At 72.4% G+C, this 54,214-nt stretch carries 55 protein-coding genes (1 of these 55 cut by a window edge); 28 read left to right on the plus strand and 27 right to left on the minus strand.

From position 1 onward, the window contains the following. From Tsedi_RS05245 to Tsedi_RS05280, 8 genes are all read right to left on the minus strand, one after another. Positions 1-794 (minus strand): TPM domain-containing protein (locus Tsedi_RS05245; protein WP_143894334.1); only part of this gene is annotated, 794 nt, incomplete at its 3' end. 117 nt (positions 795-911) lie between these two features. Next, on the minus strand, positions 912-1,547 hold the full coding sequence (locus tag Tsedi_RS05250) for a LemA family protein (RefSeq protein ID WP_221934204.1): 636 nt from the start codon (positions 1,545-1,547) through the stop codon (positions 912-914). Positions 1,548-1,591: 44 nt separating this feature from the next. After that, positions 1,592-2,365 carry a LamB/YcsF family protein gene (locus tag Tsedi_RS05255; RefSeq protein WP_143894336.1) on the minus strand — a complete coding sequence of 258 codons (774 nt, stop codon included), beginning with the start codon at positions 2,363-2,365 and terminating at the stop codon, positions 1,592-1,594. Then, a complete protein-coding gene (locus Tsedi_RS05260; RefSeq protein WP_143894338.1) occupies positions 2,362-3,429 on the minus strand; it encodes a 5-oxoprolinase subunit C family protein in 1,068 nt (355 codons plus the stop codon). The genes Tsedi_RS05255 and Tsedi_RS05260 overlap by 4 nt, the downstream gene beginning before the upstream one ends. Then, complete coding sequence (locus tag Tsedi_RS05265; protein WP_143894340.1) at positions 3,426-4,211, minus strand: 5-oxoprolinase subunit B family protein; 786 nt, start codon at positions 4,209-4,211, stop codon at positions 3,426-3,428. The genes Tsedi_RS05260 and Tsedi_RS05265 overlap by 4 nt, the downstream gene beginning before the upstream one ends. After that, entirely contained in the window at positions 4,184-5,482 is a 1,299-nt protein-coding gene (locus Tsedi_RS05270; RefSeq protein ID WP_143894343.1) for a TRAP transporter large permease, read from the minus strand. The genes Tsedi_RS05265 and Tsedi_RS05270 overlap by 28 nt, the downstream gene beginning before the upstream one ends. A 19-nt stretch (positions 5,483-5,501) precedes the next feature. Beyond that, positions 5,502-6,014 carry a TRAP transporter small permease gene (locus Tsedi_RS05275; RefSeq protein WP_143894345.1) on the minus strand — a complete coding sequence of 171 codons (513 nt, stop codon included), beginning with the start codon at positions 6,012-6,014 and terminating at the stop codon, positions 5,502-5,504. A gap of 22 nt (positions 6,015-6,036) precedes the next feature. After that, a complete protein-coding gene (locus tag Tsedi_RS05280) occupies positions 6,037-7,014 on the minus strand; it encodes a TRAP transporter substrate-binding protein (protein WP_143894347.1) in 978 nt (325 codons plus the stop codon). Between the two features lie 179 nt (positions 7,015-7,193). Between Tsedi_RS05280 and Tsedi_RS05285 the strand changes: the two genes are divergently transcribed. Next, positions 7,194-7,778, plus strand: a complete 585-nt coding sequence (locus tag Tsedi_RS05285; RefSeq protein WP_143894349.1) for a winged helix DNA-binding protein — start codon at positions 7,194-7,196, stop codon at positions 7,776-7,778. Between the two features lie 18 nt (positions 7,779-7,796). On the opposite strand, the gene Tsedi_RS05290 is transcribed toward Tsedi_RS05285, so the two are convergent. Together Tsedi_RS05290 and Tsedi_RS05295 are read right to left on the minus strand one after the other, a co-directional pair. Beyond that, entirely contained in the window at positions 7,797-8,078 is a 282-nt protein-coding gene (locus Tsedi_RS05290; protein WP_143894351.1) for a DUF2061 domain-containing protein, read from the minus strand. 205 nt (positions 8,079-8,283) lie between these two features. Next, positions 8,284-9,153: a CoA transferase gene (locus tag Tsedi_RS05295; protein WP_143894353.1), complete on the minus strand. Its 870-nt coding sequence runs from the start codon at positions 9,151-9,153 to the stop codon at positions 8,284-8,286. A gap of 147 nt (positions 9,154-9,300) precedes the next feature. Here Tsedi_RS05295 and pyk point away from each other — a divergent pair, with 147 nt between their 5' ends. Further along, the gene (pyk, locus tag Tsedi_RS05300) at positions 9,301-10,734 is read left to right on the plus strand and encodes a pyruvate kinase (RefSeq protein WP_143894355.1); all 1,434 of its coding nucleotides are present in this window, start codon (positions 9,301-9,303) and stop codon (positions 10,732-10,734) included. Between the two features lie 28 nt (positions 10,735-10,762). Here the strand turns inward: pyk and Tsedi_RS05305 are convergent, their stop codons facing one another. Then, on the minus strand, positions 10,763-12,265 hold the full coding sequence (locus Tsedi_RS05305) for a DUF294 nucleotidyltransferase-like domain-containing protein (protein WP_185970589.1): 1,503 nt from the start codon (positions 12,263-12,265) through the stop codon (positions 10,763-10,765). Between the two features lie 166 nt (positions 12,266-12,431). Between Tsedi_RS05305 and Tsedi_RS05310 the strand changes: the two genes are divergently transcribed. The 6 genes from Tsedi_RS05310 to Tsedi_RS05335 all read left to right on the plus strand — a co-directional run bounded on the left by Tsedi_RS05310 (position 12,432) and on the right by Tsedi_RS05335 (position 17,605). After that, on the plus strand, positions 12,432-12,728 hold the full coding sequence (locus tag Tsedi_RS05310) for a hypothetical protein (RefSeq protein ID WP_143894365.1): 297 nt from the start codon (positions 12,432-12,434) through the stop codon (positions 12,726-12,728). Beyond that, a complete protein-coding gene (locus tag Tsedi_RS05315) occupies positions 12,725-13,300 on the plus strand; it encodes a tetratricopeptide repeat protein (RefSeq protein WP_143894367.1) in 576 nt (191 codons plus the stop codon). The genes Tsedi_RS05310 and Tsedi_RS05315 overlap by 4 nt, the downstream gene beginning before the upstream one ends. Positions 13,301-13,402: 102 nt before the next feature. Continuing rightward, positions 13,403-13,666: a DUF4212 domain-containing protein gene (locus Tsedi_RS05320; protein ID WP_143894369.1), complete on the plus strand. Its 264-nt coding sequence runs from the start codon at positions 13,403-13,405 to the stop codon at positions 13,664-13,666. A gap of 4 nt (positions 13,667-13,670) precedes the next feature. Beyond that, entirely contained in the window at positions 13,671-15,797 is a 2,127-nt protein-coding gene (locus Tsedi_RS05325) for a sodium:solute symporter family protein (protein WP_143894371.1), read from the plus strand. Positions 15,798-16,056: 259 nt separating this feature from the next. Then, positions 16,057-16,659: a hypothetical protein gene (locus Tsedi_RS05330; RefSeq protein WP_143894373.1), complete on the plus strand. Its 603-nt coding sequence runs from the start codon at positions 16,057-16,059 to the stop codon at positions 16,657-16,659. A gap of 37 nt (positions 16,660-16,696) precedes the next feature. Continuing rightward, positions 16,697-17,605, plus strand: a complete 909-nt coding sequence (locus tag Tsedi_RS05335) for a phosphoribosylaminoimidazolesuccinocarboxamide synthase (RefSeq protein ID WP_143894375.1) — start codon at positions 16,697-16,699, stop codon at positions 17,603-17,605. Here the strand turns inward: Tsedi_RS05335 and Tsedi_RS05340 are convergent. The 5 genes from Tsedi_RS05340 to trxA form a co-directional block, all read right to left on the minus strand. Continuing rightward, on the minus strand, positions 17,572-18,687 hold the full coding sequence (locus tag Tsedi_RS05340) for a HAMP domain-containing sensor histidine kinase (protein WP_143894377.1): 1,116 nt from the start codon (positions 18,685-18,687) through the stop codon (positions 17,572-17,574). The two genes, Tsedi_RS05335 and Tsedi_RS05340, sit on opposite strands and share 34 nt — an antisense overlap. Next, a complete protein-coding gene (locus tag Tsedi_RS05345; RefSeq protein ID WP_143894379.1) occupies positions 18,684-19,406 on the minus strand; it encodes a response regulator transcription factor in 723 nt (240 codons plus the stop codon). Before Tsedi_RS05345 ends, Tsedi_RS05340 begins: the two co-directional genes overlap by 4 nt. Beyond that, positions 19,378-19,917 carry a Spy/CpxP family protein refolding chaperone gene (locus Tsedi_RS05350; protein WP_143894381.1) on the minus strand — a complete coding sequence of 180 codons (540 nt, stop codon included), beginning with the start codon at positions 19,915-19,917 and terminating at the stop codon, positions 19,378-19,380. The genes Tsedi_RS05345 and Tsedi_RS05350 overlap by 29 nt, the downstream gene beginning before the upstream one ends. A 140-nt stretch (positions 19,918-20,057) precedes the next feature. Then, on the minus strand, positions 20,058-20,402 hold the full coding sequence (locus tag Tsedi_RS05355; protein ID WP_143894383.1) for a 2Fe-2S iron-sulfur cluster-binding protein: 345 nt from the start codon (positions 20,400-20,402) through the stop codon (positions 20,058-20,060). After that, the gene (trxA, locus tag Tsedi_RS05360; protein WP_143894385.1) at positions 20,402-21,355 is read right to left on the minus strand and encodes a thioredoxin; all 954 of its coding nucleotides are present in this window, start codon (positions 21,353-21,355) and stop codon (positions 20,402-20,404) included. Before trxA ends, Tsedi_RS05355 begins: the two co-directional genes overlap by 1 nt. Positions 21,356-21,408: 53 nt before the next feature. Here trxA and purE point away from each other — a divergent pair, with 53 nt between their 5' ends. Genes purE through Tsedi_RS05375 form a run of 3 tightly spaced genes read left to right on the plus strand, consistent with a single transcriptional unit; the run spans position 21,409 to position 24,136 of the window. Further along, entirely contained in the window at positions 21,409-21,918 is a 510-nt protein-coding gene (purE, locus tag Tsedi_RS05365; RefSeq protein WP_143894388.1) for a 5-(carboxyamino)imidazole ribonucleotide mutase, read from the plus strand. Continuing rightward, a complete protein-coding gene (locus Tsedi_RS05370; RefSeq protein WP_143894390.1) occupies positions 21,915-23,123 on the plus strand; it encodes a 5-(carboxyamino)imidazole ribonucleotide synthase in 1,209 nt (402 codons plus the stop codon). Before purE ends, Tsedi_RS05370 begins: the two co-directional genes overlap by 4 nt. Then, positions 23,120-24,136 carry an L-threonylcarbamoyladenylate synthase gene (locus tag Tsedi_RS05375; protein WP_425472731.1) on the plus strand — a complete coding sequence of 339 codons (1,017 nt, stop codon included), beginning with the start codon at positions 23,120-23,122 and terminating at the stop codon, positions 24,134-24,136. Before Tsedi_RS05370 ends, Tsedi_RS05375 begins: the two co-directional genes overlap by 4 nt. A gap of 19 nt (positions 24,137-24,155) precedes the next feature. On the opposite strand, the gene Tsedi_RS05380 is transcribed toward Tsedi_RS05375, so the two are convergent. The 5 genes from Tsedi_RS05380 to Tsedi_RS05400 form a co-directional block, all read right to left on the minus strand. Then, positions 24,156-24,467 carry a SemiSWEET family sugar transporter gene (locus tag Tsedi_RS05380; protein ID WP_425472732.1) on the minus strand — a complete coding sequence of 104 codons (312 nt, stop codon included), beginning with the start codon at positions 24,465-24,467 and terminating at the stop codon, positions 24,156-24,158. A gap of 2 nt (positions 24,468-24,469) precedes the next feature. After that, positions 24,470-24,733, minus strand: a complete 264-nt coding sequence (gene minE / locus Tsedi_RS05385) for a cell division topological specificity factor MinE (protein WP_143894396.1) — start codon at positions 24,731-24,733, stop codon at positions 24,470-24,472. Between the two features lie 5 nt (positions 24,734-24,738). Next, the gene (minD, locus tag Tsedi_RS05390) at positions 24,739-25,551 is read right to left on the minus strand and encodes a septum site-determining protein MinD (RefSeq protein WP_143894399.1); all 813 of its coding nucleotides are present in this window, start codon (positions 25,549-25,551) and stop codon (positions 24,739-24,741) included. A gap of 30 nt (positions 25,552-25,581) precedes the next feature. After that, a complete protein-coding gene (minC, locus tag Tsedi_RS05395; RefSeq protein ID WP_143894401.1) occupies positions 25,582-26,319 on the minus strand; it encodes a septum site-determining protein MinC in 738 nt (245 codons plus the stop codon). 326 nt (positions 26,320-26,645) lie between these two features. Then, a complete protein-coding gene (locus tag Tsedi_RS05400; RefSeq protein WP_143894403.1) occupies positions 26,646-26,843 on the minus strand; it encodes a heavy-metal-associated domain-containing protein in 198 nt (65 codons plus the stop codon). 118 nt (positions 26,844-26,961) lie between these two features. Here Tsedi_RS05400 and Tsedi_RS05405 point away from each other — a divergent pair, with 118 nt between their 5' ends. Together Tsedi_RS05405 and Tsedi_RS05410 are read left to right on the plus strand one after the other, a co-directional pair. Beyond that, the gene (locus Tsedi_RS05405; protein ID WP_143894405.1) at positions 26,962-29,238 is read left to right on the plus strand and encodes a heavy metal translocating P-type ATPase; all 2,277 of its coding nucleotides are present in this window, start codon (positions 26,962-26,964) and stop codon (positions 29,236-29,238) included. A 69-nt stretch (positions 29,239-29,307) separates the two neighbouring features. Further along, on the plus strand, positions 29,308-29,892 hold the full coding sequence (locus tag Tsedi_RS05410; protein ID WP_143894407.1) for a hemerythrin domain-containing protein: 585 nt from the start codon (positions 29,308-29,310) through the stop codon (positions 29,890-29,892). A gap of 22 nt (positions 29,893-29,914) precedes the next feature. On the opposite strand, the gene Tsedi_RS05415 is transcribed toward Tsedi_RS05410, so the two are convergent. Beyond that, the gene (locus Tsedi_RS05415) at positions 29,915-31,285 is read right to left on the minus strand and encodes a transaminase (protein WP_143894409.1); all 1,371 of its coding nucleotides are present in this window, start codon (positions 31,283-31,285) and stop codon (positions 29,915-29,917) included. 43 nt (positions 31,286-31,328) lie between these two features. Between Tsedi_RS05415 and Tsedi_RS05420 the strand changes: the two genes are divergently transcribed. Then, positions 31,329-32,576: a YbfB/YjiJ family MFS transporter gene (locus tag Tsedi_RS05420; protein WP_143894410.1), complete on the plus strand. Its 1,248-nt coding sequence runs from the start codon at positions 31,329-31,331 to the stop codon at positions 32,574-32,576. On the opposite strand, the gene Tsedi_RS05425 is transcribed toward Tsedi_RS05420, so the two are convergent. Next, positions 32,552-32,854: a DUF4148 domain-containing protein gene (locus Tsedi_RS05425; protein ID WP_143894412.1), complete on the minus strand. Its 303-nt coding sequence runs from the start codon at positions 32,852-32,854 to the stop codon at positions 32,552-32,554. The genes Tsedi_RS05420 and Tsedi_RS05425 overlap by 25 nt on opposite strands. 148 nt (positions 32,855-33,002) lie before the next feature. Here Tsedi_RS05425 and Tsedi_RS05430 point away from each other — a divergent pair, with 148 nt between their 5' ends. Then, positions 33,003-33,932: a LysR family transcriptional regulator gene (locus Tsedi_RS05430; RefSeq protein WP_143894414.1), complete on the plus strand. Its 930-nt coding sequence runs from the start codon at positions 33,003-33,005 to the stop codon at positions 33,930-33,932. A gap of 127 nt (positions 33,933-34,059) precedes the next feature. Here the strand turns inward: Tsedi_RS05430 and Tsedi_RS05435 are convergent, their stop codons facing one another. The 3 genes from Tsedi_RS05435 to Tsedi_RS05445 all read right to left on the minus strand — a co-directional run bounded on the left by Tsedi_RS05435 (position 34,060) and on the right by Tsedi_RS05445 (position 38,253). Then, positions 34,060-35,052 carry a porin gene (locus tag Tsedi_RS05435; protein WP_143894417.1) on the minus strand — a complete coding sequence of 331 codons (993 nt, stop codon included), beginning with the start codon at positions 35,050-35,052 and terminating at the stop codon, positions 34,060-34,062. A 173-nt stretch (positions 35,053-35,225) separates the two neighbouring features. Further along, positions 35,226-36,197 carry a hypothetical protein gene (locus Tsedi_RS05440; RefSeq protein WP_143894419.1) on the minus strand — a complete coding sequence of 324 codons (972 nt, stop codon included), beginning with the start codon at positions 36,195-36,197 and terminating at the stop codon, positions 35,226-35,228. Positions 36,198-36,339: 142 nt separating this feature from the next. Further along, positions 36,340-38,253: a PhoX family protein gene (locus Tsedi_RS05445; RefSeq protein ID WP_143894421.1), complete on the minus strand. Its 1,914-nt coding sequence runs from the start codon at positions 38,251-38,253 to the stop codon at positions 36,340-36,342. A gap of 247 nt (positions 38,254-38,500) precedes the next feature. Between Tsedi_RS05445 and Tsedi_RS05450 the strand changes: the two genes are divergently transcribed. Next, on the plus strand, positions 38,501-39,817 hold the full coding sequence (locus tag Tsedi_RS05450; protein ID WP_143894423.1) for an NAD(P)/FAD-dependent oxidoreductase: 1,317 nt from the start codon (positions 38,501-38,503) through the stop codon (positions 39,815-39,817). A 7-nt stretch (positions 39,818-39,824) separates the two neighbouring features. Here the strand turns inward: Tsedi_RS05450 and pdxR are convergent, their stop codons facing one another. After that, a complete protein-coding gene (pdxR, locus tag Tsedi_RS05455; RefSeq protein WP_246099187.1) occupies positions 39,825-41,327 on the minus strand; it encodes a MocR-like pyridoxine biosynthesis transcription factor PdxR in 1,503 nt (500 codons plus the stop codon). A 95-nt stretch (positions 41,328-41,422) separates the two neighbouring features. On the opposite strand from pdxR, the gene Tsedi_RS05460 reads away from it, so the two are divergent. The 12 genes from Tsedi_RS05460 to Tsedi_RS05515 all read left to right on the plus strand — a co-directional run. Next, positions 41,423-42,241 carry a gamma-glutamyl-gamma-aminobutyrate hydrolase family protein gene (locus Tsedi_RS05460; RefSeq protein WP_143894425.1) on the plus strand — a complete coding sequence of 273 codons (819 nt, stop codon included), beginning with the start codon at positions 41,423-41,425 and terminating at the stop codon, positions 42,239-42,241. Positions 42,242-42,345: 104 nt separating this feature from the next. Beyond that, positions 42,346-43,716, plus strand: coding sequence for a glutamine synthetase family protein (locus Tsedi_RS05465; protein ID WP_143894427.1), 1,371 nt, complete (start codon positions 42,346-42,348; stop codon positions 43,714-43,716). 54 nt (positions 43,717-43,770) lie between these two features. After that, the gene (locus Tsedi_RS05470; RefSeq protein ID WP_143894429.1) at positions 43,771-45,177 is read left to right on the plus strand and encodes an aspartate aminotransferase family protein; all 1,407 of its coding nucleotides are present in this window, start codon (positions 43,771-43,773) and stop codon (positions 45,175-45,177) included. Positions 45,178-45,303: 126 nt separating this feature from the next. Beyond that, a complete protein-coding gene (locus tag Tsedi_RS05475; protein WP_143894431.1) occupies positions 45,304-46,470 on the plus strand; it encodes an extracellular solute-binding protein in 1,167 nt (388 codons plus the stop codon). A gap of 154 nt (positions 46,471-46,624) precedes the next feature. Further along, positions 46,625-47,740, plus strand: coding sequence for an ABC transporter ATP-binding protein (locus Tsedi_RS05480; protein ID WP_143894433.1), 1,116 nt, complete (start codon positions 46,625-46,627; stop codon positions 47,738-47,740). Positions 47,741-47,764: 24 nt separating this feature from the next. Further along, complete coding sequence (locus Tsedi_RS05485) at positions 47,765-48,700, plus strand: ABC transporter permease (protein WP_143894435.1); 936 nt, start codon at positions 47,765-47,767, stop codon at positions 48,698-48,700. A gap of 15 nt (positions 48,701-48,715) precedes the next feature. Further along, on the plus strand, positions 48,716-49,552 hold the full coding sequence (locus Tsedi_RS05490) for an ABC transporter permease (RefSeq protein WP_143894437.1): 837 nt from the start codon (positions 48,716-48,718) through the stop codon (positions 49,550-49,552). A gap of 51 nt (positions 49,553-49,603) precedes the next feature. Further along, positions 49,604-51,265, plus strand: coding sequence for a protein adenylyltransferase SelO (locus tag Tsedi_RS05495; protein WP_143894440.1), 1,662 nt, complete (start codon positions 49,604-49,606; stop codon positions 51,263-51,265). A 170-nt stretch (positions 51,266-51,435) separates the two neighbouring features. Then, positions 51,436-51,726: a nucleotidyltransferase family protein gene (locus Tsedi_RS05500; RefSeq protein WP_143894442.1), complete on the plus strand. Its 291-nt coding sequence runs from the start codon at positions 51,436-51,438 to the stop codon at positions 51,724-51,726. Next, positions 51,723-52,118: a HepT-like ribonuclease domain-containing protein gene (locus Tsedi_RS05505; protein WP_143894444.1), complete on the plus strand. Its 396-nt coding sequence runs from the start codon at positions 51,723-51,725 to the stop codon at positions 52,116-52,118. Before Tsedi_RS05500 ends, Tsedi_RS05505 begins: the two co-directional genes overlap by 4 nt. A gap of 204 nt (positions 52,119-52,322) precedes the next feature. Next, on the plus strand, positions 52,323-53,810 hold the full coding sequence (locus tag Tsedi_RS05510; protein WP_143894447.1) for an aldehyde dehydrogenase: 1,488 nt from the start codon (positions 52,323-52,325) through the stop codon (positions 53,808-53,810). Positions 53,811-53,884: 74 nt separating this feature from the next. After that, a protein-coding gene (locus Tsedi_RS05515; protein WP_143894449.1) for a lysophospholipid acyltransferase family protein crosses the window boundary here: on the plus strand, positions 53,885-54,214 show its 5' portion. It continues 561 nt past the right edge of the window; the window shows 330 of its 891 coding nt (coding positions 1-330); the start codon lies at positions 53,885-53,887; its stop codon lies beyond the right edge, outside the window.

The following is a 54,214-nucleotide window of genomic DNA, read 5'->3' on the forward strand; positions in this document are numbered from 1 at the left end:
GCGTCCCAGTCGGCCGGCGGCCACAGCCAGCGCAGCGGCAGGCTGGCCTCGACACAGACGCGAATCTCCCCGCGGCCGACCGACACGCCCGACAGCGCCAGCACGAACGCCGCCAGCACCAGCAGCGCCAGCCAGCCGGCCGACAGGCCCAGGCCGGCGCCGACCAGCCCGGCCAGCCCCGCCGTGGCCGCCGCCCCCAGCACGCGCCCAAGCAGCGCGCGCGTGACGGTGGCGATGACCGGCACGGCGAAGAACGCGAACACGAGCGCCCCCTCGACGTCGGGGCCGTCGGCCGCGCCGGCTCGGGCCGCGGCCGGCCCGGGCGGCGGCAGCGCCTCGCCGGCCAGCGCCGCCAGGATCTGCTCGACGCCGGCCTGCAGCCCGCCGAAGAAGTCGCCTTGGCGGAAATGCGGCACGATGGCGCGCTCGATGATGCGGCTGGCCAGCAGGTCCGGCAGCGCACCCTCCACCGCCTTGGTGGTGGCGATGCGCACGCGGCGGTCGTCCTTGGCCACCACCAGCAGGACGCCGTCGCCGACGTCGCGCCGGCCGATCTTCCACGCATCGCCGACGCGCTGCGTGTAGTCGGTGATGTCCTCCGGCGCGGTGGTCGGCACCAGCAGCACCACCACCTGGCTGCCCCGCTCGCGCTCGAAGGCGGCCAGCCGCGCCTCCAGCGCCGCGCGCTGCTCGGCGCTGAGCGTGCCGGTCAAATCCATCACGCGGGCGGTCAGCGCCGGCACCGGCTGCAGGGACTGCGCGTGCGCCGGCAAGCCCCACGCCAGCAGCAGCATCAGCCAGACCCCGAGCAGCCACCCGTAGCGAGGACCAGGTCGCCCGCACGGCCCCTCACCCACAGCCACCGCGGGCGCGGCGAACGGAAAACCGGCAGCGGGCACGGCCGCTCCCCGTCAGCGCCCCGGCGCGGCCGGGAATTCCACCTTCGGCGGCTGCGCCAGGCTGGCCTCGTCGGCGGGGGCGAAGCCCGGCTTGGGCGCGTAGCCGAACACCTTGGCGGTCAGATTGGTCGGGAAGCTGCGCGCCAGCGTGTTGTAGCGCTGCACGGCCTGGATGTAGCGGTTGCGCGCCACCGCGATGCGGTTTTCGGTGCCTTCGAGCTGCACGCGCAGGTCGGCAAAGCCCTGGTTGGCCTTCAGATTCGGGTACTGCTCGGCCACCGCCAGCAGGCGCGCCAGCGCGCCGCCCAGCTCGCCCTGCGCGGCCTGGAAGCGCTGCAGCGCCTGCGGGTCCTGCAGCATCTCGGGCGTGACCTGGATCGCGGTGGCGCGGGCGCGCGCCTCGATGACGCGTGTGAGCGTCTCGCGCTCGAAGTTGGCCTCGCCCTGCACGGTGGCCACCAGGTTGGGCACCAGATCGGCGCGGCGCTGGTACTGGTTGAGCACCTCGGCCCAGGCGGCGCGCACCTCCTCGTCGAGGCGCTGGAATTCGTTGTAGCCGCAGCCGGGCAGCGCCGCGGCCAGCGGCATGGCCGCGGCCCACGCCAGCCAGCGGCGGCGCGTCGGGGTGGCAAGCGCAGAATCGGTCATGGCGGTCGGCCCTCCTTCGCGGGCGGCGGCCCGCATGGCGCGCATCATGCCACGGCGGCGGGCGCCAGCCAGCCGCGCTGCGCCAGCGCAGCACGCAGCCGGCGTGCGGTCTGCAGCGCCTGCGGCCCGTCGCCGTGCACGCAGACGCTGTCGATCGGGGTGGGCAGCACGCGCCCGCCGCGGGTGACGAGGCCGCCGGCCTGCAGCATCGCCAGCACGTGCGCCACCGCCTCGTCCGGGTCGTGCAGCACCGCGCCCGGCTGGCGCCGCGGCACCAGCTGGCCGTCGTCCTGGTAGGCGCGGTCGGCGAACACCTCGCGCAGCAGCGGCTGGCCCAGCGCCAGCGCCGCGCGCTCCAGCGCCGAGCACGCCGGCGCCAGCAGCGGCAGCGCGGGATCGTAGGCCCGCACCGCCTGGACCACGGTGCGCGCCAGCGCCTCGTCGGCGCAGGCCATGTTGTTGAGCGCGCCGTGCGGCTTGACGTGCGCCAGCCGCACCCCTTCGGCGCGGCACACCCCGGCCAGCGCACCGATCTGATAGATCAGCAGCGCCTGCAGCTCCTCGGGCTCCATCTCCATGCGCCGGCGGCCGAAGCCCTGCAGGTCCGGAAAGCTCGGGTGCGCGCCGATGGCCACGCCGCGCTCGCGCGCGCGGCGCACGGTGCGGCGCATCACCAGCGGGTCGCCGGCGTGGAAGCCGCAGGCGACGTTGGCCCGTCCGACGATGGCCAGTAACGCCTCGTCGTCGCCCATCGTCCAGGCACCGAAGCTTTCGCCCAGGTCGGCGTTGAGGTCCACGCAAAGGGTTCGGGGGGTCATTCACCATCCTCCAGCCCCGCCCACGGGGCGTCGTCGAGCGCGGCGCGCAGCACGCCGCTGATCAGGTTGGCGCCGTACAGCCGCGCCTCGTCCAGGTATCCGGGCGGGCGCCACGCTTGCCGCCGCGCCGCCCAAGCGGCCCAAGCCGACTGGCGCGCGTGCAGCGCCGCGCGCGCCTGCTCCAGCGTCACCGCCTCGAACCGAAGAGGACGGTTCGATGGCCAGCGCGCCAGCCGCCCAAGGTCGGCCTGGATGACGGTGGCGATCTTCGGATAACCCCCCACGGTCTGCGCGTCGGCCAGCAGCACGATCGGCTGGCCGCTGGCCGGCACCTGGATCGCGCCGGGCGCCACGCCGTCGGAGACGATGTCGGCGTGCGCCGGGCTGGCATGCGCGAGCGCCGGGCCCGCCAGCCGCATGCCCATGCGGTCGCGCTCGGGCGTGAGGCGCCAGTCGGCCTGCAGCAACAGCGTCCGCGCCGCCGGGGTGAAGTGGTCGTCCTGCGGGCCCCAGAGCACGCGGATAGGGCCGTCGTCGTCCGGCAAGGGGTCGGCACGGCGCTCGACGCCGCGGTCGGCGTCCGCCGCGGCGCACGGCAGCCGGTCGCCGCTGCGCAGGGCGCGGCCCTCAAGCCCGCCCATCTTGGTGCGCTCGTGGGTGGCGCGGCTGCCCAGCACCGGCGGCACGTCGAGGCCGCCGGCCACCGCCACGTAGGCCAGCCCCTGCACCGCCCCCAGGCGCAGCGCGTCGCCGGGCTGCAGCGTCACGCTGCACCAGCCGGGCAGCGGCTGCCGCGCGCCGGCGGCGCGCTCCACCGTGACCACCACGTCGCCCACCACCGCGACGCGCACCGCAGCGCCCTGCGCGCGCAGCCTCGGCCCCAGCAGGCGCAGCTCCAGCAGCGCCGCCTCGGACGGGTTGTCCAGCAGCGCGTTTGCGGCGCGCGCCCACCACGGATCCAGCGCCCCGGCCAGCGCCACGCCCCAGTGGCGCCGGCCGCGGCGGCCCAGGTCCTGCACCGTGGTGCCGACGCCGCCGTCGAGCACCTCGAGCACCGCGCTCACGCGGCGGCCTCCGCCGGCGTCTCGCACCAGGCGGCCACGTCCAGCGCCCCGCGCTGCGCGGCCTGCCGCAGCCGCTCGTATTCGGCGGCGTCGATGGCGCGCCAGCGCACCGCGTCGCCGCTGGCCAGCAGCGCCGGCGGGTCGCGGCGCAGATCCCACAGCGGCGCCGGGGTGCGGCCCACCAGGTGCCAGCCGCCGGGGCTTTCCCACGGGTAGACCGCCGCCATCGCGCCGGCCAGCGCGATCGAGCCCGCCGGCACCGCCTTGCGCGGCGTGGGCAGGCGCGGCACCTGCAGCGCCGGCGGCACCCCGCCCATGTACGGAAAGCCCGGCATGAAGCCGATCTGGTAGACGCGCAGCTCCATGCTGAGCAGCTGCTCGACGACCTCGGCGGACGAAAGACCCTGGCGCGCCGCCAGCGCCGCCAGATCCGGCGCCAGCGCGGCGTCGAAACACGCCGGCAGCGTCCAGCGCCGCCCGCGCGGCGGCGCCGCGCCCGCCTGCTGCGCAAGTTGCAGCAGCGCCTGCCCCAGCGCCAAGCCATCGCCGGCCAGCGGGTCGTAGTGCACGGTCAGCGAGCGTAAGGTCGGCACCACGTCCTGCACCGCATCCCACGGCGGCGCGCCGCTGGCCTGCGCGGCGCGCACCGCGGCCTCCAGCGCCAGCACGCGCGCATGCAGCGCCGCATCGATCGCCGCGCCGAACTCCACCGTCCAGGCCGCGTCGCCCAGCGGCAGCAGGCGCGGCGCGGGGCTCAGCCCGCCATGCGCTGGGGCAGCCACGTCACCAGCTCCGGAAAGGCGGTCAGCAGCACCACCGCCAGCACCATGATGACGAACATCGGCGCCGCGTGGCGGGCCAGCTCCGTCACCTGCCGCCCGGTCATGCCCTGCAGCACGAACAGGTTGAAGCCCACCGGCGGCGTGATCTGCGCCATCTCCACCACCACGACGACGAAGATGCCGAACCAGATCAGGTCCAGCCCGGCGGCCTGCACGGTCGGCAGCAGCACGCCCATCGTCAGCACGACGATCGAGATGCCGTCCAGAAAGCAGCCGAGCACGATGAAAAAGAGCGCCAGCGCCGCGATGAGCTGCCAGGGCTGCAGCCCCAGCGAGCCGATCCACGTCGCCACGTGGCGCGGCAGGCCCAGGTAGCCCATCGCCAGCGTCAGGAAGGCCGCGCCGGCCAGGATCAGCGCGATCATGCAGTACATGCGCACCGCGCCGAGCAGGCTGTCGCGCAGCGTCGCCCAGGTCAGCGCCCGCTGCGCCGCGGCGATCAGCAGCGCGCCGACGACGCCGACCGCCGCCGCCTCGGTGGCGGTGGCAATCCCGGTGTAGATGGTGCCGAGCACCCCGCCGATCAACAACAGCACCGGCAGCAGGTGGCGGCTGGCGCGCAGCTTTTCCGCCAGGCTCAGCCGCTGGTGTTCTGGCGGGATGGCCTGCGGGTGCAGCAGCGACCAGACGATCACGTAGCCCATGAAGAGCGCCGCCAGCAGCAGGCCCGGCACGATGCCGCCGACGAACAGGCGCGCGATCGACACCTCGGCCGTCACGCCATAGACGATCATGATGATCGACGGCGGGATCAGCAGCCCGAGCGTGCTGGCGCCGGCCAGCGTGCCCAGGCTCAGCGCGTCGGGATAGCCGCGGCGCTGCAATTCGGGCAGCGTCATCTTGCCGACCGTGGCGCAGGTGGCCGCCGACGAGCCCGACACCGCCGCAAACAGCGTGCTGCCCAGGATGTTGGTGTGCAGCAGCCGCCCCGGCAGGCGCTGCAGCCATGGCGCCAGCCCCCGGAACAGATCCTCCGACAGCCGGGTGCGGAACAGGATCTCGCCCATCCAGATGAACAGCGGCAGCGCCGTCAGCGTCCACGACGAGGCCGAGCCCCAGATGGTCAGCGCCATCGCGTCGCCGACCGAGCGCTGGGTGAACAGCGCCATGCCGATCCAGGCCACGCCGATCAGCGCCAGGCCGATCCAGACCCCGGCGGCCAGCAGCAGCAGCAAGGCGCCGATCAGCACCGTGGCGATGAGCCCTTCCACGGCCGCGCCCCCTGCGGTGTCATTCGATGCGCGCGGGCTCGTCGCCCGGCGCGGCCGGCGCGGACTGGCCGCGCAGGTGCTCGAGCCACTGCACCGCCAGCGCCAGCACCAGCAGCACGGTGCCCGCGGCCATGCCGAGCTGCGGAATCCACAGCGGCGTGGCGTCGAGGCCCGTGGAGATGTCGTGGAAGGCGTGGCTCTGCCACACCAGCCGCAGCGAGAACCACGCCAGCCCGCCCGCCAGCGCCAGGCCCACCGCATGCACCGCCAGCTCCAGCGCGCGCCGCGCCGGCGCCGGCAGGCGCTGCAGCACCAGCGTCACGCGGATGTGCTCGCCGCGGCGCAGCGTCGGCGCCAGCGCCAGGAACGCCGCCGCCGCCATGCAATAGCCGGCGTAGGCGTCGGAGCCCGGCAGCGCCAGCACCGGCCACAGCCGCCCGGCGATGCCGAGCAGCACCATCGCCAGCGTGCCGACCAGAAAACCCGCCGCCAGCCAGGCAGCCAGGTCGAACAGGCGGTTCAGGGCCTTCATCGCGGGCTCGGGCGCGTCGCCGTCACTTGCGGTAGGCGGCCAGCACCGCCGCGCCCTCGGCCCCGGCCTGGCGCGTCCACTCCTCGATCATCGTCTCGCCGATCTTGCGCAGATCGGCCTGTAGCTGCGGCGAGCCCTTGCTGACCGTCATGCCGTTCCTGCGCAGCTGCTCCAGGTACCAGGCGGTCTTTTCCTCGCTCTCGCGCCAACCGCGCGCCTCGGCGTCGGCGGCGGCCTTCAGCAGCGCCTGCTGGGTCGGCTGGTCCAGCGCGTCGAAAGCCCGCTTGGAAACGAGCACGACGTTCTTCGGCAGCCACGCCGCCACGTCGTAGTAGTACTTGACCTGCTCCCACACCTTGCTGTCGTAGCCGGTGGCGCCGGAGGTCATGAAGGCGCTGACCGCGCCGGTGGCCAGCGCCTGCGTCAGCTCGGCGGCCTGGATCGTCACCGGCTGCGCGCCGACCAGCTGCGCGATGCGGCTGGTGTTGGGGTTGTAGGCGCGCCACTTGGCCCCGCGCAGGTCGGCGGCCGACTCGATCGGCTTGGCGCTGAAGATGCCCTGCGGCGGCCACGGCACCGCGTACAGCACCTTCAGCCCCTGCTTGTCCAGCGCCGCCTCGATGGCCGGGCGCGACGCCTGCCACAGCTTGCGCGCCTCGCCGTAGCTGGTGGCCAGGAACGGGATCGAGTCGATGCCGAACAGCGGGTTCTCGTTGGAGAAGTTGGAGATCAGCACCTCGCCGATCTGCGCCTGGCCGCTCTGCACGGCGCGCTTGATCTCCGGCGCCTTGAACAGCGAGCCGTTCTCGTGCACGGTGATCGTGAGCTTGCCGCCGGTGGCACGCTCGACGTCCTTGGCGAACATCAGGATGTTGGCGGTGTGGAAGTTGCCGGCCGGGTAGGCGGTGGGCATGTCCCACTTGACGCTCTGGGCGGCGGCGGTGGCGTGGGCCAGCGTCAGCGTGGCGGCGGCGGCGAAGGTGGCAAGGGTGGCGCGCATCGGACTCTCTCCTGTGACGACGGAAAAGCGGGGACCGAGGAACCGCCGCGCCCGGCGCGGTCGGTGCCCGAACGTTAACAGCACGTCGATAAAACGTCAACGTTTTATCAACGTGACATCGTCATGGTTTACCCTCGATGCTTGGGTGACCACGCACGGCCGGGGGTAGGATCGGCGCCATGACACGCGCTCGCCTTTCCGCCCGCCCCTCGTCCCGCGCCGACGCCGCCGCGCCGCTGCCCACCGTCGAGCCTCCCTCGCCGGACCGGCCGATCGTCTCGTCCGCGCACCTGGTCTCCGAGAAGTCGCCCGAGCTGTCGGAGTTCGAGTTCGGCCTCATCATCGCTGCGCACGCCTTCAACCGCTGGCTGATCCGCTGCATGGGCGCCGCCGGCGTCAAGGACATGACGCCCACCGACGTGCTGGTGCTGCACCACATCAACCACCGCCGCACCCCGAAGCGCCTGGCCGACATCGCCTTCGTGCTCAACATCGAGGATGCGCACGTCGTGTCGTACTCGGTGCGCAAGCTGCAGGGCATGGGCCTGGTGGCCGGCACCAAGCGCGGCAAGGAGGTGTTCTACGCCACCACCGACGCCGGCCATGCGCTGTGCCTGCGCTACCGCGCGGTGCGCGAGGCCTGCCTGATGCCGGGCTTTTCCGGCGAGCCGGAGGAAAACCGCCGCCTGGCCGAGGTGGCGCGCACGCTGCGCCAGCTCAGCGGCCGCTACGACCAGGCGGCGCGCGCGGCCACGGCGTATTGAGACGGCCGGCCTGCCGCGTCAACCGCCTGCGGGCAGCGCGCCGGGCGGGATCGTCGCGGCCTTCGCCGCCGGGGCATGAGCAGCCTCACGGCGCTCCAGACGCGCCCACGCGCGCTCGTGGAAGAAATACGCCACCGCCTGGACGGTGGGTTCCAGCAGGCTGAGCGTCAGCGCGGCCAGCCAGCTGCCGGTCACGGCGTAGGCGACCGTCATCGCCACCGTGATGTGCATCACGTAGTAGGTGGCGGTCTTCATCAGCGCCAGGCGGTGGGTGCGGGCGATGCGACGCAGGCGGGCCATGGTGTGCTCCTTCGGTCCATGCTGGAGTCGATGGTAGGGGTGATCCCATCAAAATGCAATCCATCATTTTTATCCGATAGATTGCATTTTCGGTTCACGAGGATCGGTTGCGGGTGCCGACCGGTCGCCTCGGTTGCCCGAGGCCAGAGTCGGCCTCGTCTCGAGGGATCGCCTAAGCCCTCTCACCGGCGAGGGCGGCGCACCGTCACTCCCCCAGCGTCACCCAAGGCAGGTCGTGCTGGCGTGCCAGCGCGTCCAGTTCGGCGCGGGTGCGGGCGGCGAACCAGGCGGCCAGGGCCGCAGCGGTGGCAGGTTCGAGGCACTGCGCCGGCGTCAGCGGCCCCAGGCCCGCGACTTCGCCCAGCCGGCGCGCGAAGTGCGGCTCCAGCGCCGCCACGGCCACCCGGCCATCGGCGCAGCGGTAGACACGGTAGCCGGCGTGAGCGCCGCCCAGCAGGCCGCCGGGGGCGGTCAGGCCCCAGGCGCGCGGCTGCGCCAGCCAGACGGCGGCGTCGGCCAGCGCCACGTCGCGCACCGCGCCGCGGCCGGTGGCGGCGCGCTGCAGCAGCGCGGCCAGCACCGCCTCGACGCTCATCAGCGCACCGGCCATGTCGGCCAGCAGGCTGGGTGGCAGATCCAGACCTTCCAGCAGCCCGGCTTCGGCCTGGTAGGTAAGGTCGTGGCCGGCCTCCTCGGCGCGGGCACCCGCCGCGCCGACGATGCGCACGAGGCACAGGCGCGGGTGGCGCGCCTGCAGCGTGGCCGCGTCCAGCCCCAGCTTGGCCAAGGCGGAGGGGCGAAACGACGTCAGCAGCACGTCCGCCCCGGCCAGCAGGCGCTGCAGGCGGCGCTGGCCGGCCGTATCCTTCAGATCCAGCGCGACGGTGCGCACGCCGCGGTGCATCTGCGCCCAGGCGGCCTCGCAGTAAGCGCGCATCGGGTCGCCGGCGGGCGGTTCGACCTTGGTGCAGCGCGCACCGAGCGCGCGCAGGCGCACGAGCGCCGCCGGGCCGGGCAGGTTCAGAGCCAGGCTGACGACGTGCACGCCAGCCAGCGGCAACGGGGTTCGGGCCATGGCGGCATGATAAAGCGCACGCACCGCCGCCCAGCGGCGGCCGTGCCGCCGCCGCGGCGGGGACGCGACGCTACAATGACCTTCGTAATTTTGTTACATAAAGCGGGTACGCTGCGCGCCCAAGATCATCCGAGGAGACCGACCGCCATGCCGCTGCGCGCCACCAAGATCGTCGCCACGCTGGGCCCCGCCAGCGACACCCCGGAGATGCTGGAAGCGATGGTGCGCGCCGGCGTGGACGTGGTGCGGCTCAATTTCTCGCACGGCACGGCCGATGACCACCGCCGCCGCGCCGCCGCGGTGCGCGAGGCCGCCGCACGCGCCGGCAAGGAGGTGGCCGTGATGGCCGATCTGCAAGGGCCCAAGATCCGCGTCGGCAAGTTCGCGCACGGCAAGGTGACGCTGGTGGAGGGCGCCGCCTTCACGCTGGACGCCGCCCGCACCGAGCCGGGCGACGAGCACGCGGTGGGGCTGGATTACAAGGAACTGCCGCGCGACGTGGTGCCGGGTGACGTGCTGCTGCTCAACGACGGGCTGATCGAGCTGCGCGTCGAGCGCGTGGAGGGCGCGGCGGTGCACACGCGCGTGGTCACGGGCGGCGAGCTGTCCAACCACAAGGGCATCAACAAGCGCGGCGGGGGGCTGACGGCGCCGGCGCTGACGCCCAAGGACATGGCCGACATCGCCACCGCGATGGCGCTGCAGGCCGACTACGTGGCGGTGAGCTTTCCGAAGAACGCCGACGACATGCGGCTGGCGCGGCGGCTGTGCGAGGAGGCCGCGCGCGACGGCCACCGCCCGGGCCTGATCGCCAAGATCGAGCGCGCCGAGGCCATTCCTGAACTCGAGGCGATCCTGCAGGCCAGCGACGGCATCATGGTGGCGCGCGGCGACCTGGCGGTGGAGGTCGGCAACGCCGCCGTGCCGGCGCTGCAGAAGCGCATGATCGCCCTGGCGCGCGCGCACGATCGGCTGGTCATCACCGCCACGCAGATGATGGAGAGCATGATCCACGCGCCGATCCCGACGCGCGCCGAGGTCAGCGACGTGGCCAACGCGGTGCTGGACGGCACCGACGCGGTGATGCTCAGCGCCGAGACCGCCGCCGGCAAGTACCCGCTGCAGACGGTGCAGGAGATGGCGCGCATTTGCCTGGCGGCCGAGCAGGCGTATCACGACGCGCTGGACCACGACTTCGTCGGCAAGACGTTCGCGCGCATCGACCAGTCGATCGCGCTGGGGGCGCTGTTCATCGCCGCGCACCTGCACGCGCGCGCCATCATCGCGCTGACCGAGTCCGGCTCCACCCCGCTGTGGATGAGCCGCCACACCGTGGACATCCCGATCTTCGCGATCACGCCGCGGCTGGCCACGGCGCGCCGGCTGGCGCTGTACCGCAACGTGCACGCGCTGCGCTGCGTCGGCGGCAGCGCCGACCGCGACACGGCGCTGGAGCAGGCGGTGCAGCAGCTCAAGGCGCGCGGCCGGCTGCAGCCGGGCGACCGCTACGTCATCACCGCCGGCGAGCCGATGGGCCAGCCGGGCGGCACCAACATGCTCAAGGTCGGCACCGTGGCCTGATCGCACCGCACCGCCGACGGCGCGCCCTTCAGCGCAGATAGTCCAGCTGCAGCCGCTGCTGCAGCCCGCGGATGACCTGCAGCGCCGCGCGCAGCATGCGCTGCTCCAGCGGATTGAGCCGCTGCACGTCCAGCCGGTTGGGCTCGCCCTCGGCACCGGGCTCCATCTGCCGCACCAGCCGCAGCGTCTGCAGGTAGTCGAACGCCGCCACCCAGCCGGCCACCTCGGCCGCCGGCGCCCCGGCGGCGGGCCCGGCGGCCTGCAGCCGCTCGCGCGTGCCGGTGGCCGCCACGCCGTGCGCCAGTGCCAGGATGCGCGCGGCCTCCACCAGCAGCGCCGTGCCCTGCAGTTTCAGGTCCAGCCAGCGGTGCGCGCCCTCGCGGCGGGCGCGCAGGCCGCCCCACCACGTCAGCGGCACGCCGTGCTCCAGATGCGCCTGCACCAGCTGGCGGATGAAGCGTGGCGAGGCGCGCGTGCGCGCCAGGATGTCGGCGCGCAGCGCCTCCACCCAGTCGCTGCGGCCCGCCAGCGCGCGCAGGTCGAAGAACACACTGGCCTGCAGCAGCTCCTGCGGGCTGCCGCCCTCGATCCAGCGCGCGAAGCGCGCCGCCCACTCCGCGCGCGTCAGGCAGCACGGCGGGTTGCCGGCCATGATGCCGCCCTTGCACAGCGGGTAGCCGCAGGCGTCCAGCGCCTCGTTGACGCCGCGCGCCCAGGCGAGCCAGCGCGCGCGCGCGGCCTCGACGTCATCGCCGTCGGGCTCGAAGACCAGTGCGTTGTCCTGATCGGTGGCCAGCGTCTGCTCGCCGCGCCCCTCCGAGCCCAGCGCCAGCCACGCCATCGCCCCGTCGTCCAGGCCGTGGCGTCGCAGCTCGACCTCGATCAGGCGCTGCGTGAGCTGATCGTTGAAGCGCGCGATCAGCGCGGTCAGCTGACGCGGCTGCACGCCCTGCGCCATCAGATGGCGCGCATAGGCGCGGATCTCGGCGGCGGCGTGCTGGAAGTCCGCCAACTCCACCGCCGCCGCGATCGTCTCGCCGACGTGGCGCACCGAAAGGCGCTGCAGCGCAAACAGATCGTGCTCCGAGACGATGCCCACCGGCACGCCGTCCCGCACCACCGGCACGTGGCGGATACGCGCGCGCGCCATCAGCACCGCCGCATCGTGCACCGTGTCGGCGGGGGTGAGCGCGTGCACCGGCCGCGACATCACGTCGGCCAGCGGACGCTGCAGCTCGCCGTCGGCCAGCAGCACCCGCTGCAGCACGTCGTGGCGCGTGACGATGCCCTGCAGCCGCCCGTCCTCGTCGACCACCAGCACCGAGCCGATGCGCTGCCGGGTCATGCATTCCAAGGCCTGCCGCAGCGGCGCGGCGGCAGGCAGGCTCACCGGCGCACCCCGCGCCGCCTCGGCCAGCGGCAGATCCAGCGGCGGCGCCGAGCCGCTGTGCGCGGCCCAGTCGGCCTGCACCTGACGCTGGGCCGCCAGCCATTCGTCAGCCGACGGCAACGGGGGGGGATGGCGCTCCACGGTCGCACTCCTGGCTTCGGGGCGGCTCCCATTCTGCGGCAAAAGGGCCGCGCTGCATCCTGCACCCTAGGACTTTCCCGAACCTGACGGCCTTTGTAAGGTTGCGGTAAGCGCCGCTGCGCGACCATCCGCTCCGCATTCCATCGTCACGGTCCGTCGTGCCGCCATGCTGTTCTGGCTCAACCTCGTGCAACTGATCCTCTACATCGGCCTGCTGGCGCTGGCCGGGCAGGGGGCGCTGTACGTGCTGGCCGGAGCGCGCCGCCAGACCAACCTCTTCTACCAGCTGTTCCAGATCCTCAACAAGCCCTGGACCGCACTCGGCCGGCTGCTGGCGCCACGGCAATTCGCGCCACGGCTGCATCCGTTCATCGCCTTCTGCCTGATGGCGGCGCTGTACCTGGCCGTGACGCTGGCCAAGATCGAGCACTGCCTGACGATCGGGGTGGAGCAATGCCGATGAGCCGCTGGTGGGATTCCGCCTCCGGGGTGCTGTGGCGCGTGCGCGTGCTGCTGTGGTTCGGGCGCGAGGCGCAGGCGCTGGCGCTGCTGGCGCGTGCCCGTGCGGCCCATCCGCGCGATGCGGCGCTGCTGGCCACGCACGCCCACCTGCTGGCGCAGGCCGGCCGCAGCGAGGAGGCGCTGGCGCTGCTGGAGGAGCTGGTGGCACTGCAGCCCGAGGTCGCGGCGCACTGGTTCAACCGCGGATTCCTGCAGGAGCGGCTCGGCCTGGCCGCCGCTGCCGAGGCGAGTTTTCGCCAGGCGCTGGCGCTGGACGAGCAGCTCGACCGGGCCTGGTACGGCCTGGGGCTGGCGCTGATGGCGCAGGGTCGCGCCGAGGAAGCGCTGCAGGCGCTCAAGCGCAACACCGAATTGCAACCCATGAGTCCGTACGCCTGGGCGCAGATGGCGCGGATTCATGCCGACCGGGCCGAGACCGAGGAGGCGCGCCGCATCATCCGGCACCTGCAAGGTTTCGAGCCCAAGGTGGCGGCCCAGCTCGCGCGCGAGACGGGGCTGTCGCCGGCCGGCTAGGCCCGGGTACCCTGGTTGCAGGGCGCGGCGGCGCGTCCGCCCGCGTGGATCCGGTGGGCCGGGCTCGCCCCGGTCATCGCGTAGACGGTGTGAGGAGACATCATGCAGCAACTGTCCGAGGCGCACGAGCGCTACTGGCAGAAGAACCTGCGCATCACCGGCGTACTGCTGGCGATCTGGTTCTTCGTCACCTTCGTGATCGGGTACTTCGCCCGTGACCTTAGCTTCAACTTCTTCGGCTGGCCGTTCAGTTTCTGGGTCGGCGCGCAGGGCGCGCTGGTGGTGTACGTGCTGATCATCTGGTACTACGCCCGCACGATGAACCGGCTGGACCAGGAATTCGGCGTCGCCGAAGAGGAGGAGTGAGGCCATGGCTGGACTGACCCCCGAAGCGTCCGGCGGCGTGTTCTCCGCCGGCAGCAACAAGGCCTTCCGCCAGCAGCTCAACAAGGTGTACGGCTGGTACACCGGGGGCTTTGCGGTGTTCGTCGTCGTGCTGGCCATCCTCGAACAGATGGGCCTGCCGAAGAACTGGATCGGCTACATCTTCCTGTTCGCCACGGTGCTGCTGTACGCCGGCATCGGCATCATGAGCCGCACCAACGACGCCGCCGAGTACTACGTCGCCGGCCGGCGCGTGCCGGCGATTTACAACGGCATGGCCACCGGCGCCGACTGGATGTCGGCCGCCTCCTTCATCGGGATGGCCGGCACGCTGTACCTGACCGGCTACGGCGGCCTGGCCTTCATCATGGGCTGGACCGGCGGCTACTGCCTGGTGGCGCTGTTCCTGGCGCCGTACCTGCGCAAGTTCGGGCAGTTCACCATCCCCGACTTCCTCGGTGCGCGCTACGACGGCAACCTCGCCCGCTTCATCGGCATCATCATCGCGATCTTCTGCTCGTTCGTCTACGTGGTGGCGCAGATCTACGGCGTGGGCCTGATCACCACGCGCCTGACCGGCGTGGACTTCTCGATCGGCATCTTCCTCGGGCTGGCCGGCATCCTGGTGTGCTCGTTCCTCGGCGGCATGCGCGCGGTGACGTGGACCCAGGTGGCGCAGTACATCATCCTGATCATCGCCTACATGATCCCGGTGGTGTGGCTGTCGGTGAAGCAGACCGGCGTGCCGATTCCGCAGCTGGTCTACGGGCAGCAGCTGGTCAAGGTCACCGAGGCCGAGAAGCGCCTGATCGACGACCCGAAGGAGAAGGAGGTCATCGAGACCTTCAAGGCGCAGGCCAAGGCGCTGGAAGAGAAGCTCAAGGACGTGCCGGCGGCGCTGGCGGCCGACCGCGCCGCGGCGCAGGCCAAGCTGGACGAGCTGCGCGCCGCCAACGCGCCGGCCGACCAGATCGCCGCCGCCGAGAAGGCGCTGGCCAGCCTGCCGAAGGACGAGGCCGCCGCCAAGGAGGCCTGGACCAAGGCCAAGGCCGCGGCCGAGGCGCGCGCCAGGCCGCTGGCCGGCATGCCGCGCCACGCGCAGGCCTTCGCCGGCGACCCCAACGGCGACGAGAAGGCGCAGAAGACCTTCAACGAATCGCGGCGCAACTTCCTGGCGCTGGTGTTCTGCCTGATGGTGGGCACGGCGGCGCTGCCGCACATCCTGATGCGCTACTACACGACCCCCAGCGTCAAGGAGGCGCGCGAGTCGGTCGGCTGGTCGCTGTTCTTCATCTTCCTGCTGTACTTCACCGCGCCGGCGCTGGCGGTGCTGGTCAAGTACGAGGTCTTCACGGTGCTGGTCGGCACGCCGTTCGACAAGCTGCCGGCCTGGATCGCCAACTGGAGCAAGGTCGACCCGGCGCTGCTGTCGGTCACCGACGTCAACAAGGACGGCATCTTCCAGCTCGGCGAGATGCGCATCGGCGGCGACATCATCGTGCTGGCCACGCCGGAGATCGCCGGCCTGCCGTACGTGATCTCGGGCATGGTGGCCGCCGGCGGTCTGGCCGCGGCGCTGTCCACCGCCGACGGCCTGCTGCTGACGATCGCCAACGCGCTGTCGCACGACCTGTACTACAAGATGATCGACCCGAACGCCACCACCGCGCGGCGGGTGATGATCTCCAAGGTGCTGCTGCTGGTGGTGGCGCTGCTGGCGGCCTACGTGGCGTCGCAGAAGCCGGCCGACATCCTGTTCCTTGTCTCGGCGGCGTTCTCGCTGGCGGCGGCGGGCTTCTTCCCGGCGCTGACGCTGGGCATCTTCTGGAAGCGTGCCACCAAGTGGGGGGCGATCCTGGGCATGATCGCCGGCTTTGGCGTGACGTTCTACTACATGGCCACCACGCAACCGTGGCTGCGCAGCGTCTTCGGCGTGACCAGCCCGGTCGCCGACAACATGTGGTGGGGCATCCAGCCGATCTCGGCCGGCATCTTCGGCGTGCCGGTGGGCTTTGCGGTGATCATCGTCGTCAGCCTGCTGACGCCGGCGCCGAAGCGCGAGATCCAGGAGCTGGTCGAGCACGTGCGCTACCCGAACCTGCAGCGCGCCTGAGGTAAGCTGCAGCCGTGTTGAGCCGGCGGGCCGGATGGGCCTGGCCCGCCGGCCTTGCGGCCATCGCGACCGGCGATGGCCGTTTTCTTTTCGGCGCGGACCTCGCCCGGCCGCGATACGGGATGCCCCGGATGCCAGCGCCGGCGCGCTCCCCTACGATCGGGCGCTGGTCCCACACGGCCGATTGGAGAACGAGATGCGATGGGTGGCGAAGACATGGCGCGCGCTCGTGCCGGGCTTGATGGCGGGATGCGCCGCCGTGACGCTGGCCCAGCCGGCCGTACCGGACTGCGAGCACGACCCTTCCGTGACCGAGCGCTTTCTGCCGGTGGAACTGCTCACCGGCGAGCCGCTGCCCGACGCGGAGGTGCTGCGGCTGGGGCCGGTGCAGCGGCGCTACCCGTTCGTCGGCGTCTACGCCGACGGCAGCCCACCGAGCAACGGAGAAACCACGCTGAGCGGGCCCGTCGAACACCGCACGGCCTACGGTCCGACATTGCCGGCCTACGAGCGCACCGTGCCGGGGGCACGCGAAGTCGTGGCCATCACGTTCGACGGTGAGGCCATCGGGCGCGTCGACGACTCACGCATCGGGCCGATGCGCGAGGCCAAGTTCCCGATCGGACGCTGGCGCCAGGGCGAGACGCGCCATTACACCGCCAGTTACTACACGCCGCGCGGAGTGGCACAGGCGCGCACCAGCATCACGATCGAGAAGCTGAGCTGCCGCTACGATGGCACGCCAGGTGCGGTCGCGTTTCGCTGGAAGGTCGAGGATGGCCGGCGTGCCGACTACGGCTACGTGTTCGTACCCGGCCGGGGTCTGGCACAGGTCACGGTGTACAAGCGCGGCGGCTCGTGACGCCGGCGCGCGCGGCGCTGCGCTACCATCGCGGCCCATGACCTGCGCGCTGCACACCTCCCATCTGACGAGCCTGCCGCTGCTCGGCCGCGGCAAGGTGCGTGACAACTACGCCGTCGGCGATGACCGCATCCTGATGGTGACGACCGACCGCATCAGCGCGTTCGACGTCGTCATGGGCGAGCCCATTCCCGGCAAAGGGGAGCTGCTGACCCGGCTCAGCCTGTTCTGGTTCGAGCGGCTGGGGCCCCACGGCGCCAACCTGTGCCCGATCCACCTGACCGGCGAGGATCCGGAAAGCGTCGTGGCGCCGCAGGAGCGCGACCAGGTGCGCGGCCGCTCGATGCTGGTCAAGCGCCTGCGGCCGATCCCGGTGGAGGCGGTGGTGCGCGGGTATCTGGCCGGCAGCGGCTGGAAGGAATACCAGCAGACGCAGGCGGTGTGCGGCGTGCCGCTGCCTGCGGGGCTGCGCAACGCCAGCAAGCTGCCGCGGCCGATCTTCACGCCGGCGGCCAAGGCGGCGGTCGGCGAACACGACGAGAACATCACGTTCGACGCGATGGTCGCCCGCATCGGCGGCGAGCTGGCCGAGCGCATCCGCGACGTCTCGATCCGGCTCTATGAGGCCGCCAGCGCCTACGCCGCCACGCGCGGCATCCTGATCGCCGACACCAAGTTCGAGTTCGGGCTGGACGCCGACGGCACGCTGACGCTGATGGACGAGGTGCTCACCCCCGATTCGTCGCGCTACTGGCCGGCCGAGTCGTACGCCGAGGGCGTCAACCCGCCGAGCTTCGACAAGCAGTACCTGCGCGACTGGCTGGAGACGGCGCAGGTGGACGGGCGGCCGTGGAACAAGCAGCCCCCGCCGCCGAAGCTGCCGCCGGAGGTGATCGAGCAGACCGCGGCGCGCTACCGCGAGGCGCTGGCGCGGCTGGTGGGCTGAGCGACTGCCGCCGGCGCCTGCCGCGGCAGCCACAGCACGAAGCAGGCGCCGCCTCCGGGGTGATCCTCGCAGTGCACGCGGCCGCCGTGGGCGGCGGCGATCTGGCGCACCAGGCTCAGCCCCAAGCCGACCCCGCCGGCGTGCTCGGCATGACCGGGCAGGCGATGGAAGGGTTCGAAGATGCGCTCGCGCTCGGCTGCGGGCACGCCGGGGCCGCGGTCGGCCACGCGCAGCTCGACGTGATCGCCGCCGTCGCGCAGCGTGAGCTGCGGCGGCTCACCCGGCGCGTAGCGGCGCGCGTTGTCCAGCAGGTTGCGCAGCGCGCGGCGCAGCAGCCGCGCGTCGCCCGGGACCGGATCGAGCTCAGCCGGCAGGTCGAGGCGCGCGCCGGCGGCGGCGCCTTCCTCGGCCGCCAGCGCCCTCAGGTCCACCGGCTGCAGCGCCGCCTCGGACACGGCGTCGGCCTGCAGCCGCGCCGCCAGCAGCAGCTCGTCGATCAGCGCATCCAGCTCGGCGATGTTGCGCGCGATCTCCGCGCGGTGGCGTGCCGCCGCCGCGGGCGCAGCGCCGTCCAGCAGCTCCAGCGCAAGCTTGAGCCGCGCCAGTGGCGAGCGCAGCTCGTGCGAGGCATTGGCCAGCAGCCGCCGCTGCGCCTGCACCAGCGCCTCCAGGCGCGCCGCGGCGGCGTTGAAGGCCACGGCCAGCTCCGCCACCTCGTCGCGCCCCTGCACCGGCACGCGCCGGCCCAGTTCGCCGGCGCCGAAGGCCTGCACCCCGGCGCGCAGCGCCTCCAGCCGGCGGCTGAGCGAGCGCATCACCGGATGCGCGGCCGCACCGATCAGCAGCGCCAGCAGCGCCAGCGTGGCCGCCACCGCCAGCAGCCGCCGCGCCGGCGGTGCCTCGGCCTCGGCCAGCGGCTCCAGCGCCGGCTCGGCCCAGCCGCCGGCCAGGTCGATCCAGGCGGCGCGCTCCTCTTCGCGCTGCGCCTGCGCGTGGTACTCGAACGCCGCCAGCGCCAGCACGCCGAACAGCAGCAGCGCGCCGAGCAGCGCCGCGTAGAAACGCAGGTACAGGCGCCTCACGCGAGCGCCTCCGCGCCGCTGCCCGGGCGCGCCAGCAGGTAGCCGGTGCCGCGCACGGTCAGGATGCGCCGTGGATGGCGCGGGTCGTCCTCGATGGCGGCGCGGATGCGGGAGATGTGCACGTCGATCGAGCGGTCGAATGCCTCGGGCGCATGGCCCTTGAGCGCATCCATGATCTGCTCGCGCGTCAGCACCCGGCCGGCGTGACGCGCCAGCACCACCAGCAGCTGGAACTGGTGCGCGGTCAGCTCGCGCGGCTGGCCGTGCACGCGCACCTGGTGCGCGCCGAGGTCGAGTTCCAGCGCGCCGATGCGCAGCACCTGCGGCGCCGCGCCGGCGTCGCGCTGGCTGCGCCGCAGCAGCGCGCGCAGCCGCGCCAGCAGCTCACGCGCCTCGAACGGCTTGGGCAGGTAATCGTCGGCGCCGAGCTCCAGCCCGACCACGCGGTCGGCCGGCTCCCCGCGCGCCGACAGCATCAGGATCGGCAGCGCGCGCGTGGCGTCGTTCGCGCGCAGCTCTCGGCACAGATCGAGCCCGTCGCCATCGGGCAGCATCAGGTCCAGGATCATCGCCTGCGGTGGCGGCGGCGTGCGCAGGCGCAGACGCGCCGCCGTCAGGCTGGGCGCCGTCTCCACCGTCAGGCCGGCCGCGCCCAGGTAGTCGGCCAGCATGCCGGCCAGACGCAGGTCGTCATCGACCAGCAGGATGGGCGTACCCATCGGGATGATGACCTCCGTGGCGGTGCTCGCCGCGGCGCTGCAGCCGCTCGGCCCAGCGCTGGCGCTGCTCGGGCGTGAGCACCCTGGCGACGTCGAGCATGAAGCGCTGCATGCGCGCGCTCAGGCGGTCGTGGTGCGCCAGCTCGCGCTGGCGCAGCGTCTCCAGCGCCGCTTCGTCCAGCGTGACCGCGGCCAGCAGCCGGTGGCGTTCGGCGCGCAGCGCGCGGCCTTCCTCGCGCAGCGCGCGCAGGTCGGTGCTGGCGCCCTGGGCCAGTGCGCGCAGCTGCTCGCGCTGCGCCGGCTGCAGGTCCAGCCCGCGCGCCAGGTGCTCGACCATGCGCTCGGCGCGCGCCTCGTCGCCGGCCGGCCCGCCCGGCACCGCCGCCGGCGGCATCGCGGCGTGGGCGGAAGGCATGCCCGGCCCCGTCGCCCAGGCCGAGCCGACCGCCAACGTCAACAGCCCGGCCGCCAGTGCCGGGCGCCAGGCCTTCATCGCGTCGATCGTGTTCATCGGTGACACTCCTTGCCATGCGTGGCGCAACGGCGGGACGCCGCGCCCCGCCTCTCGCCGCCACCCAGGCAGTGTGGCCGGCCCATGTCAAGGCCGCATGGCGCGCATGTGAAGAAGTGTCAAGAGGCGCGCTGCCGGCGTCAATACTGGCGCTCGGGCAGCTCCACCCACAGGCCGTCGAGCTCGGGGCGCAGGCGGATCTGGCAGCTCAGGCGACTGCCGGGCTGGCGTTCCACCGCGGTGTAGTCCAGCATCGTGTCCTCGTCGGCCGACGGCACACCGACCCGCTCGCGCCACTCGGGCGGCACGATGACGTGGCAGGTGGCGCAGGTCAGGTTGCCGCCGCAGTCGGCGGCGATGGCGTCCACGCCAGCCTCCACGGCCACCTTCATCAGGCTGCGGCCATCGGCTGGCACCTGCAGTTCGGTGTCGAGGCGCGGGCCGTGCGGCCCGGGCTGCACGAAGCGGACGGTGATCGTCGTCATCAGTTCAGCGCCATGCTGAGCTTGCGCCGGTAGCGCGAGACGAGCTCGGCCTGCGGGTCGGGTGCGGCGGCGCTGTGGCCGGCGATCTCCAGCCCGGCGGCGGACTTGGGCGCGGCGGCACCCGCCTCGCGCGGCGGCGGTGTCAGCAGCTCCAGCAGCGCCACGTAGGTCTTGCGCGGCGCCTCGTCGGCCCATTTCTTGTCGCGCATGATGATCTCGGCCAGCTCGTCCATCGCGGCGGTCCACTCGCCGCGCGCGATCAGCACGCGCGCCTTGGCAAAGCGGGTCTCGAAGTCGCGCCGGTTGGCGGCGATGAGCTCGTCGAACTTGTCCAGCGGCCACTGGCCGCGCGGGTCGTGGCGTGCGAATTCCAGCGCGTCGATCCAGTGCCGCAGCGCCTCGAAGCGCAGCGGCAGCGGCAGCTTGCCCAGCGCCGGTGCCAGCGCCGCCGAGGCCTCTTCCAGCCGGCCGCTTTCCACCAGCAGACGCACCAGGTCGTAGCGCGCATCGTCGTTGTCCGGGTCACGCGCCAGCGCATCGCGCAGGTGCTGCAGCGCGGCTTCGGTGTCGCCGCTGGCGGCGGCCTGCAGCGCCTCGCTGACCTCGGCCTGCGCGGCCATCTCCTCCGGCGTCGGCAGGTGGCGGTCGAGGAAGGCCTTGACCTGGCCCTCCGGCAGCGCGCCCATGAAGCCGTCCACCGGCTGGCCACCGACGAAAAGGATGCAGGTCGGGATGCTGCGGATCTGGAAGTAGGCGGCGAGCTGCTGCTCCTCCTCGGTGTTGACCTTGGCCAGCTTGAAGCGGCCGCCGTAGGCCTGCTCGACCTTCTCCAGGATCGGACCCAGCACCTTGCAGGGGCCGCACCACGGGGCCCAGAAGTCCACCAGCACGGGCGTGGTGAGGGAGGCTTCCAGCACCTCGGTCTGGAAGTTGGCGAGCGTGACGTCGATCATCGTGGCAGCGTCCGTTTCTCTAGAATGTCGGGATCCATCCCCCCGGGGTCGCCATGTCCAGCAGCAACGTCCAGGTCGGTGTCGTCATGGGGTCCAGCAGCGACTGGGACACCATGCAGCACGCGGTCGCCATTTTCCAACAGTTCGGCATCGCGCACGAGGCGCGCGTGGTGTCGGCCCACCGCATGCCCGACGACATGTTCGCCTATGCGGAGGCCGCCGAGGCGCGCGGGCTGAAGGCCATCGTGGCCGGCGCCGGCGGCGCGGCGCACCTGCCGGGGATGCTGGCGGCCAAGACCACCGTGCCGGTGCTGGGCGTGCCGGTGCCGAGCCGCCATCTGCAGGGGGTCGACTCGCTGCACTCGATCGTGCAGATGCCCAAGGGCGTGCCGGTGGCGACGTTCGCGATCGGCGCGGCAGGGGCGGCCAATGCGGCGCTGTTCGTGGTGGCGATGCTGGCAAACGAGGACGCCGCGCTGCGCCAGCGCCTGCAGGCGTTCCGCGCCGAACAGACCGCGGCGGCGCGCGCGATGACGCTGCCGCCGGCCGGAGCGGCCCGATGAGCGGCGTGATCCTGCCCGGGCCGCTGGCCGGCGGCGGCCGCCCGGCGACGCTGGGTGTGCTGGGCGGCGGCCAGCTGGGCCGCATGTTCGTGCACGCGGCGCAGGCGATGGGCTTTCAGGCCGCGGTGCTCGATCCCGATCCGGCCAGCCCCGCCGGGCGCGTGGCCGACGTGCACGTGGCCACCGCCTACGATGACGAGCAGGGGCTGGCGCAGCTGATGCAGCGCTGCGAGGCCGTCACCACCGAGTTCGAGAACGTCCCGGCGCAGGTGCTGGCCAGCCTGGCGGCGCACCGGCCGGTGGCGCCGGGTGCCGCGGCGGTGGCGGTGGCGCAGGATCGCCGCGCCGAAAAGGCGCACTTCGCCGCCAGCGCGCGCTCCAGTGGCATCGGGCCGGCACCGCACGCGGTGATCGAGGCGGAGGCTGATCTAGCGCGCGTGCCCGAGTCGCTGTTGCCCGGCATCCTCAAGACCGCGCGCCTGGGCTACGACGGCAAGGGTCAGCGGCGCGTGACCCGTCGCGACGAACTGGCCGTCGCGTGGGCCGAACTCGGGCGCGTGCCGTGCGTGCTGGAGCGGCAGCTGGCGCTGCGCGACGAGCTGTCGGTGATCGTGGCGCGCGGCGCGGATGGGGCGATGGTGGCGCTGCCGGTGCAGCGCAACCTGCACCGCCACGGCATCCTCGCGGTCACCGAGGTGTTCGACGGCCTGCTGCCGGCACGGCTGGCGCAGCAGGCGCTGGCGGCCACGCAGGCCATCGCCGCCGAGCTCGGCTACGTCGGCGTGCTGTGCGTCGAATTCTTCGTCGTCGACGACGGCAGCGCCGACGGCGCGCTGGTGGTCAACGAGATGGCGCCGCGGCCGCACAACAGCGGCCACTATTCGATCGACGCCTGCGACGTGTCGCAGTTCGAGCTGCAGGTGCGCGCGCTGGCCGGTCTGCCGCTGGTGGCGCCGCGTGCGCACAGCGCGGCGGTGATGCTGAACCTGCTGGGCGACTTGTGGTGGCGCGACGGTGAGCCGGTCACGCCGGACTGGGCGGGGGTGCTGGCGCTGCCCGGGGTGCACCTGCACCTCTACGGCAAGCTCGACGCCCGCCCGGGCCGCAAGATGGGGCATCTGACCGTCACCGCCGCCGACGGGCACGAAGCGCGGCGCGTGGCGCTGCAGGCGGCCGCCCGATTGGGCCTCGCGCCATGGCGTTGATCCGCGACGCGCAGGGCCCGGGGCGGGACGCCGCCATCGCCGAGGCGGTGGCGCGCCTGCGCGCCGGGCATCTGGTGGCGCTGCCGACCGAGACGGTCTACGGCCTGGCGGCCGACGCCGATCAGCCGCAGGCGGTGGCGCGCATCTTCGCCGCCAAGGGCCGACCGAGCGACCACCCGCTGATCGTGCACGTGGGTGGGGCAACCGCGGCCGAACGGGATGCCGCCGTGGCGCACTACGCCGCCGCGATCCCGCCGGTGGCGCGCACGCTGATGGCGACGTTCTGGCCCGGACCGCTGACGCTGATCCTGCCGCGCCGACCTGGCGTCGCCGAGGCCGCCGCCGGCGGTCAGCCCTCGATCGGCCTGCGCTGCCCGGCGCACCCGGTGGCACAGGCGCTGCTGGCCGCCTGCCGCGCGGCCGGCATCCTCGGCCTGGCGGCGCCCAGCGCCAACCGCTTCGGCCGCGTCAGTCCGACGCAGGCCGCGCACGTGGCCGCTGAGCTGGGGGCGCTGTCCGAGGCCGAGCTGCTGATCCTGGACGGCGGGCCGTGCCCGGTGGGCATCGAATCGACCATCGTCGACTGCACGCGCGGCACACCGGTGCTGCTGCGGCCCGGCATGATCGGCCGCGACGCGCTGCAGCGCGCAACCGGCATCACCGTGGCCGACCGCGACGAAGCCGCCCCGCGCGCCTCGGGGACGCTGCCCTCGCATTACGCGCCGCGAGCCAAGGTGCGGCTGATGGACGCCGTCGAGCTGCAGACGGCGCTGGACCTGCTTGGTGCGCAGGCGCAGGCCTTGGCGGTGTACCACCGCAGCCCGCTGCGCACCGTCAGCCCGCACGTGCGCCTGCGCCGCATGCCGCAGGAGGCCGAGGCGGCGGCACGCGAGCTTTTCGCCACGCTGCGCGAGCTGGATGACGACGCCACGCGCCTGATCTGGGTCGAGCGGCCGCCGGCCGACCCGACTTGGGACGGGGTGCGCGACCGCCTGCAACGCGCTGCCGCGTGAAACCGGCCAGCCACCCTCCTCAACGACCGGTGCGGCCGGACGGTGACGGCCGATCATGCGCAGCCGATCGGCGCGGGCCGTAGCGCAGCCGCATGGTCAGGATCAGCAGCGCCAGCGTCAGCGTGATCGCGTTGGCGACGATGATCGGCCAGGCGCGCAGCAGGATGCCATAGACGAGCCAGAGGGCCACGCCGAGCGCGAACAGCGCGTACATGCCCGGCGAGATGCCGGCGACGTCGCGCGTGCGCCACGTCAGCCACGCCTGCGGCACGAAGCTGATCGTGGTCAGGGTGGCCGCCAGCGTGCCGATGACGTCGGTCCAGAGCGACAGCGTCACGGCCGCGTGTCCGGCAGCTCGATCTTGACCTCCAGCACCTCCAGGTCGTCGTGACGCTCGAGGTTGACCTTGATGTCGTCCGGGTGGATCGCGATGTACTTGCCGATCACCGCCACCAGGTCACGCTGCAGCGCCGGCAGGTAGTCGGGCTGGCCGGCGTTGCGCCCGGCGCGCTCATGCGCCAGGATGATCTGCAGCCGCTCCTTGGCGACGGCGGCGGTCTTCTTCTTCTCGCCCAGCAGGAAAGACAGCAGCGACACGGGACTCACCTCCCGAACAGGCGCTTGAAGAAGCTGGGCTTCTCGGCCTCGATGAAGCGCAGCGGCTTGTCCTGGCCGAGGAAGCGGTCGACGACGTCCTTGTACGCCTCGGAGACGTCGGTGCCGTGCAGGTGGATCGCCGGAATGCCCTGGTTGGAGGCATTGAGCACCGCTTCGCTTTCCGGGATGACGCCGATCAGCGGAATGCGCAGGATGTCCTGGATGTCCTGCAGCGACAGCATCTGACCTTCCTGCACGCGGTTCGGGTTGTAGCGCGTGATCAGCAGGTGCTCCTTGACCGGCTCGCGCCCCTCGATGGCGCGGCGCGTCTTGGAGGCCAGCATGCCCAGGATGCGGTCGGAGTCACGCACCGAGGACACCTCCGGGTTGGTGACGACCAGCGCCTCGTCGGCGTAGTGCATCGCCATCAGCGCGCCGGTCTCGATCCCGGCCGGCGAGTCGCACACGATGTACTCGAAGCCCATGCCGAGCAGGTCGTGGAGCACGCGCTCCACGCCCTCCTGCTTGAGCGCCTCCTTGTCGCGCGTCTGGCTGGCCGCCAGCACGTACAGGCTGTCGACCTGCTTGTCGCGGATCAGCGCCTGGTTCAGGTTGGCCTCGCCCTGGATCACGTTGACGAAGTCGTACACCACGCGGCGCTCGCAGCCCATGATGAGGTCCAGGTTGCGCAGGCCGACGTCGAAGTCGATGACGACGGTCTTGTGGCCTTTGAGCGCGAGCCCCGTGGCGAACGAGGCGCTGGTCGTGGTCTTGCCCACGCCGCCCTTGCCGGAGGTGACGACGACGATCTTGGCCATGGATGGTGTGCTTTCGTTCGGGTATGAGGTTCAGTTCAGGGGTTCGAGGCGCAGCGTCTCGCGCCCCTCGGCGTGCACCAGCCGCACCTGCGTGGCGCGACCGCGCACGGCGTCAGGCCAGCCGTGCTCGGCGGTCTGATAGACGCCGGCCACCGATACCAGCTCCGCCTCGAACGCCAGCGCGAACACGCGCGCCTGCGCGTCACCGCGCGCACCGGCCAGCGCGCGCCCGCGCAGCGGCGCGTAGACGTGCACGTGACCGTCGGCGATGACCTCGGCGCCCGGGTTGACCATCGCCAGCACGACGAGGTCGCGCCCGCGCGCGTACACCTGCTGGCCGGAGCGCAGCGGGCGCTCCACCACCAGCGCCGACGCCGGGGCGGGCGGCGGAGCCGGGGCGACGGACACCGGGCTCGCCGCGGCGCGTGCGCCGGACGGCGCCACGTCGGTGGCGGGCAGCAGACCACGGCCGCGCAGCGCCTCGGTCCAGCCGGCGCTGGCGCCGGTGTAGCCGACAGGCTGCAGCCCGATGCCGCGCAGTGCGCGCAGCAGCGCTTCCACCTCCAGCGCCGTCGGATCGTGTTCGGCCGGCCATTGCGCCAGATCCAGCACCAGCGGCTCGCCCTCGAAGAAGCCGCTGCGCCCGTAGCGCTGCTCCAGTTCGGCCAGCACCGCCTCCAGCCGGCCGCCCCGCAGCCGTGCGCACAGCACGGACCAGTCCGTGGGGCGGATCTCGAGCGGGGTGTCGGTGGCGTTCGAACGGTGCATGGTCGGTGGGTGGACAGCGCGCATCTTAGCAGCGCCACCGCAAGCGGCCTGCCGGGTGGTCGGCCTGGGTTCGGTGCGGTTGTCCCTCGTCATCCGCAAAGTTGGTGATTCAGGGTAGTCGTGGTAGCTGGAAGCCCGCACCGCGCCGTGGACAACCGCGATCACGCGCCGTCTGACAAGGATTTGCGCGTGGCATGAGGCTGTGGTCAGTGGCCTGCGTGGGCGGCGCGCCGATGGGGACAAATGCGGCATTCCGGCGCCGCCATGTGGACAACCCGCCGCTTGTGCTGGCGTTGTCCACCGGATTGTCCCCAGGCGGGACGTGGTCAGGACGCGACGGTGTAGCCCTCCTCGCGGATCGCGGCGGCCAGCGCCTCGCGCGGCAGCGCCGATTCGATCTCCACCCGGCCGCTGGCGAGATCGACGTGGACGCGCGCATCGGCGTCGAGTGCGCGGATGGCGCGCTCGATGGCCTTGACGCAGTGCTGGCAGGACATGCCCTGGACCTGGAAGACGTGTGGCATCGCGGGAACTCCTTCTCGACCGGAACGGTGAACGTGCGTGGCGCGCGGCGAAGCGGGCGCGCCGGCCGTGGCATGATAGGCACGCGGGCTCCTGCCCGCCAAGGCGAGCCGTCCCGTCATGGCTGACCCCAATGCTTCCCCCGCGCCGACCGGGCCGTCGTGCGATCTCGGCATCGGTGGCATGACGTGTGCCGCGTGCGTGGCGCGCGTGGAGCGGGCGCTGGCGCGCGTGCCCGGCGTGACGCAGGCGCAGGTCAACCTGGCCACCGAGCGGGCGCGCGTGCAGTGGGATGGCACCGTGCCGGCGGCGGAGATGCGCGCGCGGCTGCAGCGCGCGGTGCGCGAGGCCGGCTACGAGCCGCGTCCGCTGGACGACGACGTCGACGACGAGGCGCGTGCCGAGGCCGGGCTGCGCCGGGAGGGTTGGTGGGTGCTGCTCGGCCTCGTGCTGGCAGCGCCGCTGGTGCTGCCGATGGCGGCGATGCCGATGGGCTGGCACCTGATGCCGCCGCCTCTGGCGCAGTTTCTGCTGGCCACGCCGGTGCAGTTCATCCTCGGGGCGCGCTTCTACCGTGCCGGTTGGGCGGCGCTGCGCCATGGCAGTGGCAACATGGAGCTGCTGGTGGCGCTGGGCACCAGCGCGGCCTGGGGTCTGAGCACCTGGCTGTGGTGGCGCGCGGCACCTGGCGAGACGCCGCATCTCTATTACGAGGCGGCGGCGGTGGTGATCGCGCTGGTGCGGCTGGGCAAGTGGCTGGAGGCGCGCGCGCGGCGTCGCACCGGCGCGGCGATCCGCGCCCTGCAGGCGCTGCGGCCGGAGGTGGCGCACCTGTTGCCCGACGGCGTGCGGCGCACCGAGCCGCAGGACATTCCGGCCGCCGAACTGCTGCCGGGCGACCGGGTGCTGGTGCGCGCCGGCGAGCGCATCCCGGCCGACGGCGTCGTCGAGGCCGGGCAGACCGCCGTCGACGAGGCGCTGCTGACCGGCGAGCCGCTGCCGCGGCCGTGTCAGCCGGGCGACCGCGTGGTGGGCGGAAGCGTCAACGGCGACGGTGCCATCGAGGTGCGCGTCACCGCGGTCGGGGCGGCCTCGACGCTGCAGCGCATCATCGCGCTGGTGCAGGATGCGCAGGCGGCCAAGCCGCCGGTGCAGCGGCTGGTGGACCGCGTCGCGGCGGTGTTCGTGCCGGTGGTGGTGCTGGTGGCGCTGTTCACCTTCGGCGGCTGGTGGGCCGCGGGCGTGCCGCTGGAGCAGGCGCTGCTGCACGCGGTGGCGGTGCTGGTGATCGCCTGCCCTTGCGCCCTCGGGCTGGCCACGCCCACGGCGATCATGGCCGGCACCGGGGCGGCGGCGCGCCACGGCATCCTGATCCGGGATCCGGAAGCGCTGGAGCGCGCGCCGCGCGTGCGTGCGGTGGCGTTCGACAAGACCGGCACCCTGACCGAGGGCCGTCCGCGCCTGGTGCAGCTGGAGCCGGCGCCGGGAGTGGATCCCGAGGCGGCGCTGCGCGCGGCGGCTGCGCTGCAGCAGGGTAGCAGCCACCCGCTGGCGCAGGCGGTGCGCGCCGCCGCCGGCCCCGCCGCGCTGGCCCCGGCGGTGGACGTGCAGAGCGTGCCGGGGCGTGGCGTGCGCGGCTGGGTGGAGGGGGTGCCGCTGGCGCTGGGCAGCCTGGCATGGCTGCGCGAACTGGAGCCGGCGCTGCAGGAGCAGGCGCTGCCCGCGGCGTGGCAGCCGGTGCTGGCGGCGCAGCGCCAGGCCGGCGCGACCTTGTCGCTGCTGGCCTGGCAGCACGAGGGGCGCTGGCGGCCGCTGGCGCTGCTGGCGCTGGCCGACGAGCCAAGGGCCGGCGCGGCCGAGGCGCTGCGGACGCTGCGCCGACGCGGACTGGCGGTGGTGATGATCAGCGGGGACCAGCGGGCAGCCGCCGAGGCGATGGCGCGCCGGCTGGGTCTGCGACCCGAAGCGGGGGAGGTGCAGGCCGAGGTGCTGCCGGGCGACAAGGCCGCGGCGGTGGCGGCCTTGCGCCAGCGTCACGGCGCGGTGGCGATGGTGGGCGACGGCGTCAACGACGCGCCGGCATTGGCCGCCGCGGATCTTGGCATCGCCATGGGCCAGGGTGCCGAGGCGGCGCTGCAGGCCGCCGGCATCACGCTGCTGCGTGGCGACCCGCGCCTGGTGCCGGCGGCGCTGGACATCGCCGAGCGCACCGTGCGCAAGATCCGTCAGAACCTGTTCTGGGCGTTCGTCTACAACGCCGCCGGCATCCCGCTGGCGGCCCTGGGCTGGCTCGACCCGGTGCTGGCCGGTGCGGCGATGGCGGCCAGCTCCGTCAGCGTCGTCTCCAATGCCCTGCTGCTGACGCGCTGGCGGCCACGGCAGGGCGCCGATTCTTGACGCAGGTCAAGCCGCAACGCGCCCGCCGCTGCGAAGCTGCGGTCTGACGGTGGTCGAGGAGGGTTGCCGATGTCCGTTCCGGCTTCGTTGCGCATCATTCGCGAGGAGCACGCCGCGCTGGCGGCGATGCTGCGCTCGCTGCTGTGGCTGATCCGCTATGGTCCCGAGGAAGGGCAGCGCCAGCGCTTCTTCGACACGGTGCGCGCGATGTTGTTCTACATCGACGAATTTCCGGAGCGGCTGCACCATCCGAAGGAGTCCGATCTGCTGTTTCCGCGCGTGGCCAAGCGTGCGCCGGAGCTGCTGCCGGTGATCGACCGGCTGGAGCAGGACCACATGAAGGGCGAGCAGCAGGTGCGCGAGCTGCAGCACCTGCTGCTGGCGTGGGAGTGGCTGGGCGAGGAGCGGCGCGAGGCGTTCGTGCAGGCGTGCGAGCGCTACCTCGGCTTCTACCTGGAGCACATGCGGCTGGAGGAGCAGGAGATCCTGCCGGCGGCGCAGCGCGTGCTGGAGCCGGCCGACTGGCAGGCGCTGGACGAGGCCTTCGAGGCCAACCGCGATCCGCTGACCGGCCACCCGCCCGGTCCGGCCTACGAACGATTGTTCCAGCGCATCCTGGAGGTCGCCCCGGCGCCGATCGGCCTGGGCGCCTGATCGCCGTCGGCGGCGGCCACGCTCACAGGCTGAGCGCCGCCAGCCAGTCGTCGAAGGCGGCGAGCAGCCGCTGCACGTGCGCCGGCCCGGTCGCCGGCGAGCACAGCATCATGCCGTGGAACGGCGTCAGCAGCACGCCGCGGTTCAGCATGAACAGGTGCAGCGCCTGCTCCAGCGCCGGCTGCGCGTGGCCGCGCACGTCGTCGGCGTGGCGCGGCGCATCCGGCATGAACTGCAGCTCCAGCCGCGCGCCCAGCCGCGTGACGGTCCATGGCAGGCGCCGCCGTTGCAGGCGTGCCGTCAGCCCGGCGTGCAGCGCCTCGGCGCGCGCCTGCATCAAGGCGTAGCTGGCCTCGGTGTGCAGATGCTGGAGCGCCGCCCGCAGCGCGGCCAGCGTCAGCGCGCTGGCGGTCAGCGTCGTGCCGATGCCGCTGTGGCCTTCCGGGGCGGTCTCCTTGGCGGTGCGCATGCGCTGCGCCACCTCCTCGGTGAAACCGTACACCGCGCACGGCACGCCCCCGGCCACCGCCTTGCCGGCGACCCAGAAATCCGGCATCACACCGTGCGTGCGTGCCCAGCCGCCGACGCCGCTGGACAGCGTGTGCGTCTCATCCAGCACGAGCAGGGTGCCGTGGCGCCGGCACAGCGCCTGCGCCGCGGGCCAGAAGCCTGCCTGTGGCGGCACGAGGCCGCAATTGGTCAGCGCCGGCTCCGCCAGCAGCGCCGCGACCTGCCGGTCGGCCAGCGCGCGCTCCAGCGCCGCCAGGTCGTTGAACGGCACCACGCGCGTGAAGTCGGGATGGTCGTGCACCGCCCCCAGCACCGAGGGCCGGCGCAGCGTCGCGCCGCTGGCCGGGTCGCGGTCCACCAGCGTGTCGTCCACCGCGCCGTGGTAGCAGCCGTCGAACACCAGCACCTGCGGCCGGCCGGTGATGGCGCGCGCCCAGCGCAGCACGAAACGGTTGGCGTCGCTGGCGGTCATCGCCAGCTGCCAGCACGGCAGCCCGAAGCGCTGCGCCAGCAGCGCGCCCACCTCGGCGGCGCGCTCGTCGGGCAGCATGCAGGTCAGGCCGCGCGCGGCCTGCTCGGCCAGCGCCTGTGCGACGGGCGGCGGGGAGTGGCCGAACATCGCGCCGGTGTCGCCGAGGCAGAAGTCGGCCAGCACGTGGCCGTCGGCGCAGGTCAGTTCGGCGCCGCTTGCCGCGCGCACGAACAGCGTGGCCGGCGTGGGCCAGTCGCGCATCCAGTGCAGGGGCACTCCGAACAGGAAGTGGCGTGCGGCCTGCTCGGCCAGTGCCCGCGAGCGCGGGTGGCGCTCGAGGAAGCACCGACGCTCCTGCTCGAGCAGGCCGTGCAGACGCGCCGGGTCGATCGGGACGGATATGTCGCGCATGGTGAGGCCAGCTTAGGGGTGTCGCGGTTAGGATGGAAGGACCATGTCGCCGCACGCCCAGGGATCCGCTTCGCCGCCGTTGGCGCGCGGCGTGTCGCTGGCGCTGGGGCTGTCGCTGGCGGCGGCGGTGTCGCTCGGCATCACGCGCTTCGCCTACGGTCTGCTGCTGCCGGCGATGCGCGCCGACCTCGGCTGGAGCTACTTGTTGGCCGGGGCGATGAACACCGCCAACGCGGTGGGCTATCTGCTCGGCGCGCTGTCGGTTCCGGTCCTGCTGCGTCGGCTGGGGGCGCCGGCGGTGCTGCGCGGCGGCACCGCGCTGGCCGCGGCGTTCATGGCCGGCAGCGGCTTTGTCACCGACGAGGCCGCGCTGCTGCTGCAGCGGCTGCTGGCCGGGGTGGCCAGCGCCTGGGTGTTCGTCGCCGGTGGCCTGCTGGCGGCGCGGCTGGGGCCGACCTGGCCCCGTCACGCCGGCCTGCTGCTCGGTTTGTACTACGGTGGGGTCGGCCTTGGCATCACCGTCTCGGCGCTGGCGGTGCCCCCGCTGCTGGCCTGGGCGGTGGATCGGCCGCACGGCTGGGCATGGGCCTGGTGGGCGCTGGCGGCGGTGTGTGCGCTGGCGTGGGTCGGGCTGCAGGCGACGGTGCGCGCCTTGCCGCCGGCCGGTGCGGCCGAGGGCACGCCCGCGCCGGCCGGATCGGCGGCCGCACCGCCACGGCTGCTGCGCGTCTTCGCACCGGCGTTGCTTGGCTACGCGCTGTTTGGCGTGGGCTACATCGGTTACATGACGTTCGTCATCGCGCTGCTGCGCGACCGCGGGGTCGCCGACGGCGACGTCACGCTGTTCTATGCGCTGCTCGGGCTGGCGGTGATGGCGTCGGCGCGGCTGTGGTCCGGGCTGCTGGACCGCCACCGCGATGGCCAGCCGCTGGCGCGCCTCAACGCCCTGCTGGGGCTGGCCACGCTGCTGCCCGCGGTGACGCACGCCTGGCCGGCGCTGCTGGCCTCGGGGCTGCTGTTCGGTGCGGTGTTCCTGTCGGTGGTGGCCTCCACCACCGCGCTGGTGCGCCACAACCTGCCGCCGGCGCTGTGGGCGCGCGGCATCAGCCTGTTCACGATCGTCTTCGCCTTCGGTCAGATCGTCGGGCCGGCCGCGGTCGGCTGGATCGGCGACGGTCCGGGCGGGCTGGAGCGCGGTCTGCTCGGCTCGGCCGCCGCGCTGTGGATCGGCGCGGCGGCGGCGTGGCGGCAGCGGGCGCTGCCGCTTCAGCGGCAGTGCGGCAACGGGTAGCGGCCCGGGAAGACTTCGCGGTAGGTGCGGCCGGTCTCGCCGTCAAACGGCAGGTCGCCGCGGCAGCGCGCCTGCTCCAGCTCCGCCAGCACCTCGGCGCGCGTGCGACCCTGGGGCGCCACGGCCTGGCTGGTACGGTTCGCCTGGGTCGCCACGGTCGCCTGGTCGGCGGCCGAGAATTCGCCGCTGGCGGCCGGGAAGCCCGCCGCCCAGCTGGCGGCGCTGGCGGCCAGCAGGGTCGAGATCAGCGCGTTGCGCAGAAAGCTGTCGTACGTCATGGTCCGTCCTTTCATCATCGAAGAGGGTTTCGAGGGATCACGTCCCCGTCGGGGATCGGTGAGACGGACTGTAATGATTTGATAAACAAATAAAAAGACAATTATTTGTAATATACTAGTTCGTATATCAAAATAATTGGTGCCTCATATGGATCGTTTGCAAGGACTGCGCGCCTTCGTCGCGGTGGCCGAGCATGGGGGTTTCGCCGCCGCGGGGCGGGTGCTGGACCTCTCGCCGCCCAGCATCACGCGCCTGGTGGCGGAGCTGGAGGCCGAGCTGGGCGTGCGGCTGTTCCACCGCACGACGCGCCGCGTGGCGCTGACCGAGGAGGGCACGCTGTACCTGGAACGGGTGCGATCGATCCTGGCGGATCTCGACGAGGCCGATGCGCTGGTGGCCCAGCGCAGCCACCGTGTCGACGGGGTGCTGCGCGTGCTGGCCACGCCGATGCTGGCCAACGTGCTGGTGGCGCCGCTGGTGCCGCGGCTGCTGGACGCCCACCCGCATCTGCGGGTGGAGGTGGACGTGCAGAGCTACGGCATACCCGCCGTCGAGGGGCATGACGTGGCGCTGTTCGCCGTCGAGGGCGAGGCCGACACCGGCCTGATCGCGCGCCGCGTCGCCAGCGGCCACAGTGCCCTGGTGGCCTCGCCGGCCTACCTGCGACGCATGGGCGCGCCTGCCCATCCGGCCGAGCTCGTGCGGCATCGCTGCCTGCGCTACCGCGGACTCGACACCCACCGCCACGCCTGGACGCTGATGCGGCTCGACGGGCCGCCGGAGCGGGTGGACATTCCGCTGGAGCCGGTGGTGTGCAGCAACCACGTCGAGACCCTGCTGCGCGTGGCGCTGAGCGACGGCGGCATCGTGGCGGTGGCGCTGGACCTGGTGGCGCAGCCGCTGGCGCAGGGAGCACTGGTGCGCGTGCTGCCCGACTGGGTGGCCGACCGCTGGTCGCTGTACGCGGCGCTGCCGAGCCGGCGTCACCTGCCGGCGCGCACGCGTGTCTTTCTGGAGGAACTGGGCGGCGCGGCGCGTGCGATTCAGTACCGGAGCGGGGGCGCGAGCGCTGCGTGAAACAAAAAGCCCCGCGCGGACGCGGGGCAACGACGTTGTGCCGCGGACAACACGTTGGACCGACGGACAACCCCTTGGAGAGTCGGGTCGGCTGGCGGGCGTGTCAGCCCACCAGCCAGATGGCCGTTCAGAAGTCGTGGCGCACGCCGACGGCGTAGAGGCGCTCGTCCTTGGTCTTGGCGCCAGCGGCATTCTTGACCACCACGTCGCGGTAGCCGGCGTACAGGCGCGTGCGCTTGGACAGGGCGTAGGTGGCGCCGAGGGCGAAGCCGTGGGCCTTGCCGTCCTTGGCACCCGCGGTCGATTTCTTGGTCTTGGCGTGGGCGTAGCCGGCCGACAGCGACCAGGCGCCCACCGGCACGGTCACGCCGAGGGCGTACTCGTTGTCGTCGCCGTTGGCCGCGCTGCCGTTGCGATGGTTGTAGACGGCCGAAAGCGCGAACGAGCCGAAGTCATAGCTGCCGGCCAGGGCGGTGTACTTGTCGCCCTTGTCCTTCTCGTTCTGATGGGCCAGCGCGATCTCGAACGCCTTGTCCTTGTAGCCGAGCTTGAGTGCATGGCGATCGGCGCTCTTGGTGGCGTCCTCGTCGAAGGCGAAATCGAGGCCGGCGTAGAAGCCGCCCATCACCGGGGTGTAGTAGCTGATCTTGTTGTCGAAGCGCGAGGCGTAGTCGCCGCCGGCACCCTTGAACACGCCGTTGCTGGAGGCGGTGAAGGCCGAATCGAAGACGTCGAACTTCTGGCCCAGGGCGCGCACGTCGTCGTAGACGGTGGTGCTGCGGCCGAGCTTGACCTCGCCGAAGCCACCGGTCAGCGACAGGCTGGACTCACCCTTGAAGTACGGGTCCTGCGACGCGCCGGTGTCGGCGTTGAAGCGGTTTTCCAGCTTGAAGGCCGCCTTCAGGCCGCCGCCCAGGTCCTCGGTGCCGCGCAGGCCCCAGCGCGAGGTGGTCAGACCACCGTCGCCGCCCTGGAACATCTGGGTGGTGGAGGTGTTTTTGACCTTGTCCTTGAGGTTGCCCACCGACAGGTCCACGCGACCATACAGGGTCACGCTCGATTGGGCCAGCGCGGCCCCGGCCGCCAGCATGGCGGCCATCGCGATCACAGACTTTTTCATGATGAACGTTGCGTTTCGGGTTGGAGAGGAAGCGATGCCCAGGCTCACCGGGCATCATCCGGATGGGTGATCCCTGCAGGGGTCGGCCACGGACTCGATTGCAGCGCGCGCCCGTGACAGGCCCGTGAAGTCCATCGGGTACGACCCGAGGTGTGGCGTGTGCGCAACGGGCGTCACGGCTGCGTGCCGAACACCCGGATCGTCCACGGCTCCGAAGCGCGGGCATCGACGATGACTTCGACGGCGCGCACGTCGGCCGCGCCCGGCACCTGCAGACGCGTCAGGTTCAGCACCGGCTTTTTCTGGTGCTTGAAGGGGTTGTCGAAGGCCAGCACGTGGCTGTCGCCGTGGATCAGCAGCACCGGCCGGCCCCACTGCGCCGCCAGCGGCACCAGCGTGTCGCCGATGCTGGCGGCAAAGCCCGAGTGGCGCGGGAACGTCTCGGGCGGCTGCTGGTTGTCGAACGGGTCGGCCTGCATCGCCACCACCATGGCCCGCGCGTGGCGCTGCTGCGCCAGCTCGAAGGCGGCGCGCAGCCAGGCGACGTTGGCGCGGTCGCGCGCGAAGAATTCGGCTGCGGCCTTGGGGTCGCGCGTCTCGAAGTTGTTGTTGCTGCCCACGATGTGCACGGTGACGAACAGCACGTCGCCAACCCACCAGCGCTGGTTTTCCACGTAGTCGGCGAAGGCGGGCATGACGGTGGACTGGTTTTCCACCGTGATGGGCTGCTGGCCCAGCGAACGGCCGGGGGTGAAGAAGCGCTGGCGCAGCGTGGCCAGCCGCTCCAGCGGGTCGTAGCCGCCGTTGTTGGCGCGGTGGCAGTCGGTCCACTCGTTGTCGCCCGGGGTGTAGACCACGGCGCCGCGCCAGCGGCCAAAGTGCTCCAACTGGGCGGAAAACTCCTCGTTGCTGCACAGCGTGGAACCAGCCTTGAAATCACCGACGTGGATCGTGAAGGCAGGCTGCAGCGCGTTGACGCGTTCGATCAGCGCGCGGTAGGGCCGGTAGCTCTTGTCCGGCGCACCGTAGGGCATGTCGCCCAGTGCGACGAAGCGCACGGTCTGGGCCGCGGCGGCGCCGGACAGCACAAGCGCTGCGACGGCAAGGCCGCCGTGACGCAGCACGGAAAACGGGCAAAAGCGCATGGTGGGTGCTCCTCCGTGTCGGGGTTGGCGACAGCGATCGCAGCTTCCCACCCAAGGGAGACGGCCGTATGAAAAAAAAACCGGCCCCAAGGGGCCGGTGTGAGGTGTCCAGATGAAAGACCGGCAGCTGGCGCCGGCGGGCTCACAGTCCGATCACGCCGCCGTCGTTCCTGGTGATGACGATGGTGGCGGAGCGCGGGCGGCCGCCGTCCGGCCAGCGCGAGTACTTGGTCGGCGCGTCCGGGTCGCTGCGCTCGCTCGGGCTTTCGCCCGGGTGCTGGATGTTGACGAACATCGTGCGCAGGTCCGGCGTCATCACCACGCCGGTGACCTCGCAGCCGCGCGGGCCGACCAGGAAGCGGCGGATCTCGCCCTTGGTCGGGTCGCAGGCCAGCATCTGGTTGTTGGGCAGGTTGACGTAGTCGCCCTTGCCCAGCGTCGAGGTCGACACGTCGGTCTGGATCCACAGCACGCCGCGTGGATCGACCCACAGGCCGTCCGGGCTGCCGAAGATGTCGCCGCGGATGTTGCCCTTGGCCTCGGCGCGCGGCAGCGACGGGTCGCCCGCCAGCACGAAGTGGCTCCACGTGAAGCGGGTGGCGTCGAGGTCTCCGTTTTCCTTCCAGCGGATGATGTGGCCCATGGTGTTGTTTGCACGCGGGTTGGCCGCGTCCACCCCCGGGCTCTTGTCGCGGCCGCGGTTGCTGTTGTTGGTCAGCGTGCAGTAGACCTCCTTGGTGAGCGGGTCCACCGCCGTCCACTCGGGCCGGTCCATCTTGGTGGCGCCCAGCGCGTCGCTGGCCTGGCGCGCCTTGATCACCACCTCGCCCTGGTCCGCGAAGCCGTTGGCGGCCGTCAGCGGGCCCTGGCCGTGCACCAGCGGCAGCCACTCCCCCGTACCGTCGGCGTGGAACCTGGCCACGTACAGCGTGCCGTGGTCGAGCAGGTCGCGGTTGGCCGCGAAGCCCCCCGGCTTGACGCGGTCGCGGCTGACGAACTTGTAGATGTACTCGAAGCGCGCGTCCTCGCCCATGTACACCACAGCTCGGCCGTCGTCGGTCAGCGCCACCGTGGCGCCCTCGTGCGCGGCGCGGCCGAGCGCCGTGCGCTTGATCGGCGTCATGGTCGGATCCATCGGGTCGATCTCGACCACCCAGCCGAAGCGGTTCGGCTCGTTGGGGTGCCTGGTGGCGTCGAAGCGCTCGTCGAACTCGTGCCAGCGGTAGCCGGTGCCGCCCTTCTTCAGGCCCCAGCGCTTGCCATGCGCGTCGGGGTTGTCCGGGCCGTGGAAGTAGTTGATGAAGTTTTCCTCGCAGGTCAGGTAGGTGCCCCAGGGCGTCTCCCCGTGCGCGCAGTTGTTGAGCGTGCCCAGCACGCGCGTGCCGGTCGGGTCGGCGGCGGTCTTCATCAGCGCGTGTCCGGCCGCCGGGCCGCCGATCAGCATCGGCGTGGTGGCGGTGATGCGGCGCGCGTACTTCGACGGCAGCACCTGGCGCCAGCCGTTCGGCGTGGCCTCGACCTCGATGACCGAGACGCCGTGCGCGGCCTGGGACTTGCGCACCTTCTCGGCGTTCCAGGTCTTCATGCCGTCGGGGTGCAGCAGGCCGTCGTCGGTGTACTCGTGGTTGACCGCCAGCAGCCCGCGTCGGCTGCCGTCCAGCGGAAAGTAGGCGAGGCCGTCGTGGTGCATGCCGGCCTGCAGCGCCTGCTCCTCGGCGGTGTTGGAGCCGTCGGTCTTGAACGCCGGCATCTTGCCGGCGATGCCAACCGGGTCGCCCCAGCGGTAGAGCACCCGCGCGGTGTAGCCCGGCGGCACCAGCACCTCGTCGACGTCGCGCATCGGCACGCTGGCAAAGCCGATGCCGCGACCGAGTGAGGCCGCCTGGGTGCCGCCGGTGCTGGCACAGCCGGCCAGCAGGCCGCCGCCGAACAGCGCGGTGGCGGCGCTGGCCAGCGTGCCGCGCACGAAGATGCGCCGCGCCGGGTCCGACACCTCGTGGATGGTCGGGTTGGCGCTGCGGTTGGAGTCTTCCATCAGGTCGAAGTCCTTGGCCATGGCAGGGTGGATTCAGCGGAGAGTTGAGACAGTCGCCGTCCGGGGAACCGGCGAGGCAGGCTCCCATTGTTCGAAGCGGCCGTGACCGTTGCGTGACAGCCTGGCCGACCCCGATCACGGCGGGGGTTTGCAGGTCCGGCGCCGGTCCGTGCCGGCGTGCTCCGATTGGTCCCGCGCCCAGCCCCCTGGCCGGCGTACCCTAGACGGTGCGCCGCGGTCTCCGCGCGGACCGTCCGAACCTGCCGCCATGCGTCCCAGCCTGCTGCGCTCCGACACCCAGCTCAACACCGACAGCTACTACGAGGCGAGCGTGCAGCGCCCGCCCGCCCTGCCGCCGCTGCGGGGCGCGGTGCGCGCCGACGTGGTGGTGGTCGGCGCCGGGCTGGCGGGCCTGAGCGCCGCGCTGGAGCTGGCCGAGCGCGGCCGCCGCGTCGTGGTGCTGGAGGCCGGCCGCGTCGGCGGCGGCGCCAGCGGGCGCAACGGCGGGCAGGCCCTCGTCGGCTACGCCAGCGGCATGGCACCGTTCGAACGCCAGCTCGGCCGCGACCTGGCGCGCCAGGCGTGGCGATGGTCCCTGGAGGCGGTGGAGCTGATCGAGCAGCGCGTGCGGCGCTATCGGATCGACTGCGAATGGCGCCGCGGCTACGTGTACGTGGCCGACCGTCCGCGCAAGGCGCGCCAGCTGCGCGCCGAGATGGAGCAGCTGGCGCGCGACTACGACTTCGTCACCGACTGGGCCGAAGGAACGGCGCTGCGCGCCTGGATCGACAGCCCGCGCTACGTCGCCGCGGCGCATGAGCGCGTCTCCGGTCACCTGCATCCGCTGAAATACACGCTGGGCCTGGCGCAGGCGGCGCAGCAGGCCGGCGCCGTGCTGCACGAGGGCAGTGCGGTGCGGCGGCTCGAGCGCAGCGCCGGCGGCGTGCGCGCCGTCACCGACGCCGGCGAGGTGCAGGCCGAGCTGGCGGTGGTGGCCGGCAACTGCCTGCTGCCCGAGCTCGGCCCCGGCGTGCTGCCGGCCATCCATGCGCGCGTGATGCCGGTGGGCACCTACATCGTCGCCACCGAGCCGCTGCCCGCGACGCGCGCCGCGGCGCTGATCCCGAGCGGCGCGGCGGTGAGCGACAACAACGTCGTGCTGGACTACTTCCGCCTCAGCGCCGACCGGCGGCTGCTGTTCGGCGGCCGCGTCAGCTACACGACGATGACGCCGCCGCGTCTGCGCGAGACGATGCGGCGGCGCATGCTGGCGGTGTTTCCGCAGCTGCAGGACGTGCAGCTGACGCACCTGTGGGGCGGCTTCGTCGACATCACGATGAACCGCGCGCCGGACTTCGGCCGCGCCGGCGATCGCATCTACTACCTGCAGGGCTTCAGCGGCCACGGCGTGGCGCTGACCGGGCTGGCCGGGCGCGTGGTGGCCGAGGCGGCGTGCGCGCAGACCGAGCGCTTCGACGTCTACGCGCGGCTGCGTCACCGGCCCTTCCCTGGCGGGCCGTGGCTGCGCACGCCGCTGCTGGCGCTGGGCATGGCGTGGCACCGGCTGCGTGACCTGATCGGCTGACGACCCTCTAGGCGGGCTGCTGCAGCGCCTGCCGCACCACCTCGACCAGGCGGCGCGCGCACGGCTCGATCAGGCCGGGCTGCGCGTAGCCGTAGCCGATCAGCAGCCCGCGCAGGTCGTCCCGCGCCAGGCAGTACGCCGACAGCGGGCGCACCGTGATGCCCTCGGCGGCCAGCTGCTGCGCGATGGCCGCGTCGTCGGCTTGGCCCGGCAGCTGCAGGCACAGGTGCAGCCCCTGCGCGGCGCCCTGCAGCGCCACGCCGGGCAGCGCGCGCAGCGGCTGCAGCGCCTGCAGCAGCTGCGCGCGCCGCGCCGCGTAGGCCTGGCGCGCGCGCCGCAGCGCGCTGGCGAAGTGGCCCAGCTCGATGAATTCCGCCAGCGCGGCCTGCAGCGGCAGCTGGCCGGGGCGGTTGAGGTCGTAGTGCGCCTGGCGGAAGTCCTCCACCAGCGCGCGCGGCACCACCAGATAGCCGAGCTTGAGGCCCGGATAGAGCACCTTGGAGAACGTGCCCAGGTAGCAGACGCGGCCATCGTCGTCCAGCCCGGCCAGCGCGGCGATCGGCGCGCCGTCGAAGCGGAATTCGCTGTCGTAGTCGTCCTCCAGCACCCAGGCCTGGTGGCGTGCCGCCTCGGCCAGCAGCGCGCGCCGGCGCGCCAGCGGCATCACCGCGCCCGTGGGGTACTGGTGCGACGGCGTCACATAGATCAGCCGCGGCGCCGGCGCCGGCGCCGGCGGGGGCGCCCACCCCTGCGCGTCCACCGGCAGCGCGTGCAGCCGCAGCCCGCAGGCCTGCAGCGCCTTGGCCGCGCCCCAGTAGGCCGGATCCTCGATCCAGACGATGTCGCCCTCGTCGGCCAGCAGGCGCGCGCACAGCTCCAGCGACTGCTGCGTGCCGCTGGTGATGATGACCTGCTCGGGCTGCAGCCGCATGCCGCGCGCCACGCGCAGGTGATCGGCCACCGCGCGGCGCAGCGGGCCGTAGCCGCCCGAGGTCGTGTAGTCCAGCATCTCCGGCCGCGCGCCGCGCCAGTGCCGGTTCTGCAGCCGCTGCCACAGCGCCACCGGAAAGGCGCTGAAGTCCGCCGCTCCCGGCGTGAACGGCTGCACCTCCAGGTGCTGCGCGTTGCGCGTGCGCGCCAGCCGCTGGCCGCGGCGCGACAGCCCGGGCAGCGCCGCCGCCGGCGCCCCGCGCCGCGGCATCGCGCCCAGGCCCGCCGGCGGTTCGGCCACGAACGTGCCGCTGCCGACGCGGCCGCGCACCCAGCCCTCGGCGGCCAGCTGCTCCAGCGCCGCCACCACGGTGTTGCGCGACAGCCGCAGGTCGGCCGCCAGCTCGCGGCTGGAGGGCAGACGGTCGCCGGCGCCCAACCGCCCGTCCTGGATCGCGCGCCGCAGCGCCTCGGCCAGGCGGCGGTTCAGCGGCAGGCCGCTGCCCGGGCCGGCGGGCCCGTCCTCGCGTGCCAGTTCGGCCGCCAGATGGTCGGCCAGCAAGGTGGTGGACAGCGTCATGGCATCGAGCGCTTGGCAAAGCCGCAAGTGGCCCTTCGGGGGGCATGCAAATGGCACCGATTGTGCCTGTCGGCGGCGCGCAGAATGGCCCCATCATGCACGACGACGCACTCCCACCCTGGGTATGGATGCCTGCCGATCACCGCCTGCTGGGCGAGACGGCGCATGCGCAGCCCTATCTGGTGCTGGGCGACAAGTATGCGCGCGCGGTCAAGGTCGGCGCGCAGGCGCAGCCGGTGATGTTTCCGCTCGCGGATGCCGCGCAGGTGCCGCAACTGCTGGCGCAGGTGGACGGCGTGGTGCTGACCGGCTCGCCGTCCAACGTGCACCCGCGCCACTTCGGCGAGGCGGTGGCCGACCCGCGCCTGCCGCTGGACGAGCAGCGCGACGAAGTGACGCTGGCGGTGGTGCGCGAGGCGCTGGCGCAGGAGGTGCCGCTGCTGGGCATCTGCCGCGGTTTTCAGGAGATCAACGTCGCACTCGGCGGCAGCCTGCACCAGGCGGTGCACGCGCTGCCCGGCCATCTGGACCACCGCGAGCCGAAGGACGCGCCGCTGGAGCAGCAGTACGCCCCGCGCCACGAGGTGACGCTGCAGCCGGGCAGCCTGCTGCACCGGCTGGCCGGCGGCGCGCCGGTGGTACGCGTCAACTCGCTGCACGGCCAGGGCATCAAGCGGCTCGGGCGCGGCCTGCGCGCGGTGGCGCACGCGCCCGACGGGCTCATCGAGGCGGTGGAGTTCGAGGCCGCGCCGACATTCGCGCTGGCGGTCCAGTGGCACCCGGAGTGGCGCTGCCGGGAGGATGCGCTCTCCAGCGCGATCTTCCGCGCCTTCGGCGAGGCGGTGCGCCAGCGCCGCGCGCGCCGGCTGGCCGAGGCACGCGCCTTTGCCGCTGCCCCCGAAACCCCTGCCTGAGGGAGCGTCGTCCGGGCGCTGGCGCCGGCGCACGCCGCGCGGCGACAATGCCCGCACCGGGCGGCCCGCCGGCCGCCCTCCCCCACAGGGCCAAGGAGACCGACATGAGCAGCGCCAAGCAACTGAAGACCTTCAACGACCTGGAGCAATGGCTCAACGAACGCCGCGTCACCGAGGTCGAGTGCCTGGTGCCCGACCTGACCGGCGTGGCGCGCGGCAAGATCCTGCCGCGCGAGAAGTTCACCGAGGACCGCGGCATGCGCCTGCCGGCCTCGGTGGTGGCGATGAGCGTCACCGGCGAGCAGCCCTCCAGCGGGCCGTACTACGACGTCATCGACCCGACCGAGCGCGACATGCAGCTGCGCCCGGATCCGGCCACCGCGCGCATCGTGCCGTGGGTGGCCGACCCCACCGCGCAGGTCATCCACGACTGCTTCGACCACAGCGGCAAGCTCATTCCGTATGCGCCGCGCAGCGTGCTGCGCCACGTCTGCGGGCTGTTCGACGCGCTGGGCCTGCAGCCGGTGGTGGCGCCGGAGCTGGAGTTCTACCTGACGGCGCGCAACACCGACCCCAACACGCTGCTGCACCCGCCGATCGGCCGCAGCGGCCGCGCCGAGACCTCGCGCCAGGCGTACTCGATCGACGCGGTCAACGAGTTCGATCCCCTGTTCGAGGAGATCTACGACTGCTGCGAGAAGATGGAGCTCAACGTCGACACGCTGATCCATGAGGTCGGCGCCGGGCAGATGGAGATCAACTTCTTCCACGCCCACCCGCTGGAGCTGGCGGACGAGGTGTTCCTGTTCAAGCGCACGGTGCGCGAGGTGGCGCTGCGCCACGACATGTACGCCACCTTCATGGCCAAGCCGATCGCCGGCGAGCCCGGCAGCGCGATGCACATCCACCAGAGCCTGGTGGACAAGGAGACCGGCCGCAACGTCTTCAGCAACGAGGACGGCAGCCCCTCGGAGATGTTCTACCACTACATCGGCGGGCTGCAGCGCTACATCCCGGCGGCGATGGCCCTGGTGGCGCCCTACGTGAACAGCTACCGGCGGCTGGCGCGCCACACCGCCGCGCCGATCAACATCGAGTGGGGCCACGACAACCGCACGGTCGGCATCCGCTCGCCGATCGCGCCGCCGCAGGCGCGCCGGCTGGAAAACCGCGTCATCGGGGCGGACGCCAACCCCTACATCGCGATGGCGATGACGCTGGCCTGCGGCTACCTCGGCATCGTGCACAAGATCAAGCCCAAGCCGGAGATGCGCGGCGACGCGTACCTGTCGCCGTATGCGCTGCCGCGCAGCCTGGGCGAGGCGCTGGACTGGCTGCGGCGCGAGCCCGACCTGCACCACGTGCTGGGCGAGGAGTTCATCACCATCTACACCGAGATCAAGGAACTGGAGTTCGAGGAGTTCATGAAGGTGATCTCGCCGTGGGAGCGCGAGCACCTGCTGCTGCACGTCTGACCCCCCCGCGCGGCCGCCGCGGCCGGCGGCCCGCCCCACCGAAGGAGACCCGCGATGACCGCCGTGGCCGACCCCGACCTCACGCACGAGCTGCGCGCGCTGGATGCGGCGCATTTCCTGCACCCGTTCACCGACCATGCGGCGCTGGCCGCCAAGGGGGTGCGCGTCATCACGCGCGCCGAGGGCATCTGGATCTGGGACGCCGACGGTCACCGCATCCTGGACGGCATGAGCGGCCTGTGGTGCGTCAACGCCGGCTACGGCCGCCGCGAGCTGGCCGAGGCGGCGTATCACCAGATGCTGACGCTGCCGTTCTACAACACGTTCTTCCAGACCACCACCGAGCCGCCGGTGCGGCTGGCGCGGCGGCTGAGCGAGCTGGCCCCGCCGGTGGACGGGAGGCGCTTCACGCACGTGTTCTTCACCAGCAGCGGCTCGGAGGCCAACGACACCAACGTGCGGCTGGTGCGCCGCTACTGGGACCTGATGGGTCAGCCGCAGCGCAAGGTCATCATCGGGCGCTGGAACGCCTACCACGGCTCCACGGTGGCGGCGGCGTCGCTGGGCGGCATGCGCGCCATGCACGAGCAGGGCGACCTGCCGATTCCGGGCGTCGTGCACATCGAGCAGCCGTACTACTGGCAGCACCGCCTGCCCGGCGAGACGCCCGAGGCGTTCGGCGTGCGCGCCGCGCGCTGGCTGGAGGAAAAGATCCTCGAGGTCGGCCCCGACAAGGTCGCAGCCTTCATCGCCGAGCCGGTGCAGGGCGCCGGCGGCGTCATCATCCCGCCGGCGACCTACTGGCCGGAGGTGCAGCGCATCGTCGAGCGCTACGGCATCCTGCTGATCAGCGACGAGGTGATCTGCGCCTTCGGCCGGCTGGGGCACTGGTTCGCCTACGAGCGCTTCGGCATCAAGCCCGACCTGGTGACGTTTGCCAAGGCGGTCACCAGCGGCTACGTGCCGCTGGGCGGCGTGCTGGTGGGCGAGCGCGTCGCGCGCGTGCTGGTGGACGGTGGCGAGTTCACGCACGGCTACACCTACAGCGGTCATCCGGTGGCCTGCGCGGTGGCGCTGGCCAACCTCGACCTGATGCAGCGCGAGCGGCTGCCCGAGCGCGTGCGTGACGACACCGGGCCCTACCTGGCCGAGCGCTTCGCCACGCTGGCCGATCACCCGCTGGTGGGCGTGGCGGAAAGCTGCGGCATGGTGGCCGGCCTGATCCTCGTGCGCGACAAGGCCACACTCGAGCCATTTCCGGAGGACTGGGAGGTCGGCCTGCTGTGCCGCCAGCACTGCTTCGACACCGGCGTGGTGATGCGCGCGGTGGGCGCGCGCATGATCATCGCGCCGCCGCTGGTGATGACGCGTGCCGACATCGACGTCATGATCGGCCTGATCCGCCGTGCGCTGGACGCCACGTGGGCGGATTTGCAACGCCAGGGGCGCGTTCAGGGTTGACCCTGCCCTACAATGCCCGGCGGAGCTGTTCTCGGGCGTCGGGTGGGCATCGGTCCGCACCGGCCTGCTGCATCGGAACACTGGCTTGCGTTCCGTCTTCCACTGGCTTTCGACAGGAGTGTGGACATGAAGAAGCGTCTGCTCGCGCTGGCCCTGGCCGCGGCGTTCGCCGCCGGCTGCGGCAAGAAGGAAGAACCCGTCGCCCAGCCCGCCCCGGCGCCGGCCCCCGCGGTCGCCCAGGCCCCGGCCGGCCCGGTGCTGGATGACGAGAAGGTGCTCAACATCTACAACTGGCCCGACTACATTCCCGAGGGCATGCTGGAGGCCTTCGAGAAGGAGACCGGCATCAAGGTCAACTACGACACCTTCGAGACCAACGAGGCCCTGCACGCCAAGCTGGTGGCCGGCAACACCGGCTACGACATCGTCGTGCCCGGCAGCGTGTTCGCCAAGCCGCAGATCGAGGCCGGCCTGTTCCAGCCGCTGGACAAGGCCAAGATCCCCAACTACGCCAACCTCGACCCGGCGGTCATGAAGGTGCTCGACCGCGTCGACCCGGGCAACCAGTACCTGGTGCCGTGGGGCTGGAGCTTTACCACCGTCGGCATCAACAAGCAGAAGGTCGAGAAGGCCCTGGGCGGCATGCCGATGCCCGAAAATGCCTGGGACCTGGTGTTCGATCCGAAGTACACCGCCAAGCTCAAGAGCTGCGGCATCGCCTACCTCGATTCGCCCACCGAGATCATCCCGGTGGCGCTGCACTACATCGGCAAGGACGCCTACTCCAACGACCCGGAAGACTACAAGGCCGCGGTGGAGATGCTCAAGAAGGTCCGCAAGGACATCCGCATCTTCAGCTCGACGATGATCGACGACATCGCCAGCGGCAAGGCCTGCGCCGTCATCGGCTGGGCCGGCGACATCAACATCGCCGCCAGCCGCGCCGCCGAGACCGGCTCCAAGGACGAGATCGTCGCGCTGCTGCCCTCCACCGGTGCGCTGGCGTTCTTCGACACGATGGCGATCCTGAAGGACGCCAAGCACCCGAACAACGCGCACGCGTTCATCGACTTCTTCCTGCGTCCGGAAAACGCCGCCGCGATGGCCAACGAGATGGGCTACAACACCGGCAACACCAAGGGCCGCGACCAGATGAAGCCCGAGGTGGTCAACAACCCGTCGATCTTCCCGCCGGCCGACTACATGCCCAAGCTGATCCAGCCCAGCAGCTACACCAACGAGGCGCGCGAGGCGATGGCCTCGGCCTACAACGCGTTCAAGCGCGGCAAGTGAGTGGCTGACGGCGCCGCGCCGCGCGCACGGCACGCTTCCATGACGCAACGGGCTGTGCTCCCCCCGCGGGCAGGCAGCCCGTTGCGCTTTGTCGTTGCGGCCGCCGGCCGCTTCCTGCCCGTCTCCCGGGCCCCCTTCCCTGCTGAGAGGCGTCATGGCTGAAGCCCCGCGAGTTCCGGTCGATGCGGAGCATTACCTGGTCACCGAGAGGCTGGTCAAGAAGTTCGACCAGGTGGTGGCCGTCGACGAGGTGTCGCTGTCGGTGCGCAAGGGCGAGATCTTCGCGCTGCTGGGCAGCTCCGGCTGCGGCAAGTCCACGCTGCTGCGCATGCTGGCCGGTTTCGAGACGCCGACCTCGGGCCGCATCCTGCTGGGCGGGCAGGACGTGGCGGGCCTGCCGCCGTACGAGCGGCCGGTCAACATGATGTTCCAGAGCTACGCGCTGTTTCCGCACCTGGACGTGTGGGAGAACGTCGCCTTTGGCCTCAAGCGCGAGGGCCTGCCCAAGGCCGAGATCGAAAAGCGCGTCGGCGACATGCTGGCGCTGGTGCAGCTGACGGCCTACGCGCGGCGCAAGCCGCACCAGCTCTCCGGCGGCCAGCAGCAGCGCGTGGCGCTGGCGCGCAGCCTGGCCAAGCGGCCCAAGCTGCTGCTGCTGGACGAGCCGCTGGGCGCGCTGGACAAGAAGCTGCGCGAGCAGACGCAGTTCGAGCTGGTCAACATCATCGAGCAGGTCGGCGTGACCTGCGTGATGGTGACGCACGACCAGGAGGAGGCGATGACGATGGCCAGCCGCATCGCCGTCATGAGCAAGGGCCGCGTGCTGCAGGTCGGCACGCCGCAGGAGATGTACGAGTACCCGGCCAACCGGTTCGTCGCGGACTTCATCGGCAGCGTCAACCTGTTCGACGGCACGCTGGCGGTGGACGAGCCGGACCACTGTGCGATCGACGCGCCGATCGGCCGCATCCACGTCGGCCATGGCACCACCGGCACCGTGGGCATGCCGATCAGCGTGGCGGTCCGGCCGGAGAAGATCGAGATCGCCAAGCACCGCCCCGACGGCGTGGCCTGCAACCTGTTCCAGGGCCGCGTCAAGGAGATCGCCTACTTCGGCTCCTACAACGCCTACATCGTGGTGACGCCGCAGGGCCACAAGGTGCGCATCACCGAGGCCAACACCTCGCGCCACGACCTGTCGGACATCACCTGGGACGACGAGGTCTGGTTCTGGTGGCGCGACACCGCCGGCGTCGTGCTGCGCGACTGAGCCACCTGCCGGGAGTCCGCCGCCATGACCGGATCGACCGCTTCCGCCCCCACCGTGCCGCTGCCGGGCCGGCGCTTCGTCATCGCCGTGCCGTTCGCGTGGCTGACGGTGTTCTTCCTGCTGCCGTTCCTGATCCTGCTCTACATCAGTTTCGTCGACATGGGCGACGGCATCGATCCGTTCCGCCCGCTGTGGGACGAGGCGGCCGGCGTCCTGCGCCTGAAGTACGAGAACTACTGGACCATCTTCAAGACCGAGTGGGACGGCCCGCTGTTCCGCACCCTCTACGTCGAGGCCTACGTGCGCTCGGTGGCGTACGCCGGCATCACCGCCACGCTGTGCCTGCTGATCGGCTACCCGTTCGCGTACTTCATCGCGCGCAGCCCGGCCTCGGTGCGCCCGGCGCTGCTGCTGATGGTGATGCTGCCGTTCTGGACGTCGTTCCTGCTGCGCGTCTACGCGTGGAAGGGGATCCTGGCCGACGCCGGCATCCTCAACCGCCTGCTGATGGCCGTCGGTTTCATCGACGAGCCGCTGCACCTGCTCTACACCAACGTGTCGATGCTGGTCGGCATGACCTACGTCTACCTGCCCTTCATGGTGCTGCCGCTGTACGCGACGCTGGTCAAGCTCGACTGGCGGCTGCTGGAGGCGGCCTACGACCTCGGCGCCACGCCGTGGAAGGCGTTCTGGCTGGTGACGGTGCCGCTGTCCAAGGCCGGCATCATCGCCGGCTTCATGCTGGTGTTCATCCCGTCGGTGGGCGAGTTCGTCATCCCGTCGCTGCTGGGCGGCCCGGAAAACCTCATGATCGGCCGCGTGGTGTGGGACGAGATGTTCACCGCCAACAACTGGCCGCGCGCCGCGGCCCTGGCGGTGGTGATGATCGGCCTGATCGTCGTGCCGCTGGCGATCTACTACCGCTACAGCGGCGAGCGCGCGGCCGCCGCGCAGCACTGAACCGGGGGCTGGGGCATGGGCAACCTCCTCGCACGCCATTTCGGCAAGGGCTGGCTGCTGCTGGTCTACGCGTTCCTGTACGCGCCGCTCGTGTTCATGATCGTGTTCTCGTTCAACAGCACGCGGCAGGACGCGGTGTTCACCGGCTTTTCGCTGCGCTGGTACGAGGCGCTGCTGAACGACACCAAGATCGTCAACGGCTTTTTCGTCTCGCTCAAGGTCGCGCTGACCACCGGGGTGCTGTCGGCGGTGCTGGGCACGTTCGCCGCCTTCGTGCTGGTGCGCTACCGCCGCTTCTGGGGGCGCACCGTGTTCTCCGGCATGGTCAACGCGCCGCTGGTGATGCCGGAGGTCATCATCGGACTTTCGCTGCTGCTGCTGATGGTGGGGGCGCAGAACGTCTTCGGCTGGCCGCAGCGCGGCATGCTGACCATCATCCTCGGCCACACGCTGATGGGCATGGCCTACGCGATGGTGGTGGTGCAGTCGCGCCTGCTGGAGATGGACCGCCGCATCGAGGAGGCGGCGATGGACCTGGGCGCGCGGCCGCACCAGGTGTTCTTCCTCGTGACGCTGCCCAACATCGCGCAGGCGGTGCTGGCGGCGTTCCTGCTGTCGTTCACGCTGTCGTTCGACGACGTGGTGATCTCCGAATTCCTCTCCGGCCCCGGCGTCAACACGCTGCCGCAGGTGATCTTCGGCTACGCGCGCCGCGGCATCAACCCCACCATCTACGCCGCCGCCACCATCCTGATCGTCGTCGTCACCACCGTCATCGTCGGCTACGCCGTCTGGGTGGCGCGCGCCACGCGCCGGCGCGAGCGGGAAATGGCCGCGGCCCTCAAGGGGTGATGCGGGCGGCGGGCGGCGCGGCGGCGCGCGCGCCGCTACGCTCGTGCCGCCATGAACGATCCCCGACCCGCCCCGGCACTGCTGGCCGCCGCCGCCGAAGCCGGCCCGCCGCCGCTGCACGCCGACTTCGCCACCGCGCTGCCGGAGCTGGCGATCCCGTGGTCGGCGCGGCGCTGGCCGGCCCCGGCGCTGCTGACGCTGGACGAGCCGCTGGCGCAGGCGCTGGGCTGGCCCCCGGCGTGGCTGCGCCGCGCGGACGGTGAGGCCTTTCTTGCCGGGCAGGCGCTGCCGCCGGGCGCGCGGCCGGTGGCGCAGATCTACGCCGGGCACCAGTTCGGCGGCTGGGTGCCGCGGCTCGGTGACGGGCGCGCGCTGCTGCTCGGCGAAGCCGAGTTGGCCACCCCCGCCGGGCCGCGCCGCGTGGACGTGGCGCTCAAGGGCAGCGGCCCGACGCCGCTTTCGCGCGGCGGCGACGGGCTGGCGGCGCTGGCGCCGATGCTGCGCGAGGCGCTGGTCAGCGCCGCGATGCATGCGCTGGGCATCCCGACCACGCGCGCGCTGGCGGTGCTGGCCACCGGCCAGACGGTCTGGCGCGACGGCGAGCCGCTGCCCGGCGCGCTGCTGGTGCGCGTGGCCGCCAGCCACCTGCGCGTCGGCACCTTCCAGTGGGTGGCGGCGCAGGGCGAGGCGGCGCTGCTGCGCCGGCTGCTGACCTTTGCGCTGCGGCGCCACGACCCGGATCTGGCCGCGGCGCTGCCGCCGGTGCCCGATGGCGGCGTGCCGCAGGTGCCCGCCGAGCTGGCGCTGGCGTGGCTGCGCGCGGTGGTGGCGCGGCAGGCGCGGCTGGTCGCGCAGTGGATGGCGGTCGGCTTCATCCACGGCGTCATGAACACCGACAACATGGCCATCGGCGGCGAGACGATCGACTACGGCCCGTGCGCGTTCATGGAGGCGTTCGATCCGGCCACCGTGCACAGCTCGATCGACCACGGCGGGCGCTACGCCTGGGGCAACCAGCCGCGCATCGCGGCGTGGAACCTGGCGCGGCTGGCGGAGACGGTGCTGCCGCTGCTGCACACGGACGAGGAGCAGGCGGTGGCGGTGGCCACCGAGGCGGTGCGCGGCTTCACGCCGGCGTGGCGGCGCGCGTGGCGCGCGGCGATGCGCGCCAGGCTCGGTCTGACGCCGCCCGGGGCGGCGCCCGCCGCCGGCCCGTGGGCATGGCTGGCCGACGAGGGGCCGGATGATGCCTGGGCGGCCGACGACGACGCGCTGATCGCCGACTGGCTGGCAGGGCTGCAGGCCCAGGAGGCGGACTGGACGCTGGCGCACCGGCGGCTGGCGGAGGTGGCCGCCGCCGTGGACGGGGGCGAGGCGGCGCTGCAGGCGGCGGCCCGTGCGGCGCTTTCCCCCCTGCTGCGCGAGCCGGCGGCGCTGGACGGGTGGCTCGTGCGCTGGGCTGCGCGGCTGCTGCGCGGCGGCGTGCCGGCGCGGGAGGTCGCCGCCGCCCTGCGCCGCGCCAACCCGGCGGTGATTCCGCGCAACCTGCGCGTGGAGGAGGCGCTGGCCGCCGCGCTGCAGGGCAGCCTGGCGTCGTGGCGCGCGCTGCACGCCGCGCTGCAGCGCCCGTTCGACGAGCCGGCCGACCCCCGCCACGCCGAGCCGGCCCCGCGCGACTGGGCGCGGCGCTACGTCACCTTCTGCGGCACCTGACGGGCGGGCGGTGGCGGACGCCCTTCCGCGCCCCGAGCTTTTGTAATATCGTCTTCGACTGTCAGCATGCCTTGGCGAGCGCGGCGGATCGGCGTCCTCTCGGTTCCGCACGAGCCTGCCCTTCCTGCCGCGCCGCAGCCGACCCCGTCTGGATCGGAGACCCCCAGGACGTGAAACCCTCCGAAGCCCTCGCAGCCCACCGCGCCGCGATCCGCCGCATCGTCGAGGCCCACCACGCCTGCAACGCGCGCGTGTTCGGCTCCGTACTGCGGGGGGAGGACGCCGACGGCAGCGACCTCGACCTGCTGGTCGATCCGACGCCGCAGATGACCCTGTTGGACCTCGGGGCGATCCGGCACGAGCTCGGCCAGCTGCTCGGCGTGCCGGTCGACGTGCTGACGCCGGGCGCGCTTCCCTCTGGCTTCCGGGTCGCCGTGCTGGCCGAGGCCGAGCCGGTATGACGCCCCGTGCCCGGCCGCGGCTGGCGGAGTATCTGGCCCACATCCTCGAGGCCATCGAGCGCATCGACCGCTACACCGCCGGTCTGGACGAGGCCGGTTTTCTGGGCGAGGCGCTGGTGCAGGATGCGGTGATCCGCAACCTGGAGATCATCGGCGAGGCCAGCCACGGCATCCTGCGGCACCACCCGGAGGTGGCCGCCTCCCATCCGGAACTGCCGCTGGCGGCGGCGTACCAGATGCGCAACGCGATCGCGCACGGCTACTTCTGCGTCGATCTGGCGATCGTCTGGCGTACCGTCCAGCGGGACCTGCCGGACCTGCGGCGCCGTGTACAGGGGCTGGCCGCCGGGCTGGATCAGGCGGGTGAGGGCGCCGAAGGCGGCTCACGCTGAGCGCGGTGCGCTGGCCTACCCGGTGGCGCATGCCGGCCTGCCCTGCCTTGGCGCCACGGGGGCCCAGCCCGCCCAAGCGGTCCGCCCGCCGCGCGGGCCAATGGCCGGGGCCGGCGCGGCTCGGGGTGGCTACGATGGGGGCGGTGATGGCGGTGCGTCGCGCGGCAGGGGCCGCGCCGGCGCCGCCCGAGTGAGGAGACCCGGATGACGACGATCCCTTCCGAGACCCTGCCGGCCTTCGACGGCCGCGCCCTCATCGACGGCCAGCGCGTCTGGGCGCGCGACGGCCAGACCTACGCCAAGCATTCGCCGGTGGATGGCCGCCTGCTGGCGGACGTCGCGCGCGGCGGCGGTGCCGACATCGACGCGGCGGTGGCGGCGGCGCGCGCGGCGTTCGAGGACGGGCGCTGGGCGCGCCAGGCGCCGGCGGCGCGCAAGCGCGTGCTGGTGCGCTGGGCCGAGCTGATCCTGGCGCATGCCGACGAGCTGGCGCGCATGGAAACGCTGGACATGGGCAAGCCGGTGCGCTACGCGCGCAGCGTGGACGTGCACAGCGCCGCCAACTGCATCCGCTGGTACGGCGAGGCGATCGACAAGGTGTACGACGAGATCGCGCCTACCCCGCGCACCGCGCTGGCGTTGGTGACGCGCGAGCCGGTCGGGGTGGTGGGCGTCATCGTGCCGTGGAACTACCCGATGCTGATGGCGGCGTGGAAGGTCGGCCCGGCGCTGGCGGTGGGCAACAGCGTGGTGCTCAAGCCCAGCGAAAAGTCGCCGTTCACCGCGCTGCGGCTGGCGGAGCTGGCGCTGCAGGCCGGCCTGCCGCCGGGGGTGTTCAACGTCGTGCCGGGCTTCGGGCCGGAGGCCGGCAGCGCGCTGGCGCTGCACATGGACGTGGATGCGATCGCGTTTACCGGCAGCACGCGCGTGGGCAAGCAGATCCACGTCATGGCCGGCCAGAGCAACCTCAAGCGCGCCTGGACCGAGCTCGGCGGCAAGTCGCCGAACCTCGTGTTCGCCGACTGCCCGGACCTGGACCGCGCGGTGCAGGCGGCGGTGGGCAGCGTGTTCTTCAACCAGGGCGAAAGCTGCAACGCGCCGTCGCGGCTGTTCGTCGAGGCCTCGATCAAGGACGCGTTCCTGCAGCGGGCGCTGGAGCTGGTGCCGCGCTACCAGCCGGCCGATCCGCGCGACCCGGCCACGGTGATGGGCGCGATCGTGGACCGTCAGCAGCTCGGCACCGTGATGCGTTACATCGAGCTCGGCCAGGCCGAGGGTGCGCGGCTGCTGGCCGGCGGGCAGGCGGTGGAGCCGGTGCCGGGCGGCTGCTACGTGCAGCCCACCATCTTCGACGGCGTGCACAACGGCATGACGATCGCGCGCGAGGAGATCTTCGGCCCGGTGCTGTCGGTGATCACCTTCACCGACGCGCAGGACGCGATCCGCCAGGCCAACGACAGCATCTACGGCCTGCAGGCGGCGGTGTGGACGCGCGACCTCAACAAGGCGCACGCGGTGGCGCGCGCGCTGCGCGCCGGCACCGTGCACGTCAACCAGTACGACGAGGACGACATCACGGTGCCGTTCGGGGGCTTTCGCCAGAGCGGCATCGGGCGCGACAAGTCGCTGCACGCGCTGGACAAGTACACCGAGCTGAAGACCACCTGGATCCGGCTCGACGCGCCGTTCTGAACCGCGGCCGCGGGGCTAATGTGCGCCGGGCGCGACCAGGCGCGGTGGCCGCGCCGCTATCATGCCGGCCACCGATGGCATGCCCCGCCCTGACCGCCGATGCCCCGCCCGGCCCGCCGTGGCTGCGCGCGCTGGCGCGCCTGCCGTTGCCGCTGCTGCGCGCGGCGGGCTGGCTGCTGGGCGCGGCGCTGTTCGTCGGTGGCGTGGCGCGGCGCCGCGTGGTGCTGCGCAACCTGGCGCTGTGTTTTCCGCATGCCTCGCGCCGGCGGCGGCTCGGCTGGGCTTGGCGCACCTTCGTGCACTTCGGTCAGGCGTTCGTCGACCGCGTCTGGCTCTGGCACGCGCCGGCGGCGGTGGTGGCGCGGCGCGTGCGGCTGCAGGGGGCGGTGGAAGCGCTGCGCCAG

The sequence above is a fragment of the Tepidimonas sediminis genome, from assembly GCF_007556605.1.
GTDB classification, from domain to species: domain Bacteria; phylum Pseudomonadota; class Gammaproteobacteria; order Burkholderiales; family Burkholderiaceae_C; genus Tepidimonas; species Tepidimonas sediminis.

Bases quoted from the DNA above. Each gene is read 5' to 3' on its own strand.
- Tsedi_RS05415 (WP_143894409.1), bottom strand. From the start codon at position 31,285: ATGCGCGACATATCCGTCCCGATCGACCCGGCGCGTCTGCACGGCCTG.
- Tsedi_RS05290 (WP_143894351.1), bottom strand. From the start codon at position 8,078: ATGGCCCGCCTGCGTCGCATCGCCCGCACCCACCGCCTGGCGCTGATG.
- Tsedi_RS05405 (WP_143894405.1), top strand. From the start codon at position 26,962: ATGGCTGACCCCAATGCTTCCCCCGCGCCGACCGGGCCGTCGTGCGAT.
- Tsedi_RS05350 (WP_143894381.1), bottom strand. From the start codon at position 19,917: ATGAACACGATCGACGCGATGAAGGCCTGGCGCCCGGCACTGGCGGCC.
- pyk (WP_143894355.1), top strand. From the start codon at position 9,301: ATGCCGCTGCGCGCCACCAAGATCGTCGCCACGCTGGGCCCCGCCAGC.
- Tsedi_RS05275 (WP_143894345.1), bottom strand. From the start codon at position 6,014: ATGAAGGCCCTGAACCGCCTGTTCGACCTGGCTGCCTGGCTGGCGGCG.
- Tsedi_RS05435 (WP_143894417.1), bottom strand. From the start codon at position 35,052: ATGAAAAAGTCTGTGATCGCGATGGCCGCCATGCTGGCGGCCGGGGCC.
- Tsedi_RS05475 (WP_143894431.1), top strand. From the start codon at position 45,304: ATGAAGAAGCGTCTGCTCGCGCTGGCCCTGGCCGCGGCGTTCGCCGCC.
- Tsedi_RS05510 (WP_143894447.1), top strand. From the start codon at position 52,323: ATGACGACGATCCCTTCCGAGACCCTGCCGGCCTTCGACGGCCGCGCC.
- trxA (WP_143894385.1), bottom strand. From the start codon at position 21,355: ATGATCGACGTCACGCTCGCCAACTTCCAGACCGAGGTGCTGGAAGCC.
- Tsedi_RS05465 (WP_143894427.1), top strand. From the start codon at position 42,346: ATGAGCAGCGCCAAGCAACTGAAGACCTTCAACGACCTGGAGCAATGG.
- Tsedi_RS05470 (WP_143894429.1), top strand. From the start codon at position 43,771: ATGACCGCCGTGGCCGACCCCGACCTCACGCACGAGCTGCGCGCGCTG.
- Tsedi_RS05450 (WP_143894423.1), top strand. From the start codon at position 38,501: ATGCGTCCCAGCCTGCTGCGCTCCGACACCCAGCTCAACACCGACAGC.
- Tsedi_RS05345 (WP_143894379.1), bottom strand. From the start codon at position 19,406: ATGGGTACGCCCATCCTGCTGGTCGATGACGACCTGCGTCTGGCCGGC.
- Tsedi_RS05420 (WP_143894410.1), top strand. From the start codon at position 31,329: ATGTCGCCGCACGCCCAGGGATCCGCTTCGCCGCCGTTGGCGCGCGGC.
- Tsedi_RS05315 (WP_143894367.1), top strand. From the start codon at position 12,725: ATGAGCCGCTGGTGGGATTCCGCCTCCGGGGTGCTGTGGCGCGTGCGC.
- Tsedi_RS05295 (WP_143894353.1), bottom strand. From the start codon at position 9,153: ATGGCCCGAACCCCGTTGCCGCTGGCTGGCGTGCACGTCGTCAGCCTG.
- Tsedi_RS05485 (WP_143894435.1), top strand. From the start codon at position 47,765: ATGACCGGATCGACCGCTTCCGCCCCCACCGTGCCGCTGCCGGGCCGG.
- Tsedi_RS05335 (WP_143894375.1), top strand. From the start codon at position 16,697: ATGACCTGCGCGCTGCACACCTCCCATCTGACGAGCCTGCCGCTGCTC.
- Tsedi_RS05400 (WP_143894403.1), bottom strand. From the start codon at position 26,843: ATGCCACACGTCTTCCAGGTCCAGGGCATGTCCTGCCAGCACTGCGTC.
- Tsedi_RS05495 (WP_143894440.1), top strand. From the start codon at position 49,604: ATGAACGATCCCCGACCCGCCCCGGCACTGCTGGCCGCCGCCGCCGAA.
- Tsedi_RS05325 (WP_143894371.1), top strand. From the start codon at position 13,671: ATGGCTGGACTGACCCCCGAAGCGTCCGGCGGCGTGTTCTCCGCCGGC.
- Tsedi_RS05370 (WP_143894390.1), top strand. From the start codon at position 21,915: ATGAGCGGCGTGATCCTGCCCGGGCCGCTGGCCGGCGGCGGCCGCCCG.
- Tsedi_RS05430 (WP_143894414.1), top strand. From the start codon at position 33,003: ATGGATCGTTTGCAAGGACTGCGCGCCTTCGTCGCGGTGGCCGAGCAT.
- Tsedi_RS05310 (WP_143894365.1), top strand. From the start codon at position 12,432: ATGCTGTTCTGGCTCAACCTCGTGCAACTGATCCTCTACATCGGCCTG.
- Tsedi_RS05460 (WP_143894425.1), top strand. From the start codon at position 41,423: ATGCACGACGACGCACTCCCACCCTGGGTATGGATGCCTGCCGATCAC.
- Tsedi_RS05410 (WP_143894407.1), top strand. From the start codon at position 29,308: ATGTCCGTTCCGGCTTCGTTGCGCATCATTCGCGAGGAGCACGCCGCG.
- Tsedi_RS05255 (WP_143894336.1), bottom strand. From the start codon at position 2,365: ATGACCCCCCGAACCCTTTGCGTGGACCTCAACGCCGACCTGGGCGAA.
- Tsedi_RS05440 (WP_143894419.1), bottom strand. From the start codon at position 36,197: ATGCGCTTTTGCCCGTTTTCCGTGCTGCGTCACGGCGGCCTTGCCGTC.
- Tsedi_RS05250 (WP_221934204.1), bottom strand. From the start codon at position 1,547: ATGACCGATTCTGCGCTTGCCACCCCGACGCGCCGCCGCTGGCTGGCG.
- Tsedi_RS05480 (WP_143894433.1), top strand. From the start codon at position 46,625: ATGGCTGAAGCCCCGCGAGTTCCGGTCGATGCGGAGCATTACCTGGTC.
- Tsedi_RS05445 (WP_143894421.1), bottom strand. From the start codon at position 38,253: ATGGCCAAGGACTTCGACCTGATGGAAGACTCCAACCGCAGCGCCAAC.
- Tsedi_RS05505 (WP_143894444.1), top strand. From the start codon at position 51,723: ATGACGCCCCGTGCCCGGCCGCGGCTGGCGGAGTATCTGGCCCACATC.
- minD (WP_143894399.1), bottom strand. From the start codon at position 25,551: ATGGCCAAGATCGTCGTCGTCACCTCCGGCAAGGGCGGCGTGGGCAAG.
- Tsedi_RS05280 (WP_143894347.1), bottom strand. From the start codon at position 7,014: ATGCGCGCCACCCTTGCCACCTTCGCCGCCGCCGCCACGCTGACGCTG.
- Tsedi_RS05320 (WP_143894369.1), top strand. From the start codon at position 13,403: ATGCAGCAACTGTCCGAGGCGCACGAGCGCTACTGGCAGAAGAACCTG.
- Tsedi_RS05285 (WP_143894349.1), top strand. From the start codon at position 7,194: ATGACACGCGCTCGCCTTTCCGCCCGCCCCTCGTCCCGCGCCGACGCC.
- Tsedi_RS05355 (WP_143894383.1), bottom strand. From the start codon at position 20,402: ATGACGACGATCACCGTCCGCTTCGTGCAGCCCGGGCCGCACGGCCCG.
- Tsedi_RS05490 (WP_143894437.1), top strand. From the start codon at position 48,716: ATGGGCAACCTCCTCGCACGCCATTTCGGCAAGGGCTGGCTGCTGCTG.
- Tsedi_RS05425 (WP_143894412.1), bottom strand. From the start codon at position 32,854: ATGACGTACGACAGCTTTCTGCGCAACGCGCTGATCTCGACCCTGCTG.
- purE (WP_143894388.1), top strand. From the start codon at position 21,409: ATGTCCAGCAGCAACGTCCAGGTCGGTGTCGTCATGGGGTCCAGCAGC.
- minC (WP_143894401.1), bottom strand. From the start codon at position 26,319: ATGCACCGTTCGAACGCCACCGACACCCCGCTCGAGATCCGCCCCACG.
- pdxR (WP_246099187.1), bottom strand. From the start codon at position 41,327: ATGACGCTGTCCACCACCTTGCTGGCCGACCATCTGGCGGCCGAACTG.